Here is a 56,724-nt window from a genome sequence, read left to right on the forward strand (position 1 = left end):
GCACTCCCCGGCCGAACCTGACCCACACATCAGTCAGAAGCATCGAAGTTTCCTCGTCCAAGCGTGAGTTTCACCGGCCGGCCGGTGAAACTCCCGTCCGGCCGAATTCGGACCGCGTCAGCCGTAGAAGGACGCGATGAGGTCGGAGTTGTTGGCCTCGACCACGTTGCGCTTGACCTTCAGCGACGGCGTCAGCTCACCGGACTCGATGGTCAGGTCGTGGTCGAGGAGCTTCCACTTCTTGACCGTCTCCCACCGGTTCAGCTGGGCGTTGAGCTGCTCGACGTAGTCGGCGACCAGCGCCTGCACGGCCTCGTCGTTGACGAGCTCGGTGTAGTCCTTGCCCTGCTTGCCGTTCTCGGCGGCCCAGCCGGCGATGGCGTCGGGGTCGAGGGTGACCAGCGCGGAGACGAAGTTGCGCTCGGCGCCGAACACCATGAACTGGCTGGCGTAGGGGCAGATCGCCTTGAACTTGGCCTCGATGGCCGGCGGGGCGATGTACTTGCCGCCGGAGGTCTTGAAGAGCTCCTTGATGCGGCCCGTGATCTTGAGGAAGCCGTCGGCGTCGAGCTCGCCCTTGTCACCGGTGCGCAGCCAGCCGTCGGCGGTGATCGCGTCGGCGGTCGCCTCGGCCCGGTTGTGGTAGCCGGCCATGACGTGCGGCCCGTGGAGCTGGACCTCGCCGTCCTCGGCGATCCGGACCTCGGTGCCCGGGAAGGGCTGGCCGACGGTGCCGAGCTTGTAGGCGTCGGGGTGGTTGACCGTCGCGCCGGCGGCGTTCTCGGTCATGCCGTAGCCCTCGAGGATGAGGATGCCGGCGGCGTGGAACCACGCGGCGATGTCGGCGTTGAGCGCGGCGGAGCCGGAGATGAAGAACTTCACCCGTCCTCCGAAGCGGTCGCGGACCTTGCTGAAGACCAGCTTGTCGAACAGCGCGTGCTGGACCTTGAGGCCGACCGGGATCGGCTTGCCGGCGAGCTTGAGCTGGTCGACCGCCGTACCGACCTCGAAGGCCTTCTTGAAGATCTTCTCCTTGGCGCCGCCCTCGGACGCCGTCATGGTGACGATCCGGGCGTGCGCCTTCTCGAAGATGCGCGGCGCGGCGCCCATGAACGTCGGCTTCACGATGCCCAGGTTGTCGACGATCTTGTCGACGCGGCCATCGATCGCGGTCGCGAAGCCGCACGCCAGCTGGGTGGACAGCAGCACCTTGCCGAACGAGTGGGCCATCGGCAGCCAGAGGAACTGCAGGTCGTCCTCACCGAGGATGTTCTGGGCCTTGATCGCCTCGCCCTCGAACACCCACGCCTTGTGCAGCGTGCGGACGCCCTTCGGCTTGCCGGTCGTGCCGGAGGTGTAGATGAGGGTCGCGAGGTGGTCGGGCTCGATCGCGCGGGCGACCTCGTCGACGGAGTCGGGCTTCTCGGCCAGGTGCGCGTCGCCGAGCTCGGAGAGCTGGTCCAGGGAGATCACCCAGTCGCCGTCGGCGAGCGCGGGGTCGAAGGAGACGACCTTGCTCAGCGCGGGCAGCTCGTCGCGGTGGTCGCGCAGCTTCTGCAGCTGGGACTCGTCCTCGACGAAGACGATGCGGCACTCGGAGTCGCCCACGATGTACGCCGTGTCCTCGCCACCCGTCGACGGGTAGACCGTCGTCGTCGCGCCGCCGGCACACATCACGGCGAGGTCGGCGAGGATCCACTCGTAGCGCGTCGAGGACGCGATGCCCACGCGCTGCTCGGACTCGAGACCCAGCGCGAGCAGGCCGGCCGCGAGGCGGCGTACCCGGTCACCGGCCTGGCGCCACGTCACGGACTCCCACGCCTCACCGCGCGGGAAGCGGAAGGCCTCCCGGTTGGCGCTGTGCTCCACCCGGTCGAGGAACTGCACGGCGCAGTTCTTCGGCATGTTCTGGAGGAAACTCGTGTCGTGGTTGATGGGCATGGCGCTCCCTGCGTCTGCTCGTCCGAGACCGGCGTAACTGAGCAGTAACCTAGGCCACGGGATCAACCGACGGTAGCGACGCCGCCACCTGACGGACGAAATCCTCCGCTTTCATGCGGACCTTCGGCAGCAGGCCGTCGATGACGAGCAGCTCCGGCAACCGCGAGCGGTCGGTGTTCAGCGCCACGAACATGTCGCTCACGCTCACCCCGTGACCCGGGCGGTGGACCACCTCGATCGGCGCCCCGGCCTCGATCGTGCCGGTCTCGAGCACCCGCAGGTAGGGCCCCGGGCGCGCCGCGGCCGCGAACCTCTTCACCCACGCGCGCGGGTCGTAGCCACTCTCCCCCATCCAGCCCTTGAAGTCGTTGCAGGGGGTGCGGACGTACACGACCTCGAGCAGCACCCCGTCGACCTCGTCGCCCACGCGGAGGCGGGTGCCGATCTCCAGGGCGTTGAGGTCGATGCCGACGGTCGTGAGGTTCTCCCCGAACTGGCCGTCGCGGATCGGCCGTCCCAGCTCGCGCTCCCAGAAGTCGAGGTCCTCGCGGGCGAAGGCGTAGACCGCCTGGTCGGGGCCGCCGTGGTGCAGCGTGTCGGAGACCTGGTCACCCTCGATGCCGAGCTCGTGGACGCGGACCCGGCCGGCCACGGCGGTCTTGTCGATCGAGGTCCGGCCGATGCCGGCCCACTCCTTGTCCTGCGGGGAGCCGACGCTGATGGTGAGGACGCGAGCTGTCACAGCTCCGATTGTCCCTGCTGGGCTGCGGGAGCGGGAGCGAATTTCGGGACGGCGCCTGTGCGCAGCGGTGCCGGATCAGTCCTGGACGGCCTTCGCGATGCTCACGCACATCGTCAGCAGTGCCGGGGTGGGCGTGCGGCGCGGCGTGCCGGGCGGGTCGGCGAGGCGCTGGCGGGCCAGGTCCATCGCCCGCACCACCACCCAGTCGCGGGCGCGGTGCTCGTCGAGGCCACCGGCGTCGACGGCGGCGTGGAAGCGGGCGCGGAGGCCGTCGCGGACACGGCCGGACAGCTCGTCGTACCTGTTCCAGAGGAGCGGAGCGACCTCGTAGTGCGGGTCACCGCTCAGCGGCTTGGGGTCGATCGCGAGCCACGGGGCGCGGTGCGCGGCCAGGACGTTGCCGTAGTGCAGGTCGGTGTGGACCAGCGTTCCGTCGGTGGCAGGATCCGCGGCGAAGCGCGCGGCCAGGAGACCGGCCTGCTGCACCAGCCGTGGCGGCAGCGGTACGTCGCGGGACAGGTCGACGAGCGCGGCAGCCACCTCGCCGGCGTACGACGACAACCGCCGCAGCTGCGGGACGGCCGGACGGTGCAGGTCGCGGTAGAGGCCGGCGACGACCTCGCAGGCCTCGACGTCCCAGTGGTCGGCGAGGTCGGGCCCGGGCAGCCGCTCGAGGAGCAGCAGGCCGCGGCCCGGGTCGGCGCGGAGCAGCCGGACGGCACCGCGGCCGTGCCAGTGCTGGAGGGCGAGGTGCTCGTTGTCGTGGAGGCCGACCTTCAGGGCCGCCGGCTCGCCGTCGGCCGTCGTTACCGGGACGACGCTCGCGTGGAAGCCGGTCCACGGCTCGCCGTCGGCCGTGAGCTCCCACTCGTCGAGGAGCCCCGGCGGGAGGCTCACTCGTCCAGCCACGCCTGCACCTGCGCGTCGCTGGGCCGCGCGGCATCGGTGATCGCGTGCGGGACGACGCGCGAGAAGTAGTCGGTGACGGGCCCGTCGGACTCGCGGACGATGCAGCCGGCGGCGACCCCACCGACCACCCACGAGCCGAGCACCGCCCGGTTGCCGTCGAAGTCCGGCGCCGGGTTCCACTGCTGGTAGACGAGCGTCTGGCCGTCGTAGTGGCCCGGGTGGCGCTCGTCGCCGTCGCGCGTGTGCACCCAGATGTTGTCGCCCTCACGGCCCTGGAGCGGCTTGGCGACCCACTCGGTCAGGTCGCCGGGGTGGCCCAGGTACGCCGGCAACAGGTTCGGGTGGTCGGGGTAGAGCTCCCACAGGACCGGAAGGATCGCCTTGGTCGAGAGCATCAGCTTCCACACCGGCTCGATCCACCGGACCGGTTGTCGCTCGCGGTGCTCCAGGAGGTGGGTGCCGAACTCCTCGGCCAGCATGGCCTCCCACGGGTACAGCTTGTACGCGGCGCGGACCGGCACGTCCTCGACGTCGACGAAGCGCCGTGCCTCGGGCGCGTCGTCCCAGCCGACCTGCTCGATGACGTGGCCGAAGGTCCGCAGTCCCGCCATCGCGGCCGTGTCGCGCAGGTAGGTCGCCGTCATCTCCTCCTCGCCGCTCGTGTCGGTGCCGGAGTGGAAGAAGTGGACCTCGTGGTCGGGGAACAGCCCGCGGGCGTCCTGCTCCTGCCACCACCGGACCAGGCGGTCGTGGACGGAGTTCCACTGGTCGCGGTCGGGGAAGACGTCCTCGAGCCAGCTCCACTGCGCGACCGCGGTCTCGACCAGGCCGGTGGGGGTGTCGCCGTTGATCTCCAGCATCTTCGGCGGGAGCTCGCCGTCGTACACGAGGTCGAAGCGGGCGTGCGCGGCCGGCTGCTCGGTGCGCAGCGACTCCCGCACCAGGTCCATCGTGCCCCGCGGCAGGAGCAGGTCGGCATCGCTGAAGCGCTCGGCCATCACGGCGCCGGCGTGCAGGCACATCCGGTACAGCTCGTCGGTCGCCGCCTCGAGCCGCTCGACCTCGCCGATGGTGAACTCGTACCAGGCCGATTCATTCCAGTAGACGACCTCACCGCTGCCGTCGGGCAGCGGCGTCATCGGGAAGACGAGGCCCTGCCGGGCGACGGTCTCCCTCCAGCCGGGGCGCGGGGTGGTGGCGTGGCGCCACATCAGGCGATGCTCGCGACCACGACGAGCGCGACCGCGACGATCACCCCGGCCGTGACCTTGGCGAGCGGCTGGGTCTCCCCCGCCACGCAGACCTCCTCGCCGAGGCTGCCCGGCGTGACGAGGTCGACCAGACGCCAGGCCACGGTCTGGAGAAGCACACCGAGCACGCTGAACGCCGCCGTCCACACGAGCGCGTCGCCGAACCCGGAGGAGGCGTTGGTCCAGATCGCGGTGAAGACGATCAGGCCCTGGGCGAGCATCCACGTCGCCGCGACCAGACCGGCGCTGTGCGAGGTCCGCAAGTGCTCGCCCAACCGCCCGGGCGTGAGCAAGTCGAGCACGAACCAGCCCGCGGCGAGCACCAGGGTGCCGAGCAGGCCGTACGCGATGCCGTAGCCGAGGGCGGGGAGCAGGTCGTCCATCTGTTTCCTTCGCTGGGTTCGGTCGCCGGGCTCAGGAGCCGGAGAAGTGGACGCCGCCGAAGCCGCCCCGCTTGATCGAGCCACCGTGGGTGTCGACGCCGCCGCGCTTGACCGAGCCGCTCAACGACGAGGAGTCGTAGGTGCCGCCGCTGGTGGAGTAGCGGTCACCCACGGCCGGGGCGTTGCTGCCGGCACGCAGGTAGTACCAGTAGAAGCCACCGCCGTGGCCGTGGTAGTCGTCGTCGGAGTCATCACACAGGTCGTCGTCGACGCGCTGCTGGGTCTGCGGGTCGGTGCAGATCGCGCGGTGGTCCGGGTTGTCCTCGCAGCTGACGAAGCTCGCCGCGACCAACCCGGTCAGGCCGACGCCGACGGCGGCACTGCGCCACCGGTGCGGCCGGTCCTCCGGTCCACCCCTGTGACTGGTCACTTCTTCGGCTTGTCGCCCGCCGGACCGGTGCTGGAGAGCGCGGCCACGAAGGCCTCCTGGGGCACCTCGACGCGGCCGACCATCTTCATCCGCTTCTTGCCCTCCTTCTGCTTCTCGAGCAGCTTGCGCTTGCGGGTGATGTCACCGCCGTAGCACTTGGCGAGCACGTCCTTGCGGATCGCGCGGATGTTCTCGCGGGCGATCACGCGGGCACCGATGGCGGCCTGGATCGGGACCTCGAACTGCTGGCGCGGGATGAGCTCCTTGAGCTTGCCGGCCATCATCACGCCGTAGGAGTAGGCCGCGTCCTTGTGGACGATCGCGGAGAACGCGTCGACCGGCTCGCCCTGGAGCAGGATGTCGACCTTGACGAGGTCGGCGGCCTGGTCGCCGGAGAACTCGTAGTTGAGCGAGGCGTAGCCCTTGGTCTTGGACTTGAGCTGGTCGAAGAAGTCGAAGGCGATCTCGCCCATCGGCAGGACGTAGCGCATCTCGACCCGGTCCTCGGACAGGTAGTCCATGCCCTGCAGCGTGCCGCGCTTGTGCTGGCACAGCTCCATGATCGTGCCGATGAAGTCGGCCGGCGCGAGCACCGTGGCGTCGACGATCGGCTCGCGGACCTCGGCGATCTTGCCGTCGGGGTACTCGCTCGGGTTGGTGACGGTGAGCTGGCTGCCGTCCTCCATGACGACCTCGTAGACCACGTTCGGGGCGGTCGAGATGAGGTCGAGGTTGAACTCGCGCTCGAGCCGCTCGCGGGTGATCTCCATGTGCAGCAGGCCCAGGAAGCCGCAACGGAAGCCGAAGCCCAGCGCGCCGGAGGTCTCCGGCTCGAAGGTGAGGGCGGCGTCGTTGAGCTGCAGCTTCTCGAGCGCGTCGCGCAGGGTCGGGTAGTCGTCGCCGTCGATCGGGTAGAGACCCGCGAAGACCATCGGCTTGGGGTGCTCGTAGCCGCCCAGCGGCTCGGCTGCCTGGCGCCCGTTGACGGTCACCGTGTCACCGACGCGGGACTGGCGCACGTCCTTCACCCCGGTGATCAGGTAGCCGGTCTCGCCGACCCCGAGCTTGGCCGCCTTCATCGGCTCGGGGCTGATCACGCCGACCTCGAGCATCTCGTGCAGGGCACCGGTCGACATCATCTTGATCTTGTCGCGGTGGGAGAGCTCGCCGTCGAACACCCGCACGTAGGTGACCACGCCCCGGTAGGTGTCGTAGACCGAGTCGAAGATCAGGGCGCGGGCCGGGGCGTCGGGATCGCCGACGGGGGCCGGGACCGACCGCACGATCTCGTTGAGCAGCGCCTCCACGCCGACACCGGTCTTGGCCGAGGTGAGCAGCACGTCCTCCGGCTCGCAGCCGACGAGGTTGGCCAGCTCGGCGGCGTACTTCTCGACGTTGGCGCTGGGCAGGTCGATCTTGTTGAGCACCGGGATGATGTGCAGGTCCGCGCCCATGGCGAGGTAGAGGTTCGCCAGGGTCTGCGCCTCGATGCCCTGCGCGGCGTCGACCAGCAGGATCGCGGCCTCGCAGGCCTGCAGCGACCGGGAGACCTCGTAGGTGAAGTCGACGTGGCCCGGGGTGTCGATCATGTTGAGGATGTAGGTGCCCGGCTCGGCGCCTGCCTCGTTGCCGGCCGTGACCGTCCACGGCATGCGGACGGCCTGGCTCTTGATCGTGATGCCGCGCTCGCGCTCGATGTCCATCCGGTCGAGGTACTGCGCCTTCGCCTCGCGCTCGCCGACGACGCCGGTGAGCTGCAGCATCCGGTCGGCGAGGGTCGACTTGCCGTGGTCGATGTGCGCGATGATGCAGAAGTTGCGGATGATCGCGGGGTCGGTGTGACCTGGCTGCGGGGCGGGTGCTGACATGGTGCCGCCATTCTCCCTGAGCCGGACGGGTTCAGGAATTCGCCGTCCGCGGTTCACCCCCAGCACCCCCGGCCGGCACCTCCGCGTTCGCCCGCGAGCGGTGGGCTGGCGCCATGCCCTCGGACTTCTCGGCCCCCAGCTCCCGCCGCGCCCTCCTGCGCGGCGCCGCCCTCGTCGCCGGCACCGCCGCGACCTCCGGACTGCTCGCCGGCCAGACGCCCGCACGGGCGTACGCCGCTCCCCTGCTCGTGCGCGGCGACCGCCCGGTGCTGCCGCTCGGCGTCCAGTCCGGCGACGTCCGGCCCGGCTCCGCGGTGCTCTGGAGCAGGGCGGACCGCCCCTCGCGGCTGGTCGCCGAGATCAGCCGCGACGCGTCGTTCCGCAGGGTCCGCACCGTCCGCGGCCCGGTCGTCACGCCGGAGACCGACTTCACCGGCCAGCTCGTGCTCGACGACCTGCCGGAGGGCACCGACCTCCACTACCGGATCCGCGCCGTCGACCTGCACGACCACCGTGCCACCAGCGCGCCGACCGTGGGCCGGCTGCGGACGGCACCCGGCCGCCGCGACGACGTCCGCTTCCTCTGGTCGGGCGACATCGCCGGCCAGGGCTGGGGCGTGAACCCGGCGTACGGCGGCTTCCGGATCGCCGACGCGATGCGCGCCCGCGACGCCGACTTCTTCCTCTGCAGCGGCGACAACGTGTACGCCGACGGGCCGGTCCAGTCGTCCGTGGCGCTCCCCGACGGGTCGACCTGGACCAACCTGGTGATCCCGGAGAAGACCAAGGTCGCCGAGACCCTGGCGGAGTACCGCGGCCAGTACCGCTACAACTTGATGGCCGACAACTGGCGCGCCTTCCTCGCCGAGACCTCCCAGGTCACCCAGTGGGACGATCACGAGGTCCGCAACAACTGGTTCCCCGGCCAGGTGCTCGACGACAGCCGCTACACCGAGAAGCGGATCGACGTGCTGGCCGCGCGGGCCCACCAGGCCTTCCACGACTACGTGCCCGTCGCACCGATCTCGCCGGACTCCGAGGGCCGCGTCTACCGCGTCGTGCGGTACGGCCGCCACGTGGACCTGTTCGTGCTCGACATGCGCACCCACAAGGACCCCAACACGGGCAACCGCGAGCCGTCCGGCGACGGCGGCGTGCTCGGCGAGGAGCAGACCGCCTGGCTGATCCGCGAGCTCCAGCGCTCGCGGGCGACCTGGAAGGTGATCGCCGCCGACCTGCCGCTCGGCCTGGTCGTCCCCGACGGCGCGAGCGCGCAGGAGGGCCTGGCCCAGGGCGAGCCGGGCGCGCCGCTCGGCCGGGAGATCGACATCGCGCGGGTCCTCACCGCACTCTCGCGCGCCGGCATCCGCAACCACGTCTGGCTCACCGCGGACGTGCACTACACCGCCGCGCACCACTACTCGCCCGACCGGGCGTCGTACCAGGACTTCGACCCGTTCTGGGAGTTCGTCTCCGGCCCGCTCAACGCCGGCGCCTTCGGACCGAACGCGCTGGACGGCACGTTCGGCCCGGTCGCCGACTTCGTCGCGGCGCCGCCCTCACCCAACGCCTCGCCGGCGCAGGGCTTCCAGTTCTTCGGGGAGGTCGAGGTCGATGCGGCGTCCGGCCGGCTGACGGTGACCCTGCGCGACGTCGAGGGCGCCGCGCTCTACACCAGGACCCTGGACCCCGCGGCGCGGTAACTCGTTGGGGCCGTGGGTGGACCGTCCGCCATCATGTGCGGGTGCTCCCCACTCGGATCCCCCACGGCCGCACTGCCCGACGCGTCGAGTGGGCGCACCTGCCGCCGCGGGTGCGCCAGGCGGTCGAGGGGCACCTCGGGTCACCCGTGACGGAGGCCGCCTCCCAGGGCGCGGGGTTCACCCCGGGCTTCGCGTCGGTGCTCACCTGCGCCGACGGCACGCGCCACTTCGTGAAGGCGGCCGCGGTCAAGGCCCAGCGGCTGTTCGCTGAGTCGTACCGCGAGGAGGCGCGCAAGCTGCGTGGGATCCCCTCCGGCGTACCTGCTCCGAGGTTGTTGTGGACCGACGAGGTCGAGGACTGGTTCCTGCTCAGCACGGAGTACGTCGAGGGACGCGCCCCCGCCCGCCCGTGGACCCCGGCCGACCTGGCGCTGGCCTCCGACATGGCGGTGCGGATCGCCGATCTGCTCACCCCGGCTCCCGGGGTCGGGCTCGGCACCGCGGTCGACGAGTTCGCGTCGTGGCCGGGGCTGTGGGCCGTGATCGACCACCCGCGCGCCGCGGAGCTCGGGGCGCTCGCCTCCGGCTATGCCGACGTGGTGGCCGGCGAGACGCTCGTCCACACCGACATCCGCGACGACAACATCCTGGTGCTCGACGAGGAGCGGGCGGTGCTGTGCGACTGGAACTGGCCGGTCGTCGGCGCGCCCTGGCTGGACTCCCTGTTCCTGCTGATCGGCCCGCGCGGCGACGGCCTCGACGTCGACGCCCACATCGACGCCCACCCGCTCCTGTCGTCGGTGCCCGCCGAGCACGTCGACGTGGTGCTGGCGCTGATCCTCGGATACTTCACCGTCTCCGCCGCCGAGCCCGTGCCGCCCACGTCCCCGCACATCCGCGCGGCGCAGGCGTGGCAGCGCGACGTGATCGATCAGTGGCTGGCCGAGCGGCGCGGCTGGTCGCTCCCCGACTGACAGCCGGCGGGCCGACCGGCCTCAGCCGCGGCCGAGCCCAGCCGGGTCGATCACGACGAACGCCCGGTCGTCCGGGTGCACGTGGACGTCGAGGACGGTGTCCGGCTGGATGCGCGGGATGGCGAGCTGCGAGACCAGCTCGGTCACCGAGACCCGGTACCTCTCCCCCGTCTCGGGCGTCACCTCGAGCTCGAACACGACGTACGGGTCCTGGTTGAGGTGGCCGCGGACCCGGGTGCAGACGATCCGTGCCGTCGTACGGACGCCCTCCTCGGTCGCGCGCCGCTTCTCCGCGTTGCGGGCACGCACCTGCCGCACCTTGAGCACCGCGAACACGGCCAGGGTGACGCCGGCGACACCGAACGCCCACGCGGCGTAGGTCCCCGCGTGCCGGCCGCCGTCGCGGTTGGTGCCGACGATGATCAGGCCCCAGAAGGCGAGGGTGGGCAGGACGAAGAGGACGCCGAGGGGGAACGGCGGCTGCGAGGGGGCGCGCACGGGCGACATCCCAGCACCTCCGGGCGCCCGGGGCAACGGTCGCGGGACGACCTGACGATTTGGGGTGCCTGTCGCCCACTGTTAGCCTTGCTGGTCGCGTGTTCCGTGCGCCTGCGCCTGCCCTCACCGGCGGTGCTCCGCGCTCACGCACTCCGGACCAGACCAGCATTCACAACCCAGACGTTAGGCAACACACCCGTGGCGAACATCAAGAGCCAGATCAAGCGCAACAAGCAGAACGAGAAGCGCCACGAGCGCAACAAGGCCGTCAAGTCCGGCCTGAAGACCGCGATCCGCAAGTTCCGCGAGGCCGCCGAGTCCGGCGACAAGGACAACGCGACCGCCCTCGCCCGCGAGGCCACCAAGAAGCTCGACAAGGCCGCCTCGAAGGGCGTCATCCACAAGAACCAGGCCGCGAACCGCAAGTCGTCGATCGCGAAGCAGGCCGCTTCTCTCTGAGGCCCGGCCCTGGCTCCGGTCCGGAGCCATCACGTCAAGGGAGTCCCCGCGAGGGGGCTCCCTTCGTGATTTCTCACCGCCCCGCTGCGTTGCGAGGAACGAGCAACGCAGCGGACCGGGCGGGGAGGTTGAGGAGCGCCGCGGCTGAGGCACGAAGCCGCGACGCGCGTCTCGAAACCGGTGCCGGTCGCGCTGCAGACCGGAAGCCACGGCCGGCAGCCACCGGCTCGGGCGTAGCGCGGATCAGCCGCGACGCAGAGCCGTGATGGTCAGGACCAGCCGCTCGAGGGCGTACGAAGCGTCGCTCGCCGCACCCTTGATGTCGGCGTCGGCCTGCGCGACGGCCCGGATCGCGCGGGCGAGTCCGGGCTCGGACCAGCCGCGGGCCTGGTCGCGCAGCGAGCGGAGCTTCCACGGCGGGACGCCGACCTCGCGGGCCAGGTCGGCGTCGCGCATGCCTCGCGGGGCGCTGACCAGCCGGGCGAGTCCGCGGGCGCTGCCGGCGAACGCGGAGGTGATCAGCACGGCCGCCGTACCGGCGTCGAGGGCCCAGCGCAGCTCCTCGAGCGCCACGCGGTCGCGACCGGCGAAGGCGGCATCGGCCACGGCGAAGGACTTCGCCTCCGCGCGACCTCCGAAGTAACGGCGGACCTGGGCCTCGCTGATCCGCTCCCCCGGGAAGTCGTTGGTCAGCTGGTGGGCCGCACCGGCGAGCGAGCGCAGGTCGCGGCCGATCGCCTCGATCAGGACGTCGGCGGCATCGCGGTCGATCGTCGCGCCGTGGCGACGGACCTCGTTGGCGACGAAGTTGGGGAAGTCCGAGGGCTTGAGCTCCTCCGACTTGTGCTCGGTCACGGGGCCGAGCTTGCGGAGCTTGGTGAGCACCCCGCTGCCCTTCTGGCCGCCGCCGTGCACCAGCACCAGTGCGACGTCCTCGGACGGCGCGCCGGCGTACCCGAGCAGGCCCTCGACCGACTCGTCGGGCAGGTCCTCGAGCCCCCGGACCACCACGCAGCGGATCGCGGAGAACAGCGACGGCGCTGACATCTCCCCCAGCGTCGCCAGGGTCAGGCCGGCCGCCGAGGCGTCGGCGAACTCGGCGTCGGCGTCGTGCTCCCGGACAGCGGCCTTGACCTCGTCGACGGTGCGGGCGCCGAGGTACTCCTCCTTGCCGGTGACCAGGATGACCCGTCCCAACACGTCAGCGGCCCGCATGGGAGAAACCCTCCCACACGGGCCCGACAGCCCAGCGGGCGGCGGGCTCACCGGGAGACGACCTCGGGACCGTCGTCGCCCACGACCACGACCAGGTCGCCCTCCTCGTCGGTGCGGTGCACCTGCGCGCCCGCGTCCTCGAGGTCGGAGAGCAGCGCTGGCGCGGGGTGGCCGTAGTCGTTGTCGGCGCCGACGGACACCAGTGCGACCTCCGGGTGCAGCCCGGTCAGCCAGGACTCGTCCTGGTGGGAGCTGCCGTGGTGCGGGACCTTGAGCACGTCGACGTCTAGTCCCCGGAGCAGCCGCGCGAGCTGCGCCTGACCCGGCGGCTCGACGTCGCCGGTCAGGAGCAGGCGCAGGCCGGCGACCTCGACCACCAGCACCACGCTGGCGTCGTTGGCGGAGCTGCCGTCCCCGGCACCGCTGACCTCCCCCGCCACCTCGAGATGGACCACCTGGAGGGTCGCGGCACCGATCCGCCGGGCCGCGCCGTAGGTCGCGGGACGCACGGGCACGCCGGCGGCTTCGGCGTCCCGGCGGACCTGGGCGGCGCCGCCGGGCGGGTCCTGGACCGGACTGGTCTCGATCGCGCCGACCTGCCGTCCGCGCAGCACGCCGGACAGACCGTCCACGTGGTCGGCGTGGAAGTGGGTCAGCACGACCAGCGGGACCCGCTCCACGTCGAGCCGGTCGAGGCAGCCGTCGACGGTGGCCGGGTCCGGCCCGGCATCGACGACCACCGCGGCGCCGGGAGCCACGGACAGCGCCAGGGCGTCACCCTGGCCCACGTCGCACACCGCGAGCACCCAGTCATCGGGCGGCCAGCCGAAGGCGCCCCCCGGCCAGACCCGGCCGGGGAACCCGAGCACGACCAGCAGCAGGAGCACCCCGAGCACCGCGCCGAGGGACCGGTGGCGCGCCAGCCGCGGCAGCAGGACCGCGATCGCCAGGCAGACCAGCACCAGCAGCGCGATCGCGCCCGTACCGGTCCCCCAGCCGATCGCGGCACCGGGAAGAGCCGCACCGTGCCGGGCGACCGCGACGATCCACGCCACGCACCAGGCCGCGGCCGTGCCGAGCAGCTGACCTCCGGTCGGCCACACCAGGCCGACCAGCCCGCCCAGCAGGCCGAGGACCGTGGCGGGTCCGACCGCAGGCCCGGCCAGCAGGTTGGCCGCGACGGCGACCAGGCTGACCTGGCCGGACAGCACGGCGACGACCGGCGTGCAGGCGAGCTGCGCCGCCGTCGGCACCGCCACCGCCTCGGCGAGACCGCGCGGCAGCCAGCGCGCCAGCGCGTCGGTCAGCGGCGGTCCGAGCAGGACGATGCCTCCCGTCGCCAGGACCGAGAGCGCGAACCCCGCCGACGTGGCGAGCGCCGGCTGCACCAGCACCAGCACCGCCAGCGCGACCCCCAGGGCGCGGAGCCCACGGCGCCGGCCGTCGGGGCCGAAGGCGAACAACCCGACCGTGCCCATCGCCGCGGCGCGGAGCACGCTCGGCTCGGTGCGAGCCAGCAGCACGAAGCTCGTGATGCCCAGCAGGCCCACCACGACCAACCAGCGCCCGCGGACGCCCACGGCCCGAGCCGCGAGCAGCAGGGCACCGACGACGAGCGTGAGGTTGGTGCCGCTGACCGCGGTCAGGTGGGTCAGGCCCACCACACGGAAGTCGGCCTCGACCTCGTCGGGCAGTGCGGCGTCGTCGCCGTCGACCAGCGCCGGGACCAGGCCCGCCTGCGCCGGTGGCCGGTCGGCCACGGCCTGGCGGATCGAGGCGCGGACCGCGCCGGAGGCACGCCACCAGGGGTCCGGCCCGCGGATCCGCACCGGTGGTCGGTCGGCGCTGAGGACGGCGACGGCGTCGGAGCTCTCGGACGGAGCCAGTCGACCCTCGACGAACACCTGCTCCCCCAGCTCGGCAGCCGACCACGCCGGGACACCCAGCACCACGACGGTGCCGCCGAGCCTGCGCCGCTCGCCCCGGGCGGCGACCTCCTCCACCCGGATCCGTACGACGACACGCTCGCCCCAGGCACCGTCGACACGCCGCGGGTCGGAGACCACGGTGGCCACCAGGTCGGCCGTGGCCCGTTGGTCGGCCCACGCCCGGAGCGGGCTGGTTGTCATCGCCTGGTGGCGGAGCAGGGCGCCCGCCAGGACGGCAGCGGCCATGAGGAGCATTGCGACCGCCATGCCGCGATGGGCGCCGCGAGGTCGGCCGCCATGCGGCGGCCAGCCCACCACCAACGCCATGACGAGCAGCGCTGCCAGCAGCCAGGCGGAGTGGCCGAGGAGGCGCTGGGCAGCGATGCCTCCGAGCCAGGCAGCCCCGCCGAGGGCGGGCATCCGGAGGTCGTGGCGGGGCCGGCGGTCGCGAGCGGGGTCTCCGCGAGAGGTCGGGGCCACCGCGCCTCACACCGTCACGTGGGGAGCGAGTCGAGCCAGGGTCTTCTCGCCGATACCGTCGACCTCGAGCAGCTCGTCGACACTGGTGAACCCGCCCTGCTGGTCGCGCCACGCCAGGATCGCCTGGGCCGTGACCGGGCCGACGCCGGGCAGGGACTCGAGCTCGGCCTGGCCAGCGAGGTTGAGGTTGACCGGGGCCGCGGGGGCGCCCGCGGCGTCACCGCCCGCGGCGGGGGCGGGCGCCGGGGCGGCCCCCGTGGAGCGGGCTCCGACGACGATCTGCTCGCCGTCGACCAGCACGCGCGCGAGGTTGAGGGTGCTCAGGTCGACGCCGCGCTTGGCGCCTCCGGCGGCGGACAGGGCATCGGTCACCCGGGCGCCCTGGTCGAGGACGACGATGCCCGGGCGCCGGACCTTGCCGGTCACGTCGACCGTGACCGTCGTGGTGCTGCCCACCGGCGCCGCGGCCCCCGCCGGCGAGACCTCGTCCGACGGCGACCGCGAGCCGGGGGCCGAGGGCTCGACCAGCGGCGCGAGCGGCTCCGCGGAGACCGGTTCGACCGCGGGGCCGGGGTCGTCGCGCACCACCCACCAGGTGGTCACGGCCAGCCCGACGGCCACGGCGAGGGCGACGAGCGCGACATGGACGGGCGACAGCACGGGGAGACGGCCTCGCAGGTCGGGGGCGGGCAGCACCAGGCGTCGGCGCGCAGCATGACGACCGGGGACGGGGATCAGCGGCGCCTCCGGGGCGAGCGGCGCAGGCGCGGGCGGGTGTGTGGCGTCGAGCTCCAGCGGGGCCGCGACCCGGGTGTGGTCGGCCCACCACTCGTCCTGGTCGCCGGCGGCACCCCCGACGGGATCGCGAAGCGCACCGGGGGCAGCGCCCAGCCCCACCGCGAGCTCAGCGAGGCGGCGGGCGGCGGCGTCGGTGCGGTCGGCCGGAGGACGTCGGGAGGACATGCAGGCACGCTAGGCAGCGGCGACGGCAGCAGGCCGTCGTCGCGTGCCCACCTGTGGAGGACGGCCCCCGCAGTGCCGCCCTGTGGAGGGAAGGTGGCCTGGACCGGGACGGACGGTGCGTCAGGAGAGCACGGGCGCAACGCAGATGGCGAGCATGCCGGGACCGACATGCGCACCGAGCACGCCGCCGAGCTCGACGCTGCGCACCGGGCTGCCGTCGCGCCCCGGGACCAGCTGGTCACCGAGCTGGTTCCCGAGCCGCTCGGCCAGGGCGAGCGCGCGCTCCTCCGCCGCGAGGTGGGCGACACAGATCTCGACCTGCTGCTCGCCGGCCGCCTCGAGGGCCATCGCCTCGAGCTGGGCGATGGCCTTGGCCGCGGTCCGGACCTTGGCCCGCGGAGCGATCACGCCGTCAACGATGCCGAGCAGCGGCTTGACCGCGAGCACGCCGCCGAAGACCGCGGCAGCGGCCCCGACGCGGCCACCGCGGCGGAGGTACTCGAGGGTGTTGACGTAGAAGAGCGAGGTCGCCGAGGCGGACCGGGCCTTGGCCGCCACCGCTGCCTCCGCCGTCGTACCGCCCGCGGCGAGCACGGCAGCGGCGGACTCGACGGCGTACCCGATCGCCACCCCGACCTGCCGGGTGTCGACGCACGTGACGGGCACGGGCGCGGTGCGCGAGGCGACCAGCGCGGACTCGAAGGTCCCCGACACCTCGGCCGAGAGGTGCACCGAGACGATCTCCGAGGCGCCCTCGTCGGCAAGCCGCTCGTAGAGCTCGGAGAAGACCGCGGGGGCCGGGCGTGACGTGCTGACCGCACGCTTCTCGCGCAGCGCCGCGGCGACCCGCTCGGGGGTGGCCGCCTCGGAGCCCTCGTCGTGGACCTCGTCGTCGATCACCACCTGCAGGGGCACGACGGTGACGCCGGCCGACTCCGCCACACCGGCCTGCAGGTGTGCCGTCGAGTCGGTGACGAGAGCTACGGAGCGGGGCACAGCCCGTCCTGGTTCTCGCCAGGTTTCGAGGCTCCTCGCTCGTTCCTCGCTCGCGACACCTCAACCACCGACCACGATGTTGACGAGCTTGGGCGCCCGGACGATCACCTTGCGGACCTCGCGGCCGTCGATGGCCTTCTGGACCGCCGGGTCGGCGAGCGCCGCGGCCTCCAGGTCGGCCTCGCTGATGTCGGGCGAGACTTCGAGCCGGCCGCGCACCTTCCCCTGGATCTGTACGACGGCGGTGACCGCGTCCTCGACCAGCAGGGCCGGGTCGACGCTCGGCCACGCCACCTGGGCGACCGACGGCTCGTGGCCGAGCCGCGCCCACATTTCCTCGGCGGTGTACGGCGCCACGAGGGACAGCAGGATCGCGACGGTCTCCGTCGCCTCGCGGACAGCGGGGTCGGCCGGGCCGCAGCCCGCGTCGATCGCCTTGCGGGTGGCGTTCACCAGCTCCATGGTGCGCGCGACGACGACGTTGAAGCGGTAGGAGTCCAGCAGCTGCGCCGCCTCGTGCACCGTCTTGTGGGTGACCTTGCGCAGGGCCACGTCGCCGCCGGCGAGGTCGACACCGGGCGCCGAGGTCACGTCACCGGACAGGCGCCAGGCGCGCTGGAGGAACTTCGCGGAGCCGGCCGGCGAGACGTCGGCCCAGTCGATGTTGTCCTCGGGCGGGCTCGCGAAGACCAGCGTCAGGCGCACGGCGTCGACGCCGTACTCGTCGAGCTGCGCACCGAGCGCGACGCCGTTGCCGAGCGACTTGCTCATCTTGGCGCCGTTGTTGATGACCTTGCCCTGGGACAGGTACGCCGAGAACGGCTCGTCCCAGTCGATCAGGCCCTGGTCGCGCAGCGCCTTGGTGAAGAAGCGCGCGTAGAGCAGGTGGAGCACCGCGTGCTCGTCGCCGCCGAGGTAGAAGTCGATCGGCCCCCACGCCTTGGCCAGCGCCGGGTCGAAGGCCTGGGTGCTGTCGTGCGCGGACAGGTAGCGGAAGAAGTACCAGGACGAGTCCACGAAGGTGTCCATGGTGTCGGTGTCGCGCAGGGCCGGACCACCGCAGGTCGGGCAGGAGACGTTGACCCACTCGGTCGCAGCGCCCAGGGGCGAGGTGCCCTTGGGCTTCAGGTCGGCGCCCCGCAGCTCGGGCAGCTCGACGGGCAGCTGGTCCTCGGGGACGGCGACCTCGCCGTCCACCGGGCAGTGGATGATCGGGATGGGCGCACCCCAGTAGCGCTGCCGGGAGAGCAGCCAGTCGCGCAGGCGGAAGTTGACCGTGCCCTGGCCGTGGCCGCTGGCCTCGATCGCGGCGATCGCCTTCGACACCTCGGCGGCCTTGTCGTAGGGCTGTTCGTCGTCGTAGACGGACACGATGGGGAGGCCGAACTTCTCGGCGAACTCGCGGTCGCGCTCGTCGTGGGCGGGCACGGCCATGATCGCGCCGGTGCCGTAGTCGGCGAGGACGTAGTCGGCGGCCCAGACCGGGATCTGCTCGCCGGTCAACGGGTTGGTGGCGGTGACGCCGAGGTCGACGCCGGTCTTGGGCCGGTCGGTCGCGAGGCGGTCGATGTCGGAGGCCTTGCGTACGTCGGCGAGGTAGTCCTCGAGCGCCTGCGCCTGCTCGGGCGCGACCAGCTCCTGGGCCAGCTTGGCGTCGGCGGCGACGACCATGAACGTCGCGCCGACCAGGGTGTCGGGACGCGTCGTGAAGACCGTGATCGGGTCGTGGCCCGCGATGTCGAAGACGACGTGGGCGCCCTCGGACCGGCCGATCCAGTTGCGCTGGGCGTTGACGACCTTCGGGATCCAGGTGTCCTGCAGGTCATCGAGCGAGTCGTAGAGCTCCTGCGCGTACTGCGTGGTCCGGAAGTACCACTGCGTGAGCTCCTTCTTGGTGACCTCCGCACCGCACCGCTCACAGGTGCCGTCGGCCAGCACCTGCTCGTTGGCGAGCACGGTCTGGTCGTTCGGGCACCAGTTGACCGAGGAGTTCTTGCGGTAGGCCAGGCCCTGCTCGCGCAGCTTGAGGAACAGCCACTGCGTCCACTTGTAGTACTCGGGGTCCGAGGTGTGCAGGCGGCGCGACCAGTCGAAGCTCAGCCCGTACTTCTTGAACGAGCTGAACTGGGTCTCGATGTTGGCGTAGGTGTACGTCGCCGGGTGCTCGTCGTTCTTGATGGCGGCGTTCTCGGCGGGCAGGCCGAAGGAGTCCCAGCCCATCGGGTTGAGCACCTCGAACCCGCGCAGCTTCTTGTAGCGGCACAGCACGTCGTGCAGGGCCATCACCTCGGCGTGGCCCATGTGGAGGTCGCCGCTGGGGTAGGGGAACATCGTCAGCCCGTAGAACTTGGGCTTGTCCCCGGCCAGCACCGTCGCGTCGTCCGCGCGGAAGGCGTCGAGGCGCTCCCAGACCGGAAGCCACTTCTCCTCGACGGCATGGGCGTCGTAGTGGACCTCGGGGGATGCAGCCGTTTCACTCACGGCCAAAGGATAGTCGCCGCGGGGGTCGACTCAGGCCACGGCCTCACCGGTCTGGACGCGCCACAGCGCGGCGTAGGCACCATCGGCCGCGACGAGCTCGTCGTGGGTGCCCGCCTCGGCCACCCGACCTCCGTCGAGGACCCAGATCCGGTGCGCGTGGCGGACCGTCGAGAGCCGGTGCGCGACCACGATCGTCGTGCACCTCTCCCCTGCCCGTCGCAGCGACTTCTGGATCGCCGCCTCGGTCTCGTTGTCGACCGCGCTGGTGGCCTCGTCGAGCACCAGCAGCGCGGGGTCGCGCAGCAGCGCGCGGGCCAGGGCGATCCGCTGGCGCTGGCCGCCGGACAGGGTCACCCCGCGCTCGCCGACCCAGGCGTCGTAGCCGCCGTCGAGCCGGTCGATGAAGTCCGCCGCAGCGGCGGCCTCGGCGGCCGCGCGGACCTCGGCAGGCGTCGCGTCGGGCCGGCCGTAGGCGATGTTCTCGGCGATGGTGCCGGAGAAGAGGTAGACGTCCTGCGCGACGTAGCCGATCGAGCCGCGCAGCGAGTCCCAGTCGAGCTCGCGCACGTCGGTGCCGTCGAGCAGCACCTGGCCCGCGCGCGGGTCGTCGAAGCGCAGGACCAGGCGCAGCAGCGACGACTTCCCGGCACCGGTGGAGCCCACGACCGCATGCGTCTCCCCTGCCGGTACGACGAGGTCGAGGTCGTGCAGCACGTCCGGCCCGTCGGCGTACCCGGCCCGGACGCCGCGCAGCTCGACCCGGCCACGCACCGGCCGGTCGAGGGCCCGGGTCCCCGCCGGGACCGTCACCGGCTCGGCGAGGAGGGCGAGGATGCGTGCGGTCGAGGCGCGGCCGCGCTGGTAGAGGTCGAGCACCTCGGCGACGTCGGTCATCGGCCACAGCAGGCGCTGGGTCATGAAGACCAGCACCGAGTAGAGACCGAGCTCGAGCTCGCCGTCGAGGGTGGCCCAGCCGCCGAGCAGCAGCGTGCAGGTGAACCCGGCGAGGATGGCCATCCGCACCAGCGGCACGAAGGCGGCGGAGGCCCGGATCGCGCGCAGGTTGGTGTCCCGGTACGCCGCGGAGACCTGCTCGACGCGGGCGCGCTCGCGCTCCTCGGCGGTGAACGACTTGATGGTCGCGATGCCGGCCAGGTTGGCGCTGAGGGCGCCTGACAGGTCGGCGACGGCGCCGCGGACCCGGTCGTAGAGCGGCTCGAGCCGGCGCTGGAACACGAGCGAGCCGAGGATGATCACCGGGATCGGGAGGAAGGCGTAGAGCAGCAGCTGCCACGAGGCGATAGCGAAGACGATGCCGACGAGGAGCACGTTCAGGGCCGTCTGCAGGATCGCCGGCAGGCCCACGTCGAGCATCCGCTCGAGCTGGTTGACGTCGTCGTTGAGCGTGGCCAGCGTCGAGCCGGAGGCGCGCGACTCGTGCCAGCCCAGGTGCAGGTGCTGGGCGTGGTCGTAGGCCTCGACCCGCAGGTCGTGCTCGATCCCCTGCGACAGCCCGCGCCAGAGCACCGCGGCGGCGTACTCCGACGCCGACTCGACGACCCAGACCACGACGTTGATCGCCGCCAGCCATGCCAGCTGGGAGTGGCGCGAGTCCACGCCGAGGAGGTCGGCGACGAACGACCCCGAGCCGCGTACGACGACGTCGACCGCCGCGCCGATCAGCAGCTCGGGCACGACGTCGGCCACCTTGTTGACCGTCGACATGAGGACGGCGAGCGCGAACCGGCCGCGGTAGCGGCGGTAGCGCTGCCAGAGTGCCCCGAGCGGTCGCTCGATCACCGGTTCCACGGCGTTGCCTCCCTGCACATGACTTAGGTAGACCTTAGTTGGACCGTCCGCCGGCCGGTCGCGCGGGGCCGCTACCGTCACCCCATGACCGTCATCGACCTGTTCCGACTCGACGGCAAGGTCGCCGTCGTCACCGGCGCCAGCTCCGGCCTGGGCGTCGACTTCGCCAAGGCCCTGGCCGAGGCCGGCGCCGACGTCGCGCTGGGCGCCCGCCGCGTCGAGCGCCTCGCCGACACCGCCGCTCTCGTGGAGGCCGCCGGCCGCCGCGCCCTGTCGGTGCAGACCGACGTCGCCGACCCGGCGTCCTGCCAGGCCCTGGTCGACGCGGCCATGGCCGAGTTCGGCCGGGTCGACATCCTCGTCAACAACGCCGGCGTCGGCACCGCCGTGCCCGCCACCCGCGAGACGCCGGAGCAGTTCAGCCAGGTCATCGACATCAACCTCAACGGCAGCTACTGGATGGCCCAGGCCTGCGGCCGCGTGATGCAGCCGGGCTCGAGCATCATCAACATCTCCTCGGTGCTCGGCATCACCACCGCCGGGCTCCCGCAGGCCGCGTACGCCGCGTCGAAGGCCGGCGTGATCGGCCTGACCCGCGACCTCGCGCAGCAGTGGACCGGCCGCAAGGGCATCCGCGTCAACGCGATCGCGCCGGGCTTCTTCGCCTCCGAGATGACCGAGACCTACCCGCCGGGCTACCTCGAGTCCCAGCAGGCCCGGATCCCCGCCGGCCGCAAGGGCGACCCGCGCGAGCTGGCCGCGGCCCTGGTCTTCCTCGCCTCCGACGCCGCCGGCTACGTCACCGGCCAGACGCTCGCCGTCGACGGAGGCATGACCATCACCTGACCGGTGCTGCGCCCCCGGGCTACTTGACCGGGTGGTGGCTGGTGATCGAGATCCGGTTGAACGCGTTCATGGTGATCGCGACCCAGGCGACGGCGCTGTAGGCCTCGTCGCCGAGCACGGCGCGCGCCATGTCCTCGGCGTAGGTCCGCTCGTCGGGCTCGGGCAGCCGGGTGATCGACTCGGCCAGCTGCAGTGCGGCCTGCTCCTGCTCGGAGAACAGGCTGGTCTCCGACCACGCGTCCAGCACGGCGATCCGCCGCTCCGACTCCCCCGCCTCGATCGCGTTGCGGTGGTGGAGGTCGAGGCAGAACGCGCAGCCGTTGATCTGGGAGATCCGCAGGTTGACCAGCTCGACGAAGCGGCGGTCGAGACCGGCGGCCTCCGCCGCGGCGCCGGCCTGCTCCGACAACGCCACCGCTGCCTTGTACGCCGCCGGCACGGCCTTGTCGAGGAAGACGTGCCGGCGCGGTGCGGCCTGGTTCATGCGGGCCAGTCGGTGATGTCGTCGAAGTCGTGGTGCTTGGTGAGCCACCGGGCGACGTAGGGGCAGTGCGGGATGATCCGCTTGCCCTGCGCGCGCACGTCGGCGAGCGCGAACTCCACGACGCCGCCGGCCAGGCCCTGCCCGGCGTACTTGTCGGCGACCTCGGTGTGGACGAAGTCCACGTGGGCGTCGTCCGGCAGCCGGTACTGCGCGAACCCGGCCAGCTCGTCGCCGTCGCGGATCTCGTAGCGGTGCTTGTCGGGCGCGTGGACGTAGGTGATGCCTGCGTCGGTCATGGGGCCAATCCTGCCGGGCGGGTGGGCAAAACGCACGGAGGCCGCCCGTTGCCGGGCGGCCTCGTGCGTCGAGCGGTGCGTCAGCTCAGGTCGAAGCGGTCGAGCTCCATGACCTTGACCCACGCGGCGACGAAGTCGCGGGCGAACTTGTCCTTGGCGTCGTCGCTCGCGTAGACCTCGGCGAGCGCTCGCAGCTGCGAGTTGGAGCCGAAGATCAGGTCGGCGGCGGTGGCCGTCCAACGGACGTCGCCGGTGGCCGCGTCACGGATCTCGTAGACGTGCTCCTCGCCCTCCGACGCCTTCACCACGGCGCCCGGGGCGAGCAGGTTGGTGAAGAAGTCGGTCGACAGCACGCCCGGCTGCGCGGTGAGCACGCCGTGCGACGAACCGTCCACGTTGGTGCCGAGGGTGCGCAGGCCGCCGAGCAGCACGGTCAGCTCGGGCGCCGAGAGGTCCAGCATGTAGGCGCGCTCCAGCAGCAGGGTCTCGAGCGGGAGCTTCTCGCCGGGACGCGCGTAGTTGCGGAACCCGTCGGCCCGGGGCTCGAGCACGGCGAACGAGTCGGTGTCGGTCTGCTCCTCGGTCGCGTCCGTGCGGCCGGCGGTGAACGGCACGGTGATGTCGAAGCCGCCGTCCTTGGCGGCCTTCTCGACCGCGGCGGAGCCGGCGAGCACGATCAGGTCGGCCAGGGAGATCTTCTTCTCGCCCTGCGCGTCGAACGCGGCCTTGATCTCCTCGAGCTTGCCGAGGACCGTCGCGAGCTGCTGCGGCTGGTTGACCTCCCAGTCCTTCTGCGGCGCGAGGCGGATGCGCGCGCCGTTGGCGCCACCGCGCTTGTCGGTGGTCCGGAAGGTGGCGGCCGAGGCCCACGCCGTGGAGACGAGCTCCGCGACGCCGAGGCCGGACTCGACGACCTTCGCCTTGAGCGCGGCCACGTCCTGCTCGTCGACCAGCGGGTGGTCGACGGCCGGCACCGGGTCCTGCCAGAGCTGCGCCTCGGGCACCCACGGCCCGAGGTAGCGCTCGACCGGACCCATGTCGCGGTGCAGCAGCTTGTACCAGGCCTTGGCGAAGGCCAGCGCGAACTCGTCGGGGTTCTCGAGGAACCGGCGTGAGATCTTCTCGTACTCCGGGTCGAAGCGCAGCGCGAGGTCGCTGGTCAGCATCGTCGGCAGCCGCTTGGGCGAGTCCGCGGCCGGGCCGGGGATGATCGCCTCGGCGTCCTTCGCGACCCACTGCTTGGCACCGGCCGGGCTCTCGGTGAGCTCCCACTCGTAGCCGAAGAGGATCTCGAAGAAGCGGTTGCTCCACTGGGTCGGCTTGTCGGTCCAGGTGACCTCGAGGCCGGACGTGATCGCGTCAGCACCCTTGCCGGTGCCGTACGACGAGAGCCAGCCCAGTCCCTGCGCCTCGATCGGCGCACCCTCGGGCTCGGGGCCGACCAGGGCAGCGTCGCCCGCACCGTGGGTCTTGCCGAAGGTGTGGCCGCCGGCGATGAGCGCGACGGTCTCCTCGTCGTTCATCGCCATCCGGGCGAACGTGTCGCGGATGTCCCGCGCCGACGCCAGCGGGTCCGGGTTGCCGTTGGGGCCCTCCGGGTTGACGTAGATCAGGCCCATCTGGACCGCACCCAGCGGGTTGGTCAGGTCGCGCTCGCCGCTGTAACGCTCGTCGCCCAGCCAGGTGTCCTCGGTGCCCCAGTTGATCTCCTCGGGCTCCCACACGTCCTCGCGCCCGAAGGCGAAGCCGAAGGTCTTGAAGCCCATCGACTCCAGGGCCACGTTGCCGGCCAGCACCAGCAGGTCGGCCCACGAGATCTTCTGGCCGTACTTCTGCTTCACCGGCCACAGCAGGCGGCGGGCCTTGTCGAGGTTGCCGTTGTCGGGCCAGCTGTTGAGCGGGGCGAAGCGCTGCGCGCCGTCGCCCGCGCCGCCGCGGCCGTCGAAGATGCGGTAGGTGCCGGCGGCGTGCCAGCTGAGGCGGATCATCAGGCCGCCGTAGTGGCCGAAGTCGGCGGGCCACCAGTCCTGCGAGGTGGTGAGCACCTCGGTGATGTCGCGCTTGAGGGCCTCGACGTCGAGCTTGGCGAACTCCTCCTTGTAGGAGAACGCCTCACCCAGCGGGTTGCCGGCCGGCGCGTGGGCGTGCAGCACCGACAGGTCCAGCTGGTTGGGCCACCAGTCCTGGTTGCTCCGGGGACGGTGGGTCTTCGGCGTCGGCGACGAGAGCGCGGGGTTCTCGCTCTCACTGCCGTCGTGGGCGACGGGGCAGCCGGCCTGGTTCTCGGACATGCTCAACCTTTCGAGGGGGTGATCGGTCAGGTGCGGACGGAACATTCGGGGCAGACGCCCCAGTAGATGACCTCGGCCTCGTCGATCACGAAGCCGTGGGAGTCGGACGCGGTCAGGCACGGGACGTGCCCGACAGCGCAGTCCACGTCGGCGATCGAGCCGCAGGAGCGGCACACGACGTGGTGGTGGTTGTCGCCGGTGCGCGTCTCGTAGCGCGCGACCGAGCCGGCGGGCTTGATGCTGCGCACCAGGCCCGCCTCGGTGAGGGTGTGCAGCGAGTCGTAGACCGCCTGGTGCGACACGTCCGGGAGCAGCGCACGCGCCGCCGCGATGACCGACTCGGTGTCGGCGTGCGGGTGGGCGTGCACCGCTTCGAGGACGGCCAGCCGCGGACGGGTGACCCGGAGTGCGACGTCCCGCAGCTGCTGCTGGAAGTCGGGCGGGTGCATGTCCGCCAGTCTGCCACTTTTCTTGAATGAGTCAAGACTTCAGTACGGCGCGTCGGCGGCTGGTCCTGCTCCCGCCGGGTACAGCCCCGGCATGGACATCTCACCTGCCTGGCTGGTCCTCGGCGCCGTCGTCGCCCTCTTCATCGTGGGCGGGCTCGTCTGGGCGTTCATCGCCGACCGCCGCCGCAACGAGGACGTCGCCACCGACCCCGAGCGCCTCGACACCGATCCGACGGACCACACCCCGCCGCACCGACACTGACGAAGGCCGCCGGGCGGCGTACCGCTACGGTCGCGTCATGGCACACACGATGAGGGTCCGGCGCGCGTTCGCCCGCACGACACTGCGCGCGACCAGGTGGCGCCTCGTCGGCGACGTGCCCGAGGCCGGCATCCTGGTCGGCGCGCCGCACACGTCGCAGTGGGACTGGGTGGCGATGCTGATGATCGCGTGGGCCAACGGCGTGCGTCCGCGGGTCCTCGTCGCCGACCGGTACTTCAAGGGCGTCGTCGGCTGGATCCTGCGCCAGACCGGCGGCATCCCGCTCGACCGGTCCAGCCCCGGCGCGACGATCCGTGCCCTGCTGGCGGCAGCCCAGGGGGACGACGCCTTCCAGCTCGTCATCGCCGCCGAGGGCACCCGCAGCAAGGGCGAGTACTGGAAGCCCGGCTTCTACCGGATCTCCCAGCAGACCGGGCTCCCGATCAGCCTCGGCTTCGTCGACGGCCCGAGCCGCACCCTGGGCATGGGCCCGACCTTCCACCCGACCGGCGACGTCCGCGCCGACATGGACATGGTCCGCGCTTTCTACGCCGACAAGCACGGCGTCCGGCCCGAGAACCGCACCGAGCCGCGGCTACGCGAGGAGGACGTCGCCCTCGGCGACTGATCCCGCTCCCCGCGTCGCCCGCGCGGCGGCGACGCCCCAGACCAGGGTCGCGCCGATCAGCAGCAGGGCCACGAGCACGTAGGCGTTCCCGCTGATGCTGGCGAACAACCCCCAGTCGTACTCCTTGCCGTTGCGGAAGGGCGCCCACCAGATCGCCCGCGAGAAGGCCACCACCGCGACCACGCCGGCAACGACCCGCGCCCGCGACAGGCCGCTGTGCCACAGGGCGATCGCCGTCGGCACGAGCCACACCCAGTGGTGGTCCCACGAGATCGGCGAGGCGAGCAGCATGCCGTACGCCGCCGTGCAGGCCGCGAGCGGACGGGCCGCCGGTGAGGCCGACCGCCAGACGAGGGCGGCGGCGAGCAGCGCGGCCGCGGCCGTCGTACCGGCGACGGCGAACCAGAGCAGCGTCGGCGCCTCGTGCCCGAGGGCGCGGCTCAGGATGCCGAGCACGGACTGGTTGCCGGCGTACTCGACGCCGCCGACGCGGCCCGGGTCCCACAGCACGTCGGTCCAGTAGGCCCAGGACGCGCGCGGCGCCGCGACCGCGCCCACCAGCACGGTGGCGGCGAAGCTCGCCACGGCCGTCCCGGCCGCTCGCCGCCTGCCGATCACGAGAAGGAAGGCGACGAAGAACAGCGGCGTCAGCTTGATGCCGGCGACCAGGCCGACCAGCCAGCCGGCGTGCTTGCGCTCGGGGCGCAGCACGTCGGCGAGGACCGCCGCCATCAGGAACAGGTTGACCTGTCCGAACGAGAACGTCGACCAGACCGGCTCGGCCAGCAGGGCGACGGCGACGACGGCGGGGAGCAGCAGGCCCGTCGGCGTCGTACCGCAGGCACGGAGGGTGAGGTCGACGACCCGGGCCAGCACGACCACGCAGGCCAGCGACCACAGGAAGGCGCTCAGCCAGGTCGGGAGGACCGCCAGCGGGAGCATGAGGACCGCGGCGAAGGGCGGGTACGTGAACGGCAGGTCGGCGACGTGGAAGCGGACGCCGTAGAGGTCGCCTCCGAAGAGCGCGCCGGCACCCAGCTCGTAGACCCGCAGGTCGATGAACCAGCTCCAGCGCCACGCGAGCAGCGCGCACCACAGGCCGACGCCGAGGGCGAGGACGGCGAGCAGGCGACGGGCGAGGCGGGACTCCACCCGCCCGAGGCTAGGTCGCCGGATCGGCCCGCGAGGCGTCGCGGACACGGACGTACGCAGACTTCACCGGATGGTCGCCGGAACGACGTTCAGAAGATCGTCACCAGCAGGTGGTCGCCGGCCGATGCCGCCGCGCGGTGCGCCTCGACCAGGAGCGCGAACGCCTCGGCCAGGTCGGCACGCAGCCGGACGGGGTCCTCGCCCCAGACACTCGGGTAGACCTCGGCCGCCGCGAAGGCAGCGAAGTCCTGACGGGCGAGCACCGCGTCGATGTCGACGGCCTCGAGGGCCGTGACGATCGCCGTCAGCTCGCCGGCCTCGGTGCACCCGATGAAGTCGTCGCTGTCGAACGCGTGCACCCCGACCACCGCCTCGCTGAGCCGGTCGCCCTCGATCGGTGCCGACGCCGGGACGCCGGTCAGCGCGAAGTGCAGCCCGTCCCACATCTTGTCGAGGTACGTCGTGGGCGCGCCGCCCTCCTCGAGCCGGTCGATCTCGTCGACGAGGTGGTCGGGGTCGAGGTCGGTGAGCCGGTCGAGCGTGGCCTCGTCGATGCGGGTGTACGCCGCCTGCAACCCCATCAGGACGCGCTGACCTGCAGCCAGCTGATCGGCGCCTCGAACCCGCCGTCCCCGTAGGCCTCCCGCAGCGCGGCCGTGGCGACCTCGGTGGCGCGCTCGACGTCGATCTCCGGGTGCGCCTCGATCTCGCCGCGCAGGGGCGTGCCCTGGCAGATCGCGCGCGCGGTGTGGTCGGCGTCGGAGACGCTGGTGCCGGTCATCCGCCGGACCTCGAAGTCGGTGTAGCCGGCCGCCTCGAGGTGGCTGGCGATGAGCTCGGCGTCGTAGTAGGAGTACGGCATCCGGCGCAGGAACCCCAGCGGGGTGCGGACGACGGCGTTGAGCGCGTTGCTCACGACGGCCCAGGCGGGGTTGGCCTCGAGCCGGTCCCAGGCGTTGAAGTGGAAGCTGCCGCCCGGGCGCAGCACGCGCCGCGCCTCGGCGTACCCGCGCACCTTGTCGGGGAAGAACATCACGCCGAACTGGCACGCCACCACGTCGTACGACGCCTCGGGCACCGGCAGGCTGAGCGCATCCGCGACCTGCCAGCTCACGCGCTCGGAGGGGCACAGCGCCTCCGCGGCGACCAGCATGGGCTCGTTCAGGTCGGTCGCGGTGATGCTCGCCGCTCCCCCGGCGACCAGCACCCGGGTCAGGACCCCGGTGCCGGCCGCCGTCTCGAGGATGTCGTGCGGATCGCTGGCGAGCACGGCTGCGGCGAGGTGGCCGGCGGGCTCGGCGAAGACGAGCGGCACGAGGAGCTCCTCGTAGATCTCGGGGATCCGCCCCACGAAGGCCGAGTCGCTCGACGTCATGGGGCGAGGCTACTGCGTCGGGCCTCCCGGGTCGCCCCTCCTGGCTCAGGCCACCTCTGCCGGGGCGAACCGCTCCGACACCCGGTGCGACTCGAGGAGCGCGAGGACCTCGGCGACGACCTCGGCAGCGTCCTCCCCGACGACGACGCCGGGTTCCTCGCCCGAGATGCCGACCTCCGGCAGTGCGCCCACGCCGTCACCGCTCGCACCGACCGCCTTGGCGTGACGGAAGCACTCCTGCACGAGCAGCACGACCCGCGGGTCGAGCAGAGCGGCCGGCTCCCCGGCCTTGGTGTCGCGAACCGGTAGCGCGTCCGGTGCGGGAGGCGGGCTGCCGACGAGCACGACGGCGTCGTACTCGACCGACCGGGTGGCGCCGAAGGTCCGATCGATCCTCGTCCCGTCGCCCAGCTCGCCTCCGTGCGCGGCCACGACCAGCGGTACGGCGCCGGCCGCGCGGACCGCGTCGCTGGCGGCGCGGAGGTCGGCGAGGGCCTGCCCCGTCTCCTCACCCACGACGATCCCGACCGTGCGGCCCTCCGCGGGCCAGGTCCCGCCGAGCTGGGACAGCGCGGCACTGGGCACGGGCTCCGCCAGGGGGATGCTCGGCTCCGGGGCCGGCAGGCCCACGCCGGTGGCCACCTCGGCGCAGAGAACCGGATCGATGTTGGCGAGCGCACGGAGCTGCCGCTCGCGGATCGAGGGCTCGTGACAGCGGGACAGCTCGAAGGTGTAGGCGAGCACGATGTGCTGCTGCTCCACGGGCGTCATGCTCGTCCAGAACAGCCGCGCCTGGCTGAAGTGGTCGTCGAAGGAGGGCGGCGCGCCCCGCTCCTTCACGCCCGCCACCGGCACCGGTACGTCGACGAACGCGTGGTCGCGCGCAGCAGCGCCGGCGAAGAACGGACAGCCACCGTCCAGCGAGTTCGGCTTGTACGGCGCCACACCGGCGTGAACCGCGTTCTGGTGGAAGCCGTCGCGGAGCATGTCGTTGACCGGCGCGTGCGGACGGTTGACGGGGATCTGGTTGAAGTTCGGCCCTCCGAGCCGCAGCAGCTGCGTGTCGACGTACGAGAAGAGCCTGGCCTGCAGCAGCGGGTCGTCGGTGACGTCGATCCCGGGCACGAGGTTGCCGACGTGGAAGGCGACCTGCTCGGTCTCCGCGAAGTAGTTGGTGGGGTTGGCCGTCAGGGTCAGCAGGCCGACCGCCTGGACGGGCGCCAGCTCCTCGGGGACCAGCTTCGTGGGGTCGAGCAGGTCGATCCCCTCGAAGGTCTGCTCGGGCGTGTCCGCGAACACCTGGATCCCCAGCTCCCACTGCGGATACGCGCCGGCCTCGATCGCGTCCGCGAGGTCGCGCCGGTGGAAGTCCGGGTCGACCCCGCCCAGCATCTGCGCCTCCTCCCAGGAGAGCGAGTGGACGCCGAGCCTCGGCTTCCAGTGCAGCTTCACCAGGGCGGTCTCACCGGACGCGTTGACCGTGCGGAAGGTGTGGACGCCGAAGCCCTCCATCATCCGGTAGGAGCGCGGGATGCCCCGGTCCGACATGTTCCAGAGCGCGTGGTGCTGGGCCTCGGTGTGCAGGGAGACGAAGTCCCAGAAGGTGTCGTGGGCACTCTGCGCCTGGGGGATCTCCCGGTCCGGGTGCGGCTTGCCCGCGTGGATCACGTCGGGGAACTTGATGCCGTCCTGGATGAAGAAGACCGGCATGTTGTTGCCCACCAGGTCGAAGTTGCCCTCCGACGTGTAGAACTTCGTCGCGAACCCCCGGGTGTCGCGCGCGGTGTCCATCGACCCGCGCGACCCGAGCACCGTCGAGAAGCGCACGAAGACCGGCGTCTCCACGTTGCGCGCGAGGAAGGCGGCCTTGCAGACCGGCTTGGCGTTGCCGTAGCCGATGAACACGCCGTGCGCACCGGCGCCGCGCGCGTGGACGACGCGCTCGGGGATCCGCTCGTGGTCGAAGTGGGTGATCTTCTCGCGCAGGTGGTGGTCCTGGAGCAGCGTGGGGCCGCGCTCCCCGGCCTTGAGCGAGTGGTCGGTGTCCCTGAGCCGGGCGCCGGCCGAGGTGGTGAGGAAGCGGCCCTGCTGCGCGACGTCCGCCGGCGTCGCGAGGGTCTCGGCGCCCGTCGCCGTACGACGGTCGGGCCCGGCCTGGTCGGGCTTCGGAGGCAACGGGTCGACCGGCTTCGTCGGCTCCTCGAGAGGCGGTGCCTTCGACGCGGGTGCTCCCGGGACCTCGCCGGGACCGCGGTCCTCGACCCACGCGAGTGCCGCCTCCGCTGCCTGCGCGACCGTGCTCTTCACGGCCTTCCTGATCACCCGTGCCGCCTTGCCGGCATCCGTCATCGCTGCCTCCCTGGGGTAGACGCTGCCTGTACCCGCCGACGCGGCGATGATCCCGCCCGCCCCTACCCGTCGTACGCCGCACGCAGGCTCGCGAGCAGCCGGCCGATCGCCGTGGCGACGGTCTGCTCCAGCACGGTCGGTGGGTCGCCGTCGAACTGGTGCCGGGTGACGGCGCTCCGGGACCCGACCCGCGTCGCGACGAAGACGGTCCCCGCCGGCTCACCCTCCTCCTCCCCCGGTCCGCCGACGCCGGTGACGGCGACCGCCGCGTCGGCGCCCAGCAGTGTGCTCACGCCGCACACCATCTCCTCGGCGCAGGAAGCGGTGACGACCGGGCCCTCGGTGACGCCGAGCACCTCGAACTTCACCTCGCTCATGTAGGACACGACGCTCCCGGCGAACCACGACGCGGCGTCCTCGCCGCGCGCCAGGGCGCCGGCGATCGCGCCGGCCGTCAGTGACTCGGCGCACGCGACCGTCAGGGACCGCTCGGCCGCGAGCTGCGCGATCTGCTCCACGACGCCCGTGACGGCCTCTGTCCGCAGGTCGGCCACGGCTCAGGGCCCCGGCGGCAGCTGGCGCTTGTGAGCAGTACGGCGGTAGGCGTCCTCGATCACGGTACGAGCGCGCTCGCCGACCTCCTCCCCCACCAGGTAGGCGTCGATCTCGGCGTACGTGACGCCGTGGGCGACCTCGTCCGGGAGGGCCGGGCGCAGCTCCTCCAGGTCGGCCGTCGGGACCTTCTCGACGAGGTGCGCCGGCGCGCCCAGCTCACGGCCGATCGCGACGACCCGCGACTTCGTCAGCCCGAGCAACGGGCCCACGTCGAAGGCCCCGTCGCCGTACTTGGTGAAGAAGCCCATCACCGCCTCGGCTGCGTGGTCGGTGCCGACCACCAGCGCCCCCAGCCGGCCGGCGACGGCGTACTGCGCCGCCATCCGTTGGCGTGCCTTGATGTTGCCCTTGACGAAGTCGGCGGTCTCCACCGTCACGTCGTCGGCGCTGGTCGCGGCATGCAGCGCGTCGACCGCCGGCTTGATGTCGACCGTGACCGTCGACGCGGGCTCGATGAAGTCCATCGCCGCGCCGGCGTCGGCCTCGTCGGCCTGGACCCCGTACGGCAGCCGCATCGCGGTGAAGGAGCGACCGCTACGTCGACAGGCCAGGCTCGCCAACCGGCCGGCGACGGTGGAGTCGACTCCGCCGCTGATGCCCAGGACGTAGCCCGACGCCCTCGACCGTTCGAGGTAGTCGACCAGGAAGTCGATCCGGCGTTCGGACTCCGCGACCGCGTCGAACTCGTCGGCCACACCGAGGGCCGCCCTGATCGTCGCCTGGTCGACGGCGCCGGCACTCATCACGTCTGCCATGGCCGCCCGGTACCCGGCCCCCTCCGGGCCAGTCCGAGCGGCCACGCGCACGAACGTCCGCAGGGTCAGACGCGCTCGATGATCGTCGCGTTGGCCAGGCCGCCGGCCTCGCACATCACCTGCAGGCCGTAGCGACCGCCGCGCTGCTCGAGCACGTTGACCAGGCTGGTCGCCAATCGCGCACCCGAGGCGCCCAGCGGGTGACCGATGGAGATGGCGCCGCCGTTGACGTTGACCTTGTCGAGGTCGGCGCCGGTCTCCTTCTGCCAGGCCAGGACGACGGACGCGAACGCCTCGTTGACCTCGAACGCGTCGATGTCGTCGAGGGTCAGGCCGGCCCGCTGGAGCACCTTCTGGGTGGCCGGGATGATCCCGGTCAGCATGAAGACGGGGTCATCGCCGACCACCGCGAACGAGTGCACCCGGGCGCGCGCCTTCAGCCCGAGCCGGGTCGCCGCGTCCTCGCTCGTGACCAGGACCGCGGCCGCACCGTCGTTGGTGGGCGAGCTGTTGCCCGCGGTGATCCGCCAGTCGAGGTCCGGGTGGGCGGCGGCCCAGTCGTCGCTGAAGAAGGCCGGCCTGAGACCGGCCAGGATCTCCGCGGTCGTGCCCGGCCGGATCGTCTCGTCGGTGCGCAGCTCGTTGACGAAGGCGACCTGGCTGTCGATGAGTCCGTCCTTCCAGGCCTGCGCGGCGCGCTCGTGCGACAGGGCGGAGTACTCGTCGAGCTCGGCGCGGGACAGTCCCCACTTCTTCGCGATGAGCTCGGCGCTGATGCCCTGCGGCACCAGCCGGCCCTCGTAGCGCTGGTTGACCGACGGCCCGAAGAAGTCCTTGCCGGCGAACTGGCTGCCGATCGGGATGCGGCTCATGGACTCGACCCCGGAGGCGACGGCGACCTCGTACGCCCCGGCCATGACGCCCTGCGCGGCGAAGTGGAGCGCCTGCTGGCTGCTGCCGCACTGCCGGTCGACGGTGACGCCCGGGACGCTCTCCGGGTAGCCGGCGGCGAGGAGCGCCCAGCGCGCGGTGTTGCCGGCCTGCTCCCCGACCTGCCCGACGGCGCCGCTGATGACGTCGTCGATCACGACCGGGTCGATGCCGGTGCGCTCGACGATCGCGCGCAGCGCGTGGGCGTGCAGGTCGACGGGGTGGATGTCGGCGTACGCGCCACCGGGCTTTCCCTTGGCGAGCGGGGTGCGGACCGCGTCGACGATGACTGCAGCGTTCATGGCGTCCTCCTGAGGCTGTTTCAATGAAATGAAGTCAGGGTAGGAACGCTACGCTCTGGCTATCGATTCCTGAAGTCAGATGAGGAGTGAGGTGGACGACATGCGCCTGCACGCACCGCTCGACGACCGCACGGCGTGGTCGCCCGTGGGCCACTGCCCGATCGAGAAGGCGATCGCCGTGGTCGGCTCACGCCCGGCGATGCTGATCATGCGGGAGGCGCACTACGGCACCCGGCGCTTCGACGACTTCGTCACCCGCGTCGGCGTCGCCCCGGCCACCGCCTCGACCCACCTCCGCGCCCTCACCGACGCCGGCCTGCTCGAGCGGCAGCCCTACCAGGACGAGGGCGCTCGCACCCGCGACGAGTACGCGCTCTCCCCTGCCGGCGCCGACCTGATGCCGGTCGTGATCGGGCTGTTCTCGTGGGGGATGAAGCACACCGACGGCGTCGACGACCTCGAGTTCGCCCACGTGGGCTGCGCCGAGCCCGTCGACCTGCGCGTCGCCTGCGCCGCGGGCCACGAGGTCGGGGAGCAGGACGTCGAGGTACGGCTGCGCCGAGGGCGGCCCCGGCGCCGCGTGCGGGCGTAGGCTCAGCGACGTGGAGCAGGAACGCCCAGCCGTCCGCGAGTACGCCGCCGACGGGATCGTCGTGACGTGGGAGCCCGCGCGCTGCCGCCATGCCGCCGAGTGCGTGCGCGGACTGCCCGCGGTCTTCGACCGCGACGCCCGCCCCTGGATCGACCCGACGGGCGCGAGCGCCGACGAGATCGTCACCGTCGTCGACCGGTGCCCGAGCTTCGCCCTGGGTTACCGGACCGACGACGGCCGGGTGCGGACCGCTCCCACCGACTGACGGTCAGCGTGCGACGCGGAGGCCGGCCTGCGGCGTCAGCGTCAACCCCCGGCCCCGGATGAAGCTGGGACCTGCCGGGTCGCTCGTGACCGCCGGGACCGGCCCGGCGACGTACTCGACCCGGTGCGACGCGGCTCCGACGTCCGTCACCGAGGCACGGACGAGCACGGCACAACCTTCGGCGACGGGCGCTTCGTAGGCGATGTCGTCGTAGCCGGCGAAGGCGCCCTCGAGCCCGGAGAGCCTGCGGGCGATCTCGCGACGACTGTCGTCGAACGCGCGAAGGAGCGTCGCGACACTGAGCGTCGCACCCGGCTCGGGCACGAGGGTCTGCTCGATCTCCAGAATGCTCACGCGACCATCGTCGATCGGAGCTGCAGATGTCGTCCAATGCCCAATCGGACCAGCCTGCATGCCCACAGGACATGCGACGGCGAGCGGGCGGAGATGACGAAGGGCCGGGTCCCTGTCGGAACCCGGCCCTTCGTGTCGGTGGAGGTGAGGGGACTCGAACCCCTGACCCCCTGCATGCCATGCAGGTGCGCTACCAGCTGCGCCACACCCCCAACTCGTTGCTCCACCCACCGGCGGGGCAACGGGAAGGAATACTAGCCAACCCATCCGGCGAAGGTGAAATCCGGGGGTCGGATTCCGGCATTCAGGCGTTGTACGACGCCAGCGCCCACTCGCCCGTCGAGCGCTGCTCGAGCGTGACCCGCCCGCAGTTGCCGAGGGCGCGCAGGTCGCGCGCCTGCGTGAGCGGCCAGCCGAGGAACGCGACCAGGCCGGTGCGGGTCGCGGCGCCGTGGGAGACGGCGACGCCGCACTCCCCCGGGCCCAGCTGGGCGACGAGGTCGCGGAGGCAGGCGACGTAGCGGCCGGCGACCTCGGCGGGCGTCTCGCCGCCGGGGATGTCGGTCCAGTCGCCGCCGCGGAAGCGGACGAAGGCGGCCGGGTCGGCGGCCTCGAGCTCGGCATGGGTCAGGCCCTGGAACGACCCGAGGCGGAACTCCCGCAGCCGCTCGTCGTACGACGACACCAGTCCGCACTCCTTGGCGACCACCTCGGCGGTGACCCGGGCGCGGGCGAGGTCGCTGGTCCAGACCAGCGACGGCGACAGGGCCGCGACCAGCGGGGCGACCGTGCGGGCCTGCTCGAGGCCGACCTCGTCGAGCTCGGTGTCGAGCTGGCCCTGGACGCGGTGGGCGGCGTTCCAGGCGGTCCGGCCGTGCCGGAGCAGGACCAGGCGGCGAGGTGCCGGAGCGGTCACTCTGCCGACGGAGCGACCGGGCCGTTGACCTCGGCGGGCAGCTCGATCAGCGGGCAGTCGCGCCACAGCCGCTCGAGGGCGTAGAACTCGCGCTCCTCGGCGTGCTGGACGTGGATGACCACGTCGCCGTAGTCGAGCAGGATCCAGCGGCCGTCGCGGTGGCCCTCGCGGCGGATCGGCTTGGCGCCGAGCTCGCGGAGCTTGTCCTCGACCTCCTCGACGATGGCGCGGACCTGGCGGTCGTTGCCACCGGAGGCGAGCAGGAAGGCGTCGGTGATCGCGAGCTGCTCGCTCACGTCGAACGCGAGCTGGTCGGTGGCGAGCTTGTCGGACGCCGCGACCGCGGCGGCGCGGATCAGCTCGACGGCATGCTCAGTGGCGGTCATTCAGGTTCCGTTCCAGTGGTGGGCGCGTAGAGCCCGTGCTTGGTGATGTACTGCACGACGCCGTCGGGCACGAGGTACCAGACGGGCTGGCCGGCCCGCTGCCGCTCGCGGCAGTCGGTGGACGAGATCGCCAACGCCGGCACCTCCACCATGGTCACACGGTCGTGCGGGATCTTCGCCAACGTCGCGGGGTCCATGTCGGCTCCCGGCCGCGTGCAGCCGACGAAGTGGGCCAGGTCGAAGGCGTCCTCCGCGTCGTGCCAGCTGAAGATGTCGGTCAGTGCGTCGGCGCCGGTGATGAAGTACAGGTCGGCGTCCGGACGCTCGGCCCGGAGGTCGCGCAGCGTGTCGACGGTGTACGTCGGGCCCGACCGGTCGATGTCGACGCGGCTGACCGTGAACCGCGGGTTGGCGGCGGTCGCGATGACCGTCATCAGGTAGCGGTGCTCGGCCGGCGACACGTCACGGTCGGCCTTCTGCCACGGTTGGCCGGTGGGCACGAAGATGACCTCGTCGAGGCCGAACCAGCCCTGGACCTCCGAGGCGGCGACGAGGTGACCGTGGTGGATCGGGTCGAACGTGCCGCCCATCACCCCGATGCGGGTGCGGCCGTCGGCCCGTGACACGTCGGTCAGCTGTGCTCGCGGCCGCCGCCGAACCAGACGAGGCCGAGCAGCAGGAAGAGGAGGAAGGCCAGCACGCCACCACCGATGAACCACGGGTTCACGGCGGGCTCGCCGTGCTCCTCAGCGGCGCTGACGACGGCGAGGGCGGTGAGGCTGATCTGGCTGAGCATGGCCGGATCCTATCGGAGCGAGGCCGGACCGCGACATGCGGCGTCGGCAGGCGGCGCGACATGCCCGAGCGGAGCGAGGGCAGACAACTCAGTGGACGGCGAAGTCGACGCCCAGGAACAACAGCGTGAAACGGATCGAACGACCGACGAAGACGGTCGGGATGAACGCCCACAGCGGCATCTTCAGGATGCCGCCGATGGCCGCCATGGCGAGCAGCGGCGGGATGCCGGCGGAGGCGGCGACGAACATGACCGCGACGGCGTACCAGGGGCGGCCCTGCATGCGGCCCATCCACTTGTCGTACGACGCCTTGATCTTGGGTCCCGAGAGCTTCTTCTGGGCCCACGTCGACTCCGAGCCGCGCCGGGCGGCCTCGTAGACGATCACCTTGCCGACGGTGGCGCCGGCGCCGGCGGCGATGCCGAGCGAGATCGCGGCCGCCGTACCGCCCTCGGCGGCGCCGGCGCCGAGGATGTAGACCTCGATCGGGAGGAACGGGAGCAGGGCGGACGCGATGCTGAAGGCGAACGTCGTCAGCCACAGGATCATGCCGCGGCAGCCTCACGCTCGGGGACCGGCAGTCCCAGCTTCAGCAGCCAGCCGAGCGACACGCACTTCAGGACCAGCAGGCCCACCGCGATGATCGTCCCGAGCCAGACCCACCCGGTCGCCAACAGGATCACGGCGAAGGCACCGGAGTTGGCGGCCTTGCCGACGCGCGACCAGTTCCAGAGGTAGATCCGGCGGTCGATCACGTGGAAGTAGTTGGGGCTGCGGATCGGCCAGGCGAGGAAGGCCAGCGAGAGGTACATGTCGATGACCATGAACTCGAACAGGTAGATCGCGATCGGGATGCCGATCCAGGTCATCGGCTCGTCGCTGATCCAGCCGCCGGGCTGCAGCCAGACCAGACCGACGTAGAGCGCTCCGCAGCTGAGCCGGTCGCACATCATGTCGACGACCGCGCCCATCCGGGTCTCGCAGTCGCGCCAGCGCGCCCACTCCCCGTCGATGCTGTCGCCGACCCAGTAGGTCACCAGGCCGATGACGATCCAGGTCAGGCTGCTGTCGTACGCCGCCCAGACCGCGATCGCGAGGGTGATGACCGTCCGGACGAAGGTGATGATGGTGGCCCCGGTGAAGAGCCGTTCGACGGAGGGATCGGCGTAGATCCGGTCCGGGGAGCCTGCCATGCCGCGAAACCTACCGCGCGGCCCGAAGCGTCTCGACGACACTCCCCCGGGATCACCGCACCTTCACCCTCCGTCCACCTGCCCGCCCTAGCCTCGCGGCGTGATCTGGCTGGCCGTCCTGTTCGCCCTGGCGAGCGCCGCGACGACCGCCGTCTCCACCTCCACGCAGCACCTCGCCGCGTCCCGCGCACCGCTGGTCGCCGTGCTGCTCGCGGTCACGCTGGGGCCGGTCGGGTTCGGCTTCCACGTCCTCGCCCTCGACCACGGGCCCATCGGGCTGGTGCAGCCGATCGCGATCCTGGGCATCGTGCTCGCCGTACCGCTGCGGGCGCTGCTGGTCCGGACCCGGCCGGACCGGTCCGAGCTGGTCGCGGTCGCCGTCACCGGGCTGGCGATCGCCGCGCTGCTGCTCGCGACCGACGCGCGGGAGGCCGCGCAGGCCCCGGACCGCGGCGTGCTGCTCGCCTCCGTCGGCGCCCTCGCGCTCGTCGCGGTGCTGCTGGTCGCGGTTGCGGCCGGTGTGCCGCACCCGACCGGGCGGGCGTTCCTCCTCGGCAGCGCCTCGGGCATCCTCTTCGGCCTGATGTCGGTGCTGATCGAGGCCGACCAGCTGCGCTGGGCACTCGTCGCCTGCGGCGTCAGCGGGGTCGCGGTCAACCAGCTGGCCTACCGCGCGGCGCGGCTGTCGGCCTCGATGCCCGTGCTCAACGTGGTCAACTGCCTGCTCACACTGGGCTTCGCGCACCTGCTGCTCGGCGAGGTGCCCCACCACGACGGCCCGTCGGTCACGGCCTCGGCGGCCGCGATCGCCGCGATGGCGTGGGGGTTGTGGCGACTGGCGTCAGCGGACGTGGCCGTCGCCGATGACGACGTACTTGGTGGAGGTCATCTCGGGCAGGCCCATCGGGCCGCGAGCGTGCAGCTTCTGGGTGCTGATGCCGATCTCGGCACCGAAGCCGAACTCGCCACCGTCGGTGAACCGCGTGGAGGCGTTCACCAGCACGGCGGCTGAGTCGACCTCGGCCACGAACCGGCGGGCGGCACCCTGGTCCTCGGTCACGATCGCGTCGGTGTGCCCGCTCGACCAGGTGCGGATGTGCTCGAGCGCCGCGTCCAGGTCCGGTACGACGCGCGCGGCGATGTCGAGCGAGAGGTACTCGGTGCCCCAGTCCTCGTCGGTGGCTGCGACCACGCCGTCGTAGCCGCCGAACGCCTCGTCGCCGTGGATGGTCACCTCGGCGGCCTGCAGGGCCGCGACGACGCGCGGCAGGAACTCGTCGGCGACGTCGGCGTGCACGAGCAGCGACTCGGCGGCGTTGCACACGCTGGTCCGGTGGGTCTTGGCGTTGAGCACCAGCGGCAGCGCCTTGTCGAGGTCGGCCGCCCGGTCGACGTAGACGTGGCAGTTGCCGACGCCCGTCTCGATGACCGGCACCGTCGAGTCGTTGACGACCGACTGGATCAGGCCGGCACCACCGCGCGGGATGAGCACGTCGACGAGGCCGCGCGCCCGCATCAGCGCCTTGACGCTGTCGTGGGAGTCACCGGGGACCAGCTGGACCACGTCGGCGGCGAGGCCGGAGGCGGCGATCGCGTCGCGCAGGACGGCGACGATGGCCGCGTTGCTGGAGCGGGCCGAGGAGCTGCCGCGCAGCAGCACGGCGTTGCCGGACTTGAGGCAGATCCCGGCGGCGTCGGCGGTGACATTGGGCCGCGCCTCGTAGATCATCCCGACGACACCGAAGGGCACCCGGACCTGGCGCAGCTCGAGGCCGTTGGCGAGCACGCCGCCGCGGACCACCTCCCCCACCGGGTCGGCGAGGCCGGCGACGTCGCGCAGGCCCTGGGCCATGCCGGCGAGCCGGTCGTCGGTCAGGCGCAGCCGGTCGATGATGTTGGGCGGGGTGCCGTCGGCCTCGGCGCGGGCGACGTCCTCGGCGTTGGCGGCGAGCAGCTCCGGCGCGCGGGCGAGCAGCGCCTCGGCCATCGCCTCGAGCGTGGCGTCCTTCTGCGCCCGCGTCGCGAGGGCCAGCCCACGACTGGCGACCCGCGCCCGCTGGGCGACCTCACGTACGGCGACCTCGGCACTCATGTGCCCAAGGATAGGGCGGTTCCGGGGCCGGCCGGGACCGTGCTCAGCCCGGCTCAGGCGCAGGGACGCCGGGTCGGCCGGACACCCGGGCGGTGGGTGGCGTCCCGGTCGGACCACATCCGCCACCACTGCTCGACGTAGGCGCGGGCGACCCGGGCGTCGTTCAGCTCGAAGGTCACCTCGTCGCTGCTGGTCCCGGGCGGCGACCAGTTCTCGGAGCCGGTCCACACCGCACGGGCACCCCGTCCGCGGAACAGGCCGTTGACGGTGACGTACTTGAGGTGGGAGTAGCAGCGCGAGCCGATCACCGTCCGGTCCCCGCTGGTCGCCGGCTTCTCGCCCCAGTCCCAGTCGGCCACTCGGACGGGGATCCCGGCGTTGCGCAGGATCCGCACGACGGGCGCACTGACGACCGAGCCGATGACGTAGACGCGGCATCCCTCCCGCTGCATCGAGGCCAGCTCGCCGGCCAGCCGCTCACCGCGGGTGGCGTACCAGGCGTACATGTTCACGCGCACCACGGTGCGCCCGCCGACGCCGAAGCCCGCGGGCGCGCGGCAGCCGACCTGCCGAAGCCGGCGCAGCTGCGGGTCCGTGGTGGCCAGCCGCGTGCGGGTGACCGAGGAGACGACGGGGCGCTGGAAGTCCGCGCTCACGCCGTCGGTCTGGTAGGTCACGTAGCGCGGCGACACCGGCCGGTCCCTCTTGAGCTGGTCGAAGATCGCGACCCAGGTCGCGAAGAGGGTTTCGTCGCCGTAGACCGTGATCGCGTCGTTCCACTGTCCGTTGGCCGCGGCCCGCCCCAGGTTGCTGGAGCTGCTGATCACCACCGAGCGGGCGCCGCCGGCCTGGGTGAATGAGTAGATCTTCATGTGCAGGTTGCCGGTGCTGCTGCCGTTGCGGCACGCCGCCCTGCAGATCACCAGGAAGCTGCCGCGGGACGGGTTCGCGCCGAGCCGGTGCTGCAACCGCCGGATCACGGGGTTGACCAGGTTGTCGTTGACGACGATCTGCACCCGGACCCCGCGCGCCCGCGCCTGGAGCAGGAGGTCGGCGGTGTCGACCCGGTCGATGTTGTAGGTCGCGAGACGGATCGTGGCCCCGGCCGGGGTGTGGCGGATCGCCTCGTGCACACGCGCGATCACCCGCCTGCGCGCCGTGGCGACGCCGGTCGGGTCGTTGAACACCGGCCTCGTGTCGGGCAGCCACGGGGCCGCCGTCGTACGCCCGACGGCGGGCGGCGCGGCCTCCCCGGGGACGACCACGGACACCAGCAGCACCATCACGACCGTCGCCGACCAACGGAGAATCCTCGACCCGAGCACCCAATGAATGTATATCGGTCTACTTACTTGACTCAACTCGGGCGCAACCGAACGGGCGTTCCGCGCGTCTGGAGGACCGGGGGAACCAGAACCCACCTCAGGAGGAAACCCAGTGAAGCTGCGTCTCGGCGTGACCGCCACCGCTCTCGCGACCACGGCACTCACCGCGCTCACGGCAGTGTCCGCACCATCGGCCCGGACCGCGGAACCGCCGCCGGCCGGGCCACCGATCTCGTTGACCGGCCCGGCCTCCGTCACGGTGGAGTCCTACGACGGCTCCCTCTACGGCGACATCGGGCTGAACCTGCTCGCCCACGACCGGGCGTTCGAGGTCCGCTCGTACCGGACGAGGTGGAGCAACCCGATCGAGACCTACTGGCAGTCGCCCGACGGCCCGGTCATGATCCCGGCCGGCGCGAACGACCGGTGGGAGGCGCTCGACAACTTCCTCGTGGTCGACTTCAAGCGCCCCAGCGACGGCACCCTGGTCCGGACACGGACCCTCGACGTCTGCCTCAACCAGTGGAACACCCAGCGGACCGCTCCGGACGCCCCGCTCCGCTCGCCGTACCCGACCGGGTGCCCCGGCAGCCCGTTCACCCTCGGCTCCGTTCAGGGCATCCAGCGCGACTGGGTCAGCAACGTGGACGTCAGCGGCACCGGCCCGGCGCTCCGCCTCCCCGTCGGCCGGTACGACGTGGTGGCCCGGATCGCGAGCCGCTACGTCACCGCACTCGGGATGGACCCGGCCGACGCCCGTCGCACCTATCGCCTCGTCGTCAAGAAGGGGGTCGACGGCGGGTACGAGAAGCGCACCACCCCCACCGGTACGACGGAGCGGCTGCGGGCCGCCACGAGGCCCAGCACGGCCCGGGCGGGCGCGCCCGGCGACGCCCTCCCCGACCTGCGCTCGCTGCCGGCGTCCGGCCTGCAGCTCTCGGAGGACAAGCGGTACCTGCGCTTTTCCGCGACCGTGTGGAACGGCGGCGACGGCCCGATGGTCGTCGACGGCTTCCGCCGCGGCACCCAGGACGTGATGGACGCCTACCAGTACTTCATCGACTCCGACGGCAACCAGACCGGCTACCAGCAGGTCGGGACGATGATCTGGCACACCGCGCCGACCCACAACCACTGGCACTTCAAGGACTTCGCGAAGTACTCCCTGCTGCGCGAGGACCTCTCGCAGGTCGTGGTCTCGCGCAAGGAGTCGTTCTGCCTCGCCAACACCGACGCCGTCGACTACACGGTGCCGGGCGCGGACTGGCAGCCGGAGAACACCGACCTGCACACGTCGTGCGGCGACCGCAGCTCGATCTCGTTGCGCGAGGTGCTCTCCTCCGGCTCCGGCGACACCTACGCGCAGTTCCGCGCCGGCCAGGCCTTCCGGATCGACAACCTCCCCAACGGCTTCTACTACATCGCCGTCGAGGCCAACCCGAACCGCAACCTGGTCGAGTCCAGCACCACCAACAACCGGGCGCTGCGCAAGATCCGGCTCAGCGGCTCGCTCGCCAACCGCAAGGTGAGCTTCTACCGCGTCGGGCTCGTCGACGACCACGGGTACGGGGTCGAGGAGGAGCACTGATCCTCGGCCGGAACGGCGAACGCCGCGGTGACCGTGAGGTCACCGCGGCGTTCGCGTCGTACGGGGAGCTTCTCAGCCCTTGCGCTTCTCGATCTCCGCGGTCGCGGCCGGGAGGACCGAGTGCAGGTCGCCGACGACGCCGAAGTCCACGAGCTCGAAGATCGGGGCCTCCTCGTCCTTGTTGACGGCGACGATCGTCTTCGAGGTCTGCATGCCGGCGCGGTGCTGGATCGCACCGGAGATGCCGTTGGCGACGTAGAGCTGCGGCGAGACGACCTTGCCGGTCTGGCCGACCTGGAAGGTGTGCGGCTTCCAGCCGGAGTCGACGGCGGCACGCGAGGCGCCGACGGCCGCGCCGAGCGCGTCCGCGAGACCCTCGACCGCGGTGAAGTCACCGCCGGTGCCACGACCACCGGAGACCACGATGGCGGCCTCGGTGAGCTCGGGGCGGCCGGTGGCCTGGCGCGGCTGCGACGCCACGATCTGTGCGGTCTTGGCGGCGTCGGAGATCGACGCGGCGAACTCCTCGACGGCACCGGCGCCGGCACCCTCCTCGGGCGCGGCGGCGTTGGGCTTGACCGCGATGATCGGCGTGCCCTTGACGACCTTGGCGTCGACGGTGAAGTTGCCGGCGAAGACCGACTGCGTGGTGACGATGTCGTCACCGTTCACCTGGACGTCGACGGCGTCGGTGATCAGGCCCGAGGAGAGCTTGATCGCGAGGCGGCCGGCGATCTCCTTGCCCTCGGCCGAGGCCGGGATCAGGATCGCGGCGGGCGAGGCCTTCTCGGCGAGCTGCTGGAGCACCTCGGCCTTGGGGGCCACGAGGTAGCCCTTGATCTCGGCGTCGTCGACGACGTAGACCTTGTCGGCGCCGTAGGCCTTGACCGCGTCGGCGACGGCGGCGGACTTGTCGGCACCGCCGATGAAGACAGCGGACGGCGAGCCGATGCGCTTGGCGATGGCCAGCAGCTCGTAGGTGGGCTTGCGGACCGCGCCGTCGACGTGGTCGACCAGAACGAGAACTTCAGACATGACTATTCGATCCCTTCTGGCTTCTCAGATGAACTTCTTGGACGCGAGGAAGTCGACCAGCGCCGTGGCGCCCGAGCCGTCCTCGTCCTTGACGATCTCGCCGGCGGTGCGCGGCGGGCGGGCGGTGACGTTCTCGACCGTGGTCCAGGCGGCACCCAGGCCGACCTCGGACGCGTCGACACCGAGGTCGGCGAGCGAGAAGGTGTCGAGCGGCTTCTTCTTGGCCGCCATGATGCCCTTGAACGACGGGTAGCGGGCCTCGCCCGACTGGTCGGTCACCGAGAGGACCAGCGGCAGGGTGCCACCGACGACCTCGGTGGCGGTGTCGCCGTCGCGCTTGATGCGGACCTGGTCGCCCTGGGTCTCGACGACCGCGGCGAGGGTGACCTGCGGGAGGCCGAGCCGCTCGGCGAGCATCGCCGGGACGACGCTCAGGCCGCCGTCGGTCGACGCGAGGCCACCGACGACCAGCTCCGGGACACCGATCTTCTCGATCGCCTTGGCGAGCACGAGCGAGGTCGCGACGGCGTCGGAGCCGGCGATCGCGTCGTCCTGCACGTGGACGGCCTTGTCGGCGCCCATCTGCAGCGCCTTGCGGACAGCGGCCTCGGCCTCGGCCGGGCCGACGGTCAGCGCGGTGACGGTGATCTCCTCGTCCGCGCGCTTCTCCTTGATCTGGAGGGCCTGCTCGACGGCGTACTCGTCGAGCTCGGACAGCAGACCGTCGACACCGACGCGGTCGACGGTGTTGTCCGCCTCGAACTTCCGGTCACCCGTCGCGTCCGGGACGTACTTCACAAGGACGACAATGTTGGAGAGAGTCATGGTTGTGGCCGGACCGGCCCCTTCCTGTGCTTCGTGAGTCCCCGCCGCGTGGCCCGCGGGCAGGGAGCAACTGAGTCCGTTGCCGGACAGCGTCTTGCAGGTTACCGCCCGGTCATACGACGGGGAATCGGCGTCTCAGTGGACTACCTCACACGAGGTCGCCCACCGCGACGTGCTCAGGGCCGCAGGATCCGCTCGAGGATCCGGCCCAGGACGAGGTAGACGACACAGGCGATGCCGTAGTTGAACAGCGCCGTCTTGACCTCGCCGTTCGGGTTCTCGAACGCCTTGACCGGGTTGTCCAGGTCGAAGAAGCCGAGGTCGAAGGCGTTGGCCATGTCACGGACCGTCTGCACCAGCTGGTTCTGCTCGTTGGCCTTGAGGGCGAACGAGAAGGCCGCGGCCGCGAGGATCAGGCCCAGGGTCATGCACACGATCCACGCCACCCGGGCCGCGGTGTCGCGCACCCGCGCGGTCATCAGGACCCGCCGGTCAGGACCCGCCGGGACGGGCGGAGCCGGCTGGTCGCGCTGGTCGGGCTGGTCGGTCCCGGCGCGGTCGGTCCCGGCGCGGTCGGCCGCGTGGGCCCCCAGCGCCGGCTTGTCGTCGTCCTCGGCCATCCTGCTCACTGTCCTTCGAAGGTGGCCTTGCCCGGGCCGTTCTCGATGAACGACTGCATCCCGGTCCGGCTGTCCTGCGTGGCGAACACTGCCGAGAAGTGCTGCCGCTCGATCTGCAGACCGGTCTCGAGGTCGGCCTCGAGGCCCCGGTCCACGGACTCCTTGATCGCCCGCAGCGCGTACGGCGCGGCGGTGGCGAACTTCGACGCCCAGGCCACGGCCTCGGCGTACACGTCGGCGGCCGGGACCACCCGGTCGGCGAGGCCGATGGCGAGCGCCTCCTCGGCCTTGACGAAACGGCCGGTGAAGAGCAGGTCCTTGGCCTTGGCCGGACCCACGAGGCGCGGCAGGCGCTGCGTGCCGCCGGCGCCGGGGATGATGCCGAGCAGGATCTCGGGCTGGCCGAGGACCGCGTTGTCGGCGACGAAGCGCACGTCCGCGGCCATGGCGAGCTCGCAACCGCCTCCGAGGGCGTAACCGTTGACCGCGGCGACGACGGGCTTCGGGATGCGCGCGATCGAGTTGACGGCGTTCTGGAGCTTCTCCACCCGGTCGACCATGTCCGTGTAGGACATGTCGGCCATCTGCTTGACGTCGTTGCCGGCAGCGAAGACCTTCTCGCCGCCCCAGACCACGACGGCACGGACGTCGGAGCGGTCGGTCGCCTCGGCCGCGGTGAGCGTGAGCTCGTCCTGGACCTGGAGACTGATCGCGTTCATCGCCTTGGCGCGGTCCAGACGGATCGTCCCGACACCGTCGGCAACCTCCAGGCGCACGAACTCGCTGGTCATCTGCTCCCTCTCGATGGAACTGCTCGGTGGGCTTGGGCCCCCGTCCCGCATTCTGCCGCTACCCAGCGGCGTCGGTCACATGAACCCGTCCCTTGGGCGCGTCGCCGGATCGGCGACCCTGCACAATGGGCCGGGTGACCCCCAGCCTGTGGAAGTCTCTCGGCGAACAGGCCGAGGTGTGGCCCGGCCGCAACTGGCCCTTCGGCGCGACCTGGTCGGCGGAGTCCACCAACTTCGCGGTCTACGCCCCCAACGCCACCAGCGTGTGGCTGTGCCTGGGGCTCGAGGGACCGGGAGACGCCGAACGCCGCTACGCCCTGACCGAGCAGTCGCTCGGCATCTGGCACGGTGCCCTGCCCGACGTCGCGCCCGGGACCCGCTACGGCTACCGGGTCGACGGCCCCTCGGAGCCGGACGAGGGACTGCGCTTCGATCCCGACGTACGACTGCTCGATCCGTACGGCCTCGCCACCGCGGGTGTCGCCGGCGACGCGTGGAGTGTCGTGGTCGACCCCTCGTTCGACTGGGGCGACCAGACGCCGATCAAGCGGCGCTGGCTCGACACGGTCATCTACGAGCTGCACGTCAAGGGGTTCACGAAGCTGCACGACCGGATCCCCGAGGAGCTGCGCGGCACGTACGCCGGCCTCGGCCACCCCGTCGTGACGCAGTACCTCAACGACCTCGGCATCACGGCGGTCGAGCTGCTGCCGGTGCACCAGTTCTTCTCCGAGCCGGCGCTCGTCGAGCGCGGGACGGTCAACTACTGGGGCTACAACTCGATCGGCTACTTCGCCCCGCACGCGGCGTACTCCTCCTCCGGTGACCGCGGCCAGCAGGTCACCGAGTTCAAGGAGATGGTCCGCAACCTGCACGCCTCGGGCATCGAGGTGATCCTCGACGTCGTCTACAACCACACCGCCGAGGCGGGGCGCGAGGGGCCGACGTACTCCTTCCGGGGGCTGGACGACCGCGGCTTCTACCGCCGCAACCCACCCGGGCTGGACGGCGACCCGGACTACGACGACACCTACTGGGACGTCACCGGGTGCGGCAACACGGTCAACTCCGAGGACCCGCTGGCGCTGCGGCTGATTCTCGACTCGCTGCGCTACTGGGTCACCGAGATGCACGTCGACGGCTTCCGCTTCGACCTGATGTCGGCGATCACCCGCACCGCCGGGCCGGACGCGATCCGCGTCGACATGGCCTGCAAGCTGCTGATCGCCATCGGCCAGGACCCCGTGCTGCGGCACGTGAAGCTGATCGCCGAACCGTGGGACGTGTCGATGGACGGCTACCTCGTCGGCGGGATGCCGCCGCCGTGGGTGGAGTGGAACGACCAGTACCGCGACACGATCCGCGACTTCTGGCGCGGCCAGACCGCCGGGACGCAGAGCGTCGCGACCCGCCTCGCCGGCTCCTCGGACCTGTACGCCGATGACGGCCGCTCGGCGTACAACTCGGTCAACTTCGTGACCGCCCACGACGGGTTCACCGTGCGCGACCTCGTGTCCTACGACACCAAGCACAACGAGGCCAACGGCGAGGACAACCGCGACGGCACCGACAACAACCGCTCCTGGAACCACGGCGTCGAGGGCGAGACGTCCGATGCCGAGGTGGTCGCGCTGCGCCGGCGCCAGGCGGCGAACCTGATGGCCACCCTGTGCCTGTCGAACGGCGTGCCGATGCTGACCGCCGGCGACGAGCGCGGCCGCACCCAGCAGGGCAACAACAACGCCTACTGCCAGGACAACGAGATCTCGTGGGTCGACTGGCGCGCCGACGACGCCTGGCTCGACGTCTACGCCGTCACGCGCGCGGCGCTGCGGCTGCGTCGCGAGCACCCGGCACTGCGCCAGCGGCACTGGTTCGAGGGACGCCCCACCATCGTCGGCGGCCCCAAGGACCTCGCCTGGCTGCACCCGTCAGGGCGCGAGATGACCGACGAGGACTGGTACGACGCCGCGTTGCGCACCGTCGGGATGTTCGTCTCCGGCCGCCCGCTGCGCCAGCCCGGCCCGCGCGGCGAGCAGCAGATCGACACCTCGTTCCTGATCTGGTTCCACGCCGGCGCCGACCCCGTCGAGGTGTACCTGCCCGACAACGACTGGGTCTCCGCGGGATCGGTCGTGCTCTCGACCGATGCCGGGCTGCCGGACGGGACACGGGTCGAGGTCGGTGGGGTGCTGACGATCGGGCCGCGGAGCGTGGTGGTCATGCAGGAGGCGTCAGCCTGAGGGCGCTGGCGGCACCACGAACCGTGAGCCGTGGCACCACGAACCGTGAGCCGTGGCACCACGAACCGTGAGCNCGGCCGTGGCACCGCTGGACGACCACCAGTCACACCTCAGGGTGCCGACAGCCAGGGTTCGTGGTGCCAACACGCACGGTTCGTGGTGCCAACACGCACGGTTCGTGGGTCAGGCGAGCGCGACGACCCCCAGCTCGGCGGGCGCCACCATGAGCGGGTGCTTCGGGACCACCCGGACGGTGTAGCCGAACGGGCCGGGGCGGCCGAGCTCGAGGTCGCCGTCGAAGCGGTGGCGGCCGCCGTCGTACGACTCGACGAGGCGCAGCGGCGCGACGGCGGTGTCGACGAGGTCGTCCTCGGCGTCCACGCGGCCGTGGACCAGCTGGACCTCGACGTCGCCGGGGGCGAGCTCGCCCAGGGCGACGTAGGCGTGCACCGCGAGGCCCGCACCCACCTCGACCGTGTCGCCGACGCCGGCGGCCTCGACGTGCTCGACGCGGACGCCGTCCCAGGCGCCGCGGACCCGTGCCTTCCAGGACGCGAGGTCGCGCGCCCCGTCAGGAGTCGAGGCGAGCAGGCGGGAGTAGGCGGCGGCCGGGGCGTAGAGCTTCGCGATGTAGTCGCGGACCATGCGGGTCGCGAGCACCTTCGGACCGAGCTGGGCCCAGGTGTGGCGCAGCATCTCGACCCAGCGCACGGGGACACCGTCGGCGTCCACGTCGTAGAAGCGGGGGGCGACCTCGTTCTCGATGAGGTCGTAGAGGGCCGCTGCCTCGAGGTCGTCGCGCTTGTCGGAGTAGTCCTCGAGCCCGTCGGCCGACGGGATCGGCCAGCCGAACTCCGGCTCGTACCACTCGTCCCACCAGCCGTCGAGGATCGACAGGTTGAGGCCGCCGTTGAGCGAGGCCTTCATGCCGGAGGTGCCGCAGGCCTCGTAGGGACGCAGCGGGTTGTTGAGCCACACGTCGCAGCCGGGGTAGAGCGGCTGCGCGAGCGCGATGTCGTAGTTGGGCAGGAACACGATCCGGTGGCGGACGTCCTCGGCGTCGGCGAAGCGGACCAGCTCCTGGATCAGCCGCTTGCCGCCGTCGTCGGCGGGGTGCGCCTTGCCGGCGACGACCAGTTGGACTGGACGCTCGGGGTGCAGCAGTAGCGCCTTGAGGCGCTCGGGGTCGCGCAGCATCAGCGTCAGCCTCTTGTACGACGGCACCCGGCGCGCGAAGCCGATGGTCAGCACGTCCGGGTCGAGCGCGTCGTCGATCCAGCCGAGCTCGGCGGGCGCGGCGCCGCGCTTCTCCCACGACTTGCGCAGCCGGCGCCGGGCGTCGGCGACCAGCCGTTCGCGCAGGGCACGCTTGGTGCTCCAGACGTCCGTACCGGCCACCTTCTCGAAGGCAGCCCAGAACGCCTCGGTGTCGTCGCCCTCCCAGTCGGCGCCCTGGGCGGACGCCAGGGCGACCACCTCGGGCGCGACCCAGGTCGGCGCGTGCACGCCGTTGGTGATCGACGTGATCGGGACCTCGGCCTCGTCGAAGGCCGGCCACAGGCCGTTGAACATCCCACGGCTCACGTGACCGTGCAGTTGCGAGACGCCGTTGGCGCGCTGGGCGAGCCGGAAGCCCATCACCGCCATGTTGAACACGCCCGGGTCGCCGCCCTCGTAGTCCTCGGAGCCGAGGCCGAGCACCAGCTCGACGGGGACGCCGGGGGTGGAGCCCTGCTCGCCGAGGTACTGCTCGACGAGCGTCCGCGGGAACCGGTCGATGCCGGCGGGAACCGGCGTGTGCGTGGTGAAGACGGTCGACGTACGACCGATCTCCAGGGCGGTCGCGAAGTCCAGGTCGCTGTCGGCCGTCAGCTCACGGATCCGCTCGACGCCGAGGAAGCCGGCGTGGCCCTCGTTGGTGTGGAACACCTCGGGCGCGGGGGCACCGGTGATGCGCGAGTACGCCCGCAGCGCCCGCACGCCGCCGACGCCCAGGAGCAGCTCCTGGCGCAGGCGGTGCTCGGTGTTGCCGCCGTAGAGACGGTCGGTGATCAGCCGGTACTGCTCGGGGTTCTCCTCGAAGTCGGTGTCGAGCAGCAGCAGCGGCACGCGCCCGACCGACGCCACCCAGATCCGGGCCAGCAGGTCAGGGCCACCGGGCATCCGGATCGAGATGGTGGCGCGGTTGCCGTCGTGTTCGTGGAGCAGCGAGATCGGCAGCCCGTCGGGGTCGAGCACCGGATAGCTCTCGACCTGCCAGGCCTCGCGGGACAGCGCCTGCTTGAAGTAGCCGTGGCGGTAGAGCAGACCGACGCCGACGATCGGCGCACCCAAGTCGCTGGCGGCCTTGAGGTGGTCGCCGGCGAGGATGCCGAGGCCGCCGGAGTACTGCGGCAGCACGGCCGTGATGCCGAACTCCGGCGAGAAGTAGGCGATCGACGCTGGCCAGGTCTCGTCGGGCGCGGCGGCGGAGGCGCGCTGGTACCACCGCTCCCCGGTCAGGTACGACGCCAGGTCCGCACGCACGTCCGCGACCCGGGCGACGTACCCCTCGTCGGCGGCGAGCTCGGCCCACCGCTCCCCCGGGACCTCGCCGAGCAGTCGCAGCGGGTCGTGGCCGACCTCGTGCCACCGGTCCGCATCGATCTCCTCGAAGAGCGCCTGGGTCGGTGGGTGCCACGACCAGCGCAGGTTGGCGGCGAGCTCACCCAGCGAGGCAAGCGCGTCGGGCAGGACGGGGCGGACCGTGAACCTCCGGATCGCACGCATGGCTCCGACGGTAACCAATCTGACTTGAACGATCCAATGGCCGGCTCGCACCGTGGTCGCCGGGATTTGCCTGCGACAGGCCGTAACCCGGCGGGACCACGGTGGTTGGGCACGGCAGCGGACGGGCGAGGCGGGTCATGGGGGCTGCCTCGCTCGTCCTCCGTCTTGTTCAGCAGTCTCCTAGGCTGGCCCGCGATGAGCACCCCACTCCGCTCGGTCGCCGAGCACCAGCAGCACGTCACTTTCCTGCTCGCCCCCGCCGGCGGCCCGAGCGCCTGGCCGACCGAGACCGTGCCGACCGCGGAGGCCCGCGGGCGGGTGCTGGCCGAGCCGGTCCGGGCGAGCGAGCCGCTGCCGTCCTTCGACAACTCCGGCATGGACGGGTACGCCGTGCGCGCGGCCGACGTGGCCGGCGCCACCGACGCCACGCCCGTGACCCTGCCCGTCGAGGGCGACATCCCGGCGGGCGCACCGGTGGGCGAGCTCGCGCCCGGCACCACGCTGCGCATCATGACCGGCGCGCCGGTCCCCCGCGGCGCCGACGCGGTGGTTGAGGTCGAGGTCACCGACGGTGGCACCGAGACCGTCACGATCTCGGCGTCCCGAGAGGCCGGGAGCTTCGTCCGGCCGGTCGGCGGTGACGTCGCGGTGGGCGACGAGGTGCTCGCCGCCGGGGCGCTGCTGGGCGCCGCCCAGCTCGGCGTGCTCGCGGCGCTCGGCGTGGCCGAGGTCGTCGTACGACGGCGCCCCCGCGTGCTCGTCGTGTCGACCGGCTCCGAGCTGGCCGAGGACCCGGTGCCGGGCTCGGGCCAGATCCGCGACGCCAACGGCGCCCTGCTCGCCGCCGCCGTCGAGGAGGCCGGCGCGGACGCGGTCCGCAGGCTGTGGGTCGCCGACGACGTCCCGAGCTTCCTTTCCCTGCTCGACGCCGAGACGGCTGGTGGCCAGGTCGACCTGGTGCTGACCTCCGGCGGCGTGAGCGCGGGCGCCTACGAGGTGGTCAAGGATGGTCTGGGCCCGCGCGGGGTGGAGTTCGTGAAGGTCGCCATGCAGCCCGGGATGCCGCAGGGCTCGGGCCTCGTCGGCGGTACGCCGGTGGTGTGCCTGCCGGGCAACCCGGTCAGCGCGCTGACGTCGTACGAGGTGTTCGTGCGACCCGCGCTGCGCGCCGCCTTCGGCCACCCGCGCCCCCACCGGCCCGTCGTCCGCGCGACCCTCACCGAGGCCCTCACGCCGCTGCGCACCAAGCAGCAGTGGCGGCGTGCCCGCCTCGACCGCGATGCCGGGACGGTCACGCCGTGGGGCCCGCCGGGGTCGGGCTTCCTCGGCTGGTTCGCCGGCGCGGACGCACTGATCGACCTCTCCCCCGGCGACGAGGAGCTCGCCGTAGGCACCACCGTCGAGGTCTGGGACTTGGCGCTGTCCTGAGACCCGATAGGTTCGACGCATGGTCGGACGCATCCCCGTCATCGACGTCAAGCCGGTTCTCGAGACCGGGCCGGCCGAGGGACCGCTCCCGGCGAAGGCCAGTGTCGGCGAGCCGTTCCCCGTCAGCGCCACGGTCTTCCGCGAGGGCCACGACCGCCTCGGCGCCGAGGTCGTGCTCGTGGGCCCCGACGGGCGGCGACGACCACCCGTCCGGATGGCCCCGCGGCCGGCGGTCGACCGCTACTCCGTCGACCGGTACGACGCCTGGGTCACCCCCGACGCGCCCGGCTCGTGGGCCTTCGAGATCCACTCGTGGTCGAGCCCGCTCGGCACCTGGTTCCACGACGCGGGCATCAAGATCCGCGCCGGCGTGGACGTCGAGCTGATGTTCACGGAGGGCCGGCTCCTGGTCGAGCGGGTCCTCGCCGGCGGCGGCCTGACGAAGGCCGAGCAGGCGACCCTGAAGGCCGCCGGCGCGGCGGCGGGCGACACCACCCGACCCGTCGAGGCGCGGCTCGCGCAGCTGGAGTCACCCGAGGTGGTCGCCACGCTCGAGGCGCACCCGCTCCGCGACCTGCTGACGGTGACGGGTCCCTTCCCGGTGTTCGTCGACCGGCCCGCCGCGCGCTTCGCGAGCTGGTACGAGTTCTTCCCGCGCTCCGAGGGCGCGACCTACGACCGCAGGACCGGGGAGGTCGTCTCCGGGACCTTCGCCACCGCCACCGAGCGACTGCCCGCGGTCGCCGCGATGGGCTTCGACGTGCTCTACCTGCCGCCGATCCACCCGATCGGCGAGGTCAACCGCAAGGGACCCAACAACGCCGTCCTGCCCGACGGCGAGCCGACCCCCGACGACTGGCCCGGGTCGCCGTGGGCGATCGGCAGCCGCCACGGGGGGCACGACGCGATCCATCCCGACCTCGGCACGTTCCAGGACTTCGACGCCTTCGTCGCGGCCGCCAACGCGCAGGGCCTGGAGGTGGCGCTGGACCTCGCGCTGCAGTGCGCGCCCGACCACCCGTGGGTCGCGGCGCACCCGGAGTGGTTCACGACGCGGGCCGACGGCACGATCGCGTACGCCGAGAACCCGCCCAAGAAGTACCAGGACATCTACCCGGTCAACTTCGACAACGACCCCGGGGGCATCGCCGCCGAGGTGCTGCGCGTCGTCCGGCTGTGGATGGCGCACGGCGTGCGCACCTTCCGCGTCGACAACCCGCACACCAAGCCGGTGGCGTTCTGGCAGTGGCTGCTCGCGGAGGTGCGGCGGACCGATCCCGACGTGGTCTTCCTGTCCGAGGCGTTCACGAAGCCGCCGATGATGCAGACCCTCGGCGCGATCGGCTTCCACCAGTCGTACACGTACTTCACGTGGCGCACCGAGAAGGTCGACATCGAGGACTACCTGCGCGAGGTGAGCCAGGAGTCGGCCCACCGGGTGCGGCCGAACTTCTTCGTCAACACCCCCGACATCCTCCACGAGTTCCTGCAGTACGGCGGGCCGGGCGCCTTCCGGATCCGGGCCGCGCTGGCGGCGCTGTCGTCGCCGCTGTGGGGCATGTACGCCGGCTACGAGCTCGGCGAGCACGTCGCCGTACGACCGGGCAGCGAGGAGTACCTCGACTCGGAGAAGTACCAGGTGCGGGTGCGTGACTGGGCCGCGGCGACGGCGCCGGGCACGGTGGGCGCCGACCTGACGGCGTACGTCACGATGCTCAACACCGTGCGCCGCGCCCACCCCGCGCTGCAGCTGCTGCGCAACCTCACCGTGCACCGCACGGACTCCGAGCACATCCTGTGCTTCTCGAAGGTGGCCGCCCTCCCCGACGGCAGCAGTGACCGCGTGATCGTGGTGCTCAACCTCGACCCGCACCAGCCGCGCGAGACGATGGTCCACCTCGACCTGGCCGCCCTCGGGCTGGCGCCGCACTCGTCGTACGCCGTCCACGACGAGGCCACCGGCGAGGACTGGACCTGGGGCGAGCACAACTACGTCCGGCTCGCACCCGCGCAGCCAGCGCACATCCTCGTCGTGAAGGGAGCCGCCGGATGACGGCGACGGAGCAGGTCGTGCTGAACGACGAGCCGGACTGGTTCCGGAGGGCCGTCTTCTACGAGGTGCTGGTGCGGTCCTTCCGCGACTCCAACGCCGACGGCACGGGCGACTTCCGCGGGCTCACCGAGAAGCTCGACTACCTGCAGTGGCTCGGCGTCGACTGCCTGTGGGTGCCGCCGTTCTTCACCTCGCCGCTGCGCGACGGTGGCTACGACGTCGCGGACTACACCGGGATCCTCCCCGAGATCGGCACCGTCGAGGACTTCCACGCCTTCCTCGACGCCGCCCACGAGCGCGGGATCCGCGTGATCATCGACTTCGTCATGAACCACACGAGCGACGCGCACCCGTGGTTCCAGGCCTCGCGCTCCGACCCCGAGGGCCCGTACGGCGACTTCTACGTCTGGTCCGACACCGACGAGCTCTACCAGGACGCACGGATCATCTTCGTCGACACCGAGCCGTCGAACTGGACCTACGACCAGGTCCGGGGCCAGTACTTCTGGCACCGCTTCTTCCACCACCAGCCCGACCTGAACTTCGACAACCCGCGGGTCCACGACGCGATGCTGGAGGCGATGGCCTTCTGGCTCGACATGGGCCTCGACGGCTTCCGCCTCGACGCGGTGCCCTACCTCTACGAGCGAGCGGGCACCAACGGGGAGAACCTCCCCGAGACGCACGACTTCCTCAAGAAGGTGCGCCGCTTCGTCGACGACAACTACCCCGGCCGGGTGCTGCTGTGCGAGGCCAACCAGTGGCCGACCGACGTCGTCGAGTACTTCGGCCCGGAGGAGGACGAGTCCGGCGAGGTCGTCGGCACCGAGTGCCACATGGCCTTCCACTTCCCCGTGATGCCGCGCATCTTCATGGCCGTGCGTCGCGAGTCGCGCTTCCCGATCTCGGAGATCATGGAGCAGACCCCGGCCATCCCGGCGGGCTGCCAGTGGGGCATCTTCCTGCGCAACCACGACGAGCTGACGCTGGAGATGGTCACCGACGAGGACCGCGACTACATGTGGGGCGAGTACGCCAAGGACCCCCGCATGAAGGCCAACATCGGCATCCGCCGTCGGCTCGCTCCCCTGCTCGACAACGACACCAACCAGATCGAGCTGTTCACCGCACTGCTGCTCTCCCTGCCCGGATCGCCGGTCCTCTACTACGGCGACGAGATCGGCATGGGCGACAACATCTGGCTCGGTGACCGCGACGGCGTCCGTACGCCGATGCAGTGGACACCCGACCGCAACGCCGGCTTCTCCTCGGCCACCCCCGGCAAGCTGCACCTGCCGGCGATCCAGGACCCTGTCTACGGCTACCAGAGCGTCAACGTCGAGGCGCAGCTCGAGAACCCCTCGTCCCTGCTGCACTGGACCCGCCGGATGATCCACATCCGCCGCCAGCACGACGCCTTCGGCCTCGGCACCTTCGAGGACCTCGGCGGCTCCAACCCGACCGTGCTGTCCTACGTCCGCGAGCTGCCGGGCGCGTCCGACGTCATCCTCTGCGTCAACAACCTCTCGCGCTTCCCGCAGCCGGTCGAGCTGGACCTGCGTCGCTTCGAGGGACGCGTCCCGGTCGAGCTGATCGGCGGCGTGCCGTTCCCGGCGATCGGCGAGCTCCCGTATCTCCTGACGCTCAGCGGGCACGGCTTCTACTGGTTCCGACTGACGGATCCGGACA

Annotated in this window: 52 protein-coding genes and 1 tRNA gene (1 of these 53 only partly in view); 13 read left to right on the top strand and 40 right to left on the bottom strand. The window is 71.9% G+C overall.

Annotated elements, in window-relative coordinates; translation table 11 throughout:
- Positions 1 to 117: 117 nt before the first annotated feature.
- From ASE20_RS17375 to lepA, 7 genes are all read right to left on the bottom strand, one after another.
- Positions 118 to 1,941 carry an AMP-dependent synthetase/ligase gene (locus ASE20_RS17375; protein WP_056895855.1) on the bottom strand — a complete coding sequence of 608 codons (1,824 nt, stop codon included), beginning with the start codon at positions 1,939 to 1,941 and terminating at the stop codon, positions 118 to 120.
- A 49-nt stretch (positions 1,942 to 1,990) separates the two neighbouring features.
- Complete coding sequence (locus tag ASE20_RS17380; RefSeq protein ID WP_056895856.1) at positions 1,991 to 2,683, bottom strand: MOSC domain-containing protein; 693 nt, start codon at positions 2,681 to 2,683, stop codon at positions 1,991 to 1,993.
- 75 nt (positions 2,684 to 2,758) lie between these two features.
- Positions 2,759 to 3,592 (bottom strand): aminoglycoside phosphotransferase family protein, encoded by an 834-nt coding sequence (locus ASE20_RS17385; protein ID WP_056895857.1) that lies wholly within the window; start codon positions 3,590 to 3,592, stop codon positions 2,759 to 2,761.
- Positions 3,577 to 4,803 carry a glutathionylspermidine synthase family protein gene (locus ASE20_RS17390; RefSeq protein ID WP_056895858.1) on the bottom strand — a complete coding sequence of 409 codons (1,227 nt, stop codon included), beginning with the start codon at positions 4,801 to 4,803 and terminating at the stop codon, positions 3,577 to 3,579. Before ASE20_RS17390 ends, ASE20_RS17385 begins: the two co-directional genes overlap by 16 nt.
- Positions 4,803 to 5,225: a DUF350 domain-containing protein gene (locus ASE20_RS17395; RefSeq protein WP_200952857.1), complete on the bottom strand. Its 423-nt coding sequence runs from the start codon at positions 5,223 to 5,225 to the stop codon at positions 4,803 to 4,805. The genes ASE20_RS17390 and ASE20_RS17395 overlap by 1 nt, the downstream gene beginning before the upstream one ends.
- A gap of 31 nt (positions 5,226 to 5,256) precedes the next feature.
- Positions 5,257 to 5,655: a hypothetical protein gene (locus tag ASE20_RS17400; protein ID WP_056895859.1), complete on the bottom strand. Its 399-nt coding sequence runs from the start codon at positions 5,653 to 5,655 to the stop codon at positions 5,257 to 5,259.
- A complete protein-coding gene (gene lepA, locus ASE20_RS17405) occupies positions 5,652 to 7,523 on the bottom strand; it encodes a translation elongation factor 4 (protein WP_056895860.1) in 1,872 nt (623 codons plus the stop codon). Before lepA ends, ASE20_RS17400 begins: the two co-directional genes overlap by 4 nt.
- A 113-nt stretch (positions 7,524 to 7,636) precedes the next feature.
- Between lepA and ASE20_RS17410 the strand changes: the two genes are divergently transcribed.
- A complete protein-coding gene (locus ASE20_RS17410) occupies positions 7,637 to 9,226 on the top strand; it encodes an alkaline phosphatase D family protein (protein ID WP_056895861.1) in 1,590 nt (529 codons plus the stop codon).
- A 41-nt stretch (positions 9,227 to 9,267) separates the two neighbouring features.
- Complete coding sequence (locus tag ASE20_RS17415; RefSeq protein ID WP_225869228.1) at positions 9,268 to 10,200, top strand: hypothetical protein; 933 nt, start codon at positions 9,268 to 9,270, stop codon at positions 10,198 to 10,200.
- 21 nt (positions 10,201 to 10,221) lie between these two features.
- Here ASE20_RS17415 and ASE20_RS17420 read toward each other — a convergent pair whose 3' ends face one another.
- Positions 10,222 to 10,698, bottom strand: coding sequence for a hypothetical protein (locus tag ASE20_RS17420; RefSeq protein WP_157538678.1), 477 nt, complete (start codon positions 10,696 to 10,698; stop codon positions 10,222 to 10,224).
- Between the two features lie 198 nt (positions 10,699 to 10,896).
- Here ASE20_RS17420 and rpsT point away from each other — a divergent pair, with 198 nt between their 5' ends.
- On the top strand, positions 10,897 to 11,157 hold the full coding sequence (gene rpsT / locus ASE20_RS17425) for a 30S ribosomal protein S20 (protein WP_056895864.1): 261 nt from the start codon (positions 10,897 to 10,899) through the stop codon (positions 11,155 to 11,157).
- Positions 11,158 to 11,400: 243 nt separating this feature from the next.
- On the opposite strand, the gene holA is transcribed toward rpsT, so the two are convergent.
- The 6 genes from holA to ASE20_RS17455 all read right to left on the bottom strand — a co-directional run bounded on the left by holA (position 11,401) and on the right by ASE20_RS17455 (position 21,029).
- The gene (gene holA / locus ASE20_RS17430) at positions 11,401 to 12,372 is read right to left on the bottom strand and encodes a DNA polymerase III subunit delta (RefSeq protein ID WP_056895865.1); all 972 of its coding nucleotides are present in this window, start codon (positions 12,370 to 12,372) and stop codon (positions 11,401 to 11,403) included.
- A gap of 47 nt (positions 12,373 to 12,419) precedes the next feature.
- On the bottom strand, positions 12,420 to 14,720 hold the full coding sequence (locus tag ASE20_RS17435) for a ComEC/Rec2 family competence protein (protein WP_056895866.1): 2,301 nt from the start codon (positions 14,718 to 14,720) through the stop codon (positions 12,420 to 12,422).
- Between the two features lie 66 nt (positions 14,721 to 14,786).
- On the bottom strand, positions 14,787 to 15,743 hold the full coding sequence (locus ASE20_RS17440; protein WP_157538679.1) for a helix-hairpin-helix domain-containing protein: 957 nt from the start codon (positions 15,741 to 15,743) through the stop codon (positions 14,787 to 14,789).
- Positions 15,744 to 15,863: 120 nt separating this feature from the next.
- A complete protein-coding gene (locus tag ASE20_RS17445) occupies positions 15,864 to 16,739 on the bottom strand; it encodes a DegV family protein (RefSeq protein WP_056895867.1) in 876 nt (291 codons plus the stop codon).
- Between the two features lie 60 nt (positions 16,740 to 16,799).
- Positions 16,800 to 19,220 (bottom strand): leucine--tRNA ligase, encoded by a 2,421-nt coding sequence (leuS, locus tag ASE20_RS17450; protein ID WP_056895868.1) that lies wholly within the window; start codon positions 19,218 to 19,220, stop codon positions 16,800 to 16,802.
- 30 nt (positions 19,221 to 19,250) lie between these two features.
- The gene (locus ASE20_RS17455) at positions 19,251 to 21,029 is read right to left on the bottom strand and encodes an ABC transporter ATP-binding protein (RefSeq protein ID WP_225869229.1); all 1,779 of its coding nucleotides are present in this window, start codon (positions 21,027 to 21,029) and stop codon (positions 19,251 to 19,253) included.
- An 84-nt stretch (positions 21,030 to 21,113) separates the two neighbouring features.
- Between ASE20_RS17455 and ASE20_RS17460 the strand changes: the two genes are divergently transcribed.
- The gene (locus tag ASE20_RS17460) at positions 21,114 to 21,875 is read left to right on the top strand and encodes an SDR family NAD(P)-dependent oxidoreductase (RefSeq protein ID WP_056895870.1); all 762 of its coding nucleotides are present in this window, start codon (positions 21,114 to 21,116) and stop codon (positions 21,873 to 21,875) included.
- A gap of 19 nt (positions 21,876 to 21,894) precedes the next feature.
- Here ASE20_RS17460 and ASE20_RS17465 read toward each other — a convergent pair whose 3' ends face one another.
- From ASE20_RS17465 to ASE20_RS17480, 4 genes are all read right to left on the bottom strand, one after another.
- Positions 21,895 to 22,359 carry a carboxymuconolactone decarboxylase family protein gene (locus ASE20_RS17465; protein WP_056895871.1) on the bottom strand — a complete coding sequence of 155 codons (465 nt, stop codon included), beginning with the start codon at positions 22,357 to 22,359 and terminating at the stop codon, positions 21,895 to 21,897.
- Positions 22,356 to 22,655, bottom strand: coding sequence for a GNAT family N-acetyltransferase (locus ASE20_RS17470; protein WP_056895872.1), 300 nt, complete (start codon positions 22,653 to 22,655; stop codon positions 22,356 to 22,358). Before ASE20_RS17470 ends, ASE20_RS17465 begins: the two co-directional genes overlap by 4 nt.
- Before the next feature lie 80 nt (positions 22,656 to 22,735).
- Positions 22,736 to 24,946, bottom strand: coding sequence for a catalase/peroxidase HPI (gene katG, locus ASE20_RS17475; RefSeq protein WP_056895873.1), 2,211 nt, complete (start codon positions 24,944 to 24,946; stop codon positions 22,736 to 22,738).
- Between the two features lie 26 nt (positions 24,947 to 24,972).
- Positions 24,973 to 25,395: a Fur family transcriptional regulator gene (locus ASE20_RS17480; protein WP_157538681.1), complete on the bottom strand. Its 423-nt coding sequence runs from the start codon at positions 25,393 to 25,395 to the stop codon at positions 24,973 to 24,975.
- A 91-nt stretch (positions 25,396 to 25,486) separates the two neighbouring features.
- Between ASE20_RS17480 and ASE20_RS24825 the strand changes: the two genes are divergently transcribed.
- Positions 25,487 to 25,657 carry a hypothetical protein gene (locus ASE20_RS24825; protein WP_157538682.1) on the top strand — a complete coding sequence of 57 codons (171 nt, stop codon included), beginning with the start codon at positions 25,487 to 25,489 and terminating at the stop codon, positions 25,655 to 25,657.
- Between the two features lie 37 nt (positions 25,658 to 25,694).
- Positions 25,695 to 26,285 carry a 1-acyl-sn-glycerol-3-phosphate acyltransferase gene (locus ASE20_RS17485; protein ID WP_056895875.1) on the top strand — a complete coding sequence of 197 codons (591 nt, stop codon included), beginning with the start codon at positions 25,695 to 25,697 and terminating at the stop codon, positions 26,283 to 26,285.
- On the opposite strand, the gene ASE20_RS17490 is transcribed toward ASE20_RS17485, so the two are convergent.
- The 7 genes from ASE20_RS17490 to ASE20_RS17520 form a co-directional block, all read right to left on the bottom strand.
- Positions 26,253 to 27,437 carry a glycosyltransferase 87 family protein gene (locus ASE20_RS17490; protein ID WP_056895876.1) on the bottom strand — a complete coding sequence of 395 codons (1,185 nt, stop codon included), beginning with the start codon at positions 27,435 to 27,437 and terminating at the stop codon, positions 26,253 to 26,255. The genes ASE20_RS17485 and ASE20_RS17490 overlap by 33 nt on opposite strands.
- 89 nt (positions 27,438 to 27,526) lie before the next feature.
- On the bottom strand, positions 27,527 to 28,018 hold the full coding sequence (locus tag ASE20_RS17495) for a YfbM family protein (RefSeq protein ID WP_056895877.1): 492 nt from the start codon (positions 28,016 to 28,018) through the stop codon (positions 27,527 to 27,529).
- Positions 28,018 to 28,812 carry a class I SAM-dependent methyltransferase gene (locus tag ASE20_RS17500; RefSeq protein WP_056895878.1) on the bottom strand — a complete coding sequence of 265 codons (795 nt, stop codon included), beginning with the start codon at positions 28,810 to 28,812 and terminating at the stop codon, positions 28,018 to 28,020. The genes ASE20_RS17495 and ASE20_RS17500 overlap by 1 nt, the downstream gene beginning before the upstream one ends.
- A gap of 45 nt (positions 28,813 to 28,857) precedes the next feature.
- The gene (locus tag ASE20_RS17505; protein WP_056895879.1) at positions 28,858 to 31,161 is read right to left on the bottom strand and encodes a catalase; all 2,304 of its coding nucleotides are present in this window, start codon (positions 31,159 to 31,161) and stop codon (positions 28,858 to 28,860) included.
- 62 nt (positions 31,162 to 31,223) lie between these two features.
- Entirely contained in the window at positions 31,224 to 31,715 is a 492-nt protein-coding gene (locus ASE20_RS17510; protein ID WP_200952858.1) for a CinA family protein, read from the bottom strand.
- 3 nt (positions 31,716 to 31,718) lie between these two features.
- The gene (gene nadE / locus ASE20_RS17515) at positions 31,719 to 32,531 is read right to left on the bottom strand and encodes an ammonia-dependent NAD(+) synthetase (protein WP_082612531.1); all 813 of its coding nucleotides are present in this window, start codon (positions 32,529 to 32,531) and stop codon (positions 31,719 to 31,721) included.
- Positions 32,532 to 32,596: 65 nt separating this feature from the next.
- On the bottom strand, positions 32,597 to 33,763 hold the full coding sequence (locus ASE20_RS17520) for a thiolase family protein (RefSeq protein ID WP_056895880.1): 1,167 nt from the start codon (positions 33,761 to 33,763) through the stop codon (positions 32,597 to 32,599).
- Positions 33,764 to 33,863: 100 nt separating this feature from the next.
- Here ASE20_RS17520 and ASE20_RS17525 point away from each other — a divergent pair, with 100 nt between their 5' ends.
- Positions 33,864 to 34,355, top strand: coding sequence for a winged helix-turn-helix transcriptional regulator (locus tag ASE20_RS17525; RefSeq protein WP_056896367.1), 492 nt, complete (start codon positions 33,864 to 33,866; stop codon positions 34,353 to 34,355).
- 10 nt (positions 34,356 to 34,365) lie between these two features.
- Positions 34,366 to 34,620, top strand: a complete 255-nt coding sequence (locus ASE20_RS17530; RefSeq protein WP_056895881.1) for a (4Fe-4S)-binding protein — start codon at positions 34,366 to 34,368, stop codon at positions 34,618 to 34,620.
- A gap of 3 nt (positions 34,621 to 34,623) precedes the next feature.
- Here the strand turns inward: ASE20_RS17530 and ASE20_RS17535 are convergent, their stop codons facing one another.
- The 10 genes from ASE20_RS17535 to ASE20_RS17575 form a co-directional block, all read right to left on the bottom strand.
- On the bottom strand, positions 34,624 to 34,974 hold the full coding sequence (locus tag ASE20_RS17535; RefSeq protein WP_056895882.1) for a hotdog domain-containing protein: 351 nt from the start codon (positions 34,972 to 34,974) through the stop codon (positions 34,624 to 34,626).
- Positions 34,975 to 35,113: 139 nt separating this feature from the next.
- Positions 35,114 to 35,186: transfer RNA gene (locus ASE20_RS17540), tRNA-Ala, on the bottom strand.
- A 92-nt stretch (positions 35,187 to 35,278) separates the two neighbouring features.
- Positions 35,279 to 35,890 (bottom strand): histidine phosphatase family protein, encoded by a 612-nt coding sequence (locus tag ASE20_RS17545; protein ID WP_162261047.1) that lies wholly within the window; start codon positions 35,888 to 35,890, stop codon positions 35,279 to 35,281.
- A complete protein-coding gene (gene rsfS / locus ASE20_RS17550; protein WP_056895883.1) occupies positions 35,887 to 36,276 on the bottom strand; it encodes a ribosome silencing factor in 390 nt (129 codons plus the stop codon). The genes ASE20_RS17545 and rsfS overlap by 4 nt, the downstream gene beginning before the upstream one ends.
- Positions 36,273 to 36,902 (bottom strand): nicotinate-nucleotide adenylyltransferase, encoded by a 630-nt coding sequence (nadD, locus tag ASE20_RS17555; RefSeq protein ID WP_225869230.1) that lies wholly within the window; start codon positions 36,900 to 36,902, stop codon positions 36,273 to 36,275. The genes rsfS and nadD overlap by 4 nt, the downstream gene beginning before the upstream one ends.
- A 5-nt stretch (positions 36,903 to 36,907) precedes the next feature.
- Positions 36,908 to 37,072: a hypothetical protein gene (locus ASE20_RS25185; protein ID WP_164483680.1), complete on the bottom strand. Its 165-nt coding sequence runs from the start codon at positions 37,070 to 37,072 to the stop codon at positions 36,908 to 36,910.
- Between the two features lie 88 nt (positions 37,073 to 37,160).
- Complete coding sequence (locus tag ASE20_RS17560) at positions 37,161 to 37,622, bottom strand: VTT domain-containing protein (protein WP_056895884.1); 462 nt, start codon at positions 37,620 to 37,622, stop codon at positions 37,161 to 37,163.
- Positions 37,619 to 38,266, bottom strand: coding sequence for a CDP-alcohol phosphatidyltransferase family protein (locus ASE20_RS17565; protein WP_056895885.1), 648 nt, complete (start codon positions 38,264 to 38,266; stop codon positions 37,619 to 37,621). The genes ASE20_RS17560 and ASE20_RS17565 overlap by 4 nt, the downstream gene beginning before the upstream one ends.
- Before the next feature lie 841 nt (positions 38,267 to 39,107).
- On the bottom strand, positions 39,108 to 40,358 hold the full coding sequence (locus ASE20_RS17570; RefSeq protein WP_056895886.1) for a glutamate-5-semialdehyde dehydrogenase: 1,251 nt from the start codon (positions 40,356 to 40,358) through the stop codon (positions 39,108 to 39,110).
- A 53-nt stretch (positions 40,359 to 40,411) separates the two neighbouring features.
- Complete coding sequence (locus ASE20_RS17575; protein ID WP_157538683.1) at positions 40,412 to 41,683, bottom strand: phospholipase D-like domain-containing protein; 1,272 nt, start codon at positions 41,681 to 41,683, stop codon at positions 40,412 to 40,414.
- 112 nt (positions 41,684 to 41,795) lie between these two features.
- On the opposite strand from ASE20_RS17575, the gene ASE20_RS17580 reads away from it, so the two are divergent.
- A complete protein-coding gene (locus ASE20_RS17580; RefSeq protein WP_056895888.1) occupies positions 41,796 to 43,271 on the top strand; it encodes a lysyl oxidase family protein in 1,476 nt (491 codons plus the stop codon).
- Between the two features lie 72 nt (positions 43,272 to 43,343).
- On the opposite strand, the gene ASE20_RS17585 is transcribed toward ASE20_RS17580, so the two are convergent.
- The 4 genes from ASE20_RS17585 to ASE20_RS17600 form a co-directional block, all read right to left on the bottom strand.
- A complete protein-coding gene (locus ASE20_RS17585) occupies positions 43,344 to 44,306 on the bottom strand; it encodes an electron transfer flavoprotein subunit alpha/FixB family protein (protein WP_056895889.1) in 963 nt (320 codons plus the stop codon).
- A 24-nt stretch (positions 44,307 to 44,330) separates the two neighbouring features.
- Complete coding sequence (locus ASE20_RS17590) at positions 44,331 to 45,131, bottom strand: electron transfer flavoprotein subunit beta/FixA family protein (protein WP_056895890.1); 801 nt, start codon at positions 45,129 to 45,131, stop codon at positions 44,331 to 44,333.
- 176 nt (positions 45,132 to 45,307) lie between these two features.
- Positions 45,308 to 45,751 (bottom strand): hypothetical protein, encoded by a 444-nt coding sequence (locus ASE20_RS17595; protein WP_056895891.1) that lies wholly within the window; start codon positions 45,749 to 45,751, stop codon positions 45,308 to 45,310.
- Positions 45,752 to 45,756: 5 nt separating this feature from the next.
- Entirely contained in the window at positions 45,757 to 46,542 is a 786-nt protein-coding gene (locus ASE20_RS17600) for an enoyl-CoA hydratase/isomerase family protein (RefSeq protein ID WP_056895892.1), read from the bottom strand.
- A gap of 134 nt (positions 46,543 to 46,676) precedes the next feature.
- Here ASE20_RS17600 and glgX point away from each other — a divergent pair, with 134 nt between their 5' ends.
- Entirely contained in the window at positions 46,677 to 48,785 is a 2,109-nt protein-coding gene (glgX, locus tag ASE20_RS17605; RefSeq protein ID WP_082612651.1) for a glycogen debranching protein GlgX, read from the top strand.
- A gap of 183 nt (positions 48,786 to 48,968) precedes the next feature.
- Here the strand turns inward: glgX and glgP are convergent, their stop codons facing one another.
- Positions 48,969 to 51,554 carry an alpha-glucan family phosphorylase gene (gene glgP / locus ASE20_RS17610; protein ID WP_056895894.1) on the bottom strand — a complete coding sequence of 862 codons (2,586 nt, stop codon included), beginning with the start codon at positions 51,552 to 51,554 and terminating at the stop codon, positions 48,969 to 48,971.
- Between the two features lie 195 nt (positions 51,555 to 51,749).
- Between glgP and glp the strand changes: the two genes are divergently transcribed.
- The 3 genes in view from glp to treS are tightly spaced (at most 19 nt apart) and all read left to right on the top strand, a layout consistent with a single transcriptional unit that may run on beyond the window.
- The gene (gene glp / locus ASE20_RS17615) at positions 51,750 to 52,982 is read left to right on the top strand and encodes a gephyrin-like molybdotransferase Glp (RefSeq protein ID WP_056895895.1); all 1,233 of its coding nucleotides are present in this window, start codon (positions 51,750 to 51,752) and stop codon (positions 52,980 to 52,982) included.
- Positions 52,983 to 53,001: 19 nt separating this feature from the next.
- Positions 53,002 to 55,035: an alpha-1,4-glucan--maltose-1-phosphate maltosyltransferase gene (locus ASE20_RS17620; protein ID WP_056895896.1), complete on the top strand. Its 2,034-nt coding sequence runs from the start codon at positions 53,002 to 53,004 to the stop codon at positions 55,033 to 55,035.
- Positions 55,032 to 56,724, top strand: partial view of a maltose alpha-D-glucosyltransferase gene (gene treS, locus ASE20_RS17625; protein ID WP_056895897.1) — the 5' portion only. 23 nt of this gene lie beyond the right edge of the window; only the first 1,693 of its 1,716 coding nucleotides appear in the window; it begins with the start codon at positions 55,032 to 55,034; the stop codon falls past the right edge of the window. Before ASE20_RS17620 ends, treS begins: the two co-directional genes overlap by 4 nt.

This window comes from Nocardioides sp. Root240 (genome assembly GCF_001428825.1).
GTDB lineage: Bacteria > Actinomycetota > Actinomycetes > Propionibacteriales > Nocardioidaceae > Nocardioides.

Bases quoted from the DNA above. Each gene is read 5' to 3' on its own strand.
- ASE20_RS17620 (WP_056895896.1), top strand. From the start codon at position 53,002: ATGGTCGGACGCATCCCCGTCATCGACGTCAAGCCGGTTCTCGAGACC.
- rsfS (WP_056895883.1), bottom strand. From the start codon at position 36,276: ATGACCGCCACTGAGCATGCCGTCGAGCTGATCCGCGCCGCCGCGGTC.
- ASE20_RS17525 (WP_056896367.1), top strand. From the start codon at position 33,864: ATGCGCCTGCACGCACCGCTCGACGACCGCACGGCGTGGTCGCCCGTG.
- ASE20_RS17495 (WP_056895877.1), bottom strand. From the start codon at position 28,018: ATGGGGTTGCAGGCGGCGTACACCCGCATCGACGAGGCCACGCTCGAC.
- ASE20_RS17600 (WP_056895892.1), bottom strand. From the start codon at position 46,542: ATGACCAGCGAGTTCGTGCGCCTGGAGGTTGCCGACGGTGTCGGGACG.
- ASE20_RS17395 (WP_200952857.1), bottom strand. From the start codon at position 5,225: ATGGACGACCTGCTCCCCGCCCTCGGCTACGGCATCGCGTACGGCCTG.
- ASE20_RS17505 (WP_056895879.1), bottom strand. From the start codon at position 31,161: ATGACGGATGCCGGCAAGGCGGCACGGGTGATCAGGAAGGCCGTGAAG.
- ASE20_RS17435 (WP_056895866.1), bottom strand. From the start codon at position 14,720: ATGCCCGCCCTCGGCGGGGCTGCCTGGCTCGGAGGCATCGCTGCCCAG.
- ASE20_RS17470 (WP_056895872.1), bottom strand. From the start codon at position 22,655: ATGACCGACGCAGGCATCACCTACGTCCACGCGCCCGACAAGCACCGC.
- nadE (WP_082612531.1), bottom strand. From the start codon at position 32,531: ATGGCAGACGTGATGAGTGCCGGCGCCGTCGACCAGGCGACGATCAGG.
- ASE20_RS17410 (WP_056895861.1), top strand. From the start codon at position 7,637: ATGCCCTCGGACTTCTCGGCCCCCAGCTCCCGCCGCGCCCTCCTGCGC.
- ASE20_RS17565 (WP_056895885.1), bottom strand. From the start codon at position 38,266: ATGGCAGGCTCCCCGGACCGGATCTACGCCGATCCCTCCGTCGAACGG.
- ASE20_RS25185 (WP_164483680.1), bottom strand. From the start codon at position 37,072: ATGCTCAGCCAGATCAGCCTCACCGCCCTCGCCGTCGTCAGCGCCGCT.
- ASE20_RS17440 (WP_157538679.1), bottom strand. From the start codon at position 15,743: ATGTCCTCCCGACGTCCTCCGGCCGACCGCACCGACGCCGCCGCCCGC.
- ASE20_RS17480 (WP_157538681.1), bottom strand. From the start codon at position 25,395: ATGCACCCGCCCGACTTCCAGCAGCAGCTGCGGGACGTCGCACTCCGG.
- ASE20_RS17460 (WP_056895870.1), top strand. From the start codon at position 21,114: ATGACCGTCATCGACCTGTTCCGACTCGACGGCAAGGTCGCCGTCGTC.
- katG (WP_056895873.1), bottom strand. From the start codon at position 24,946: ATGTCCGAGAACCAGGCCGGCTGCCCCGTCGCCCACGACGGCAGTGAG.
- ASE20_RS17585 (WP_056895889.1), bottom strand. From the start codon at position 44,306: ATGTCTGAAGTTCTCGTTCTGGTCGACCACGTCGACGGCGCGGTCCGC.
- holA (WP_056895865.1), bottom strand. From the start codon at position 12,372: ATGCGGGCCGCTGACGTGTTGGGACGGGTCATCCTGGTCACCGGCAAG.
- ASE20_RS17520 (WP_056895880.1), bottom strand. From the start codon at position 33,763: ATGAACGCTGCAGTCATCGTCGACGCGGTCCGCACCCCGCTCGCCAAG.
- ASE20_RS17465 (WP_056895871.1), bottom strand. From the start codon at position 22,359: ATGAACCAGGCCGCACCGCGCCGGCACGTCTTCCTCGACAAGGCCGTG.
- ASE20_RS24825 (WP_157538682.1), top strand. From the start codon at position 25,487: ATGGACATCTCACCTGCCTGGCTGGTCCTCGGCGCCGTCGTCGCCCTC.
- ASE20_RS17595 (WP_056895891.1), bottom strand. From the start codon at position 45,751: ATGGCCGAGGACGACGACAAGCCGGCGCTGGGGGCCCACGCGGCCGAC.
- ASE20_RS17390 (WP_056895858.1), bottom strand. From the start codon at position 4,803: ATGTGGCGCCACGCCACCACCCCGCGCCCCGGCTGGAGGGAGACCGTC.
- ASE20_RS17590 (WP_056895890.1), bottom strand. From the start codon at position 45,131: ATGACTCTCTCCAACATTGTCGTCCTTGTGAAGTACGTCCCGGACGCG.
- glp (WP_056895895.1), top strand. From the start codon at position 51,750: ATGAGCACCCCACTCCGCTCGGTCGCCGAGCACCAGCAGCACGTCACT.
- ASE20_RS17560 (WP_056895884.1), bottom strand. From the start codon at position 37,622: ATGATCCTGTGGCTGACGACGTTCGCCTTCAGCATCGCGTCCGCCCTG.
- ASE20_RS17485 (WP_056895875.1), top strand. From the start codon at position 25,695: ATGGCACACACGATGAGGGTCCGGCGCGCGTTCGCCCGCACGACACTG.
- ASE20_RS17500 (WP_056895878.1), bottom strand. From the start codon at position 28,812: ATGACGTCGAGCGACTCGGCCTTCGTGGGGCGGATCCCCGAGATCTAC.
- lepA (WP_056895860.1), bottom strand. From the start codon at position 7,523: ATGTCAGCACCCGCCCCGCAGCCAGGTCACACCGACCCCGCGATCATC.
- glgP (WP_056895894.1), bottom strand. From the start codon at position 51,554: ATGCGTGCGATCCGGAGGTTCACGGTCCGCCCCGTCCTGCCCGACGCG.
- ASE20_RS17375 (WP_056895855.1), bottom strand. From the start codon at position 1,941: ATGCCCATCAACCACGACACGAGTTTCCTCCAGAACATGCCGAAGAAC.
- ASE20_RS17570 (WP_056895886.1), bottom strand. From the start codon at position 40,358: ATGAGTGCCGAGGTCGCCGTACGTGAGGTCGCCCAGCGGGCGCGGGTC.